Below are 56,035 nucleotides of genomic sequence, written 5' to 3' on the forward strand. Positions count from 1 at the left end.
TAATTCTGGATGCTCTTTTATAGCATCAGATATACTCATAAAGATAATTCCTTTTTCTGATAATGTTTTTTTAAATGTAGTAGCTACTGAAACAGAATCGACAACAATATCAATTGCAACATTATTAATTTTCTTTTGTTCATCAACAGAAATCCCAAGCTTTTTATACATAGCTAACAATTCTGGATCAACATCATCTAAAGTTTTATTTGGATCTGCCTTTTTTGGTGCAGAATAATAAGATATTGCTTGAAAATCAGGTTTAGTATAGTGTACATTTGCCCATTCTGGTTCAATCATTTCTTCCCAAGCACGAAAAGCTTCTAAACGCCACTCAGTCATCCATTCTGGCTCACCCTTTTTTAAAGAAATAGCACGAACTATATCTTCATTTAAACCAATAGGAAAGGTATCTGATTCTAATTCAGTGTAAAATCCGTATTCGTATTCTTTGTTTTGTAATTCGACTTTTAAATCGTCTTCTGTATATTTTGACATTATTTTATACTATTGAAAGATTTGAAATTGAAGGATTTAAAAATTAAACATATTTCTTTAATCTTTAAAACTTTAAATTTTTTCAATCATTTAATTATTTTATAAAGAAAAAGATTCTCCACATCCGCAGGTTCGTTGCGCATTAGGGTTGTTAAAAACAAATCCCTTTCCATTTAAACCTCCTGAAAACTCTAAAGTAGTTCCTATTAAATAAAGAAAACTCTTTTTCTCAACAGCAACTTTAACATTATTATCTTCAAAAACTTTATCGTTTTCTCCTATTTCTTTGTCAAATTTTAATTCATAGGACAATCCCGAGCAACCTCCACTTTTTACACCAACCCTAACGAAGTCATTTGTTGCATCAAAACCATCGTCACTCATCATTTCGATGATTTTTTTTCTAGCAGTATCAGATACTTTAATCATAGCTAAGTTATTTTGATTTTGTCTAAATTAACTGCAAATATAAGTCATATAATGCTTATTACAAGGTTTAGTAACATTTTTATAACTTATAAATCCATAACTTTTATTTATAACTGTTATTCGATTCAATTTCTTTTGAAATTTTGTAAATTGCAAAAAATTCTACAAATGAACTTATATCCTATTGAAGCTGGTAATTTCAAACTAGATGGAGGTGCAATGTTCGGTGTTGTACCTAAGACCATTTGGAACAGAACTAATCCAGCTGACTCAAATAATTTAATTGACATAGCAGCTCGTTGCTTATTAATCGAAGATGGTGATCGCCTAATTTTAATTGATACAGGAATGGGCAATAAACAATCTGATAAATTTTTCGGATATTATCATCTTTGGGGTGATGCTTCTTTAGACAAATCCTTACAAGAAAAAGGATTTCATAGAGATGATATTACCGATGTTTTTACGACTCATCTTCATTTTGATCATTGTGGTGGCTGTGTAAACTGGAACAAAGAAAGAACAAGTTACGAAATAGCTTTCAAAAATGCAAAATATTGGACAAATGAAAATCATTGGGAATGGGCTACAAAACCAAATGCAAGGGAAAAGGCTTCTTTTCTAAAAGAAAACATTCTTCCTATGCAGGAAAGTGGTCATTTACACTTCATTTCTAAACCTAAAAATGGTTTTCTAAATGAAAGCGAACTTGGCTTTGGTATATTTTTTGCTGATGGTCATACTGAAAAACAAATGATTCCTATGATAAACTATAAAGGAAAAACAATATGTTTTATGGCAGACTTGTTGCCAACAGTTGGTCATATTCCGTTGCCTTATGTAACAGGATATGATACTAGACCTTTATTATCTATGGATGAAAAAGATATTTTTTTAAAAACAGCAGTTGACCAAAATTACTATCTTTTTTTAGAACATGATGCTCATAACCCTATCATTACTTTACAAAATACTGAAAAGGGAATTCGTTTAAAAGAGGTTTTCTCTTGCGAAGAAATCTTAAAATAGTGTTAATACGTTAGTAATATGTAATTTTTAAAGCAGAATTTTGTCTAATACTAATACAATAAATATATAATTTAATATAAATGAGAAATCTAAGACCAATTTATTTATCTACTGCATTAGCACTTATGCTAGCAAGTTGTGGTGGAGCTAAACAAATAATTTCAACACCTATAGAGAATATTGATTCTTTACCTCTTAAAATTACTCCATTAGCTGAAAATGATTTAAAAAGATGGAGTCACTTAGATTTGGTGAAAGATACTGTACCAGGAATGAGTGTGGATAAAGCTTATGCTGAATTATTAAAAGGCAAAAAAAGCACTACTGTAGTTGTAGGAATTGTAGATTCTGGAGTTGATATTCGTCATGAAGACTTAAAAGGTGTTATTTGGGTTAACCCAAAAGAAATAGCTAATAATGGTAAAGATGATGATAATAATGGCTATATCGATGATGTAAATGGTTGGAATTTTCTTGGTGACAGTAATAACGAACAGTTAGAAATGACTCGTATTGTTAAACAAGGGCCAGGAACAGCTAATTATGAAAAAGCTAAAGCGGAATTAGAAACAGAAGTACAAACCGCTACTCAAAGAAAACAGTTCTATGAAGGTCTTTTAAAAGCTGCGAAAGAGTTACAAACATATCTTAAAAAAGAAGACTTTACTGAAGCTGATTTAAAAGCAATGCAAACAGATGATGAGGCTTTAAATAATTACAAAGAGTTTTTCTTACAAAGAGTTTTTCCTGATGGAACCGTTGTAGAATTTAAAGAGCAAATAAAAGGTGGAATTGATCATTTTGCTGATCAATTAAATTATAATTTCAATGTAGATTTTGATGGTCGTTCCATAGTAGGTGATAATCCAAACGATATTAATGACACTAAATACGGAAATAACAATGTAATTGGTCCAGATCCAGAGGGAGCTAAACATGGTACTCACGTTTCGGGGATTGTAGCGCAAGTTCGTGGTAATAAAAAAGGAGGAGATGGAATTGCTAACAATGTTAAAATCATGGCTGTAAGAGCGGTTCCAAATGGAGATGAGTATGACAAAGATATTGCATTAGGTATTCGTTATGCTGTGGATAATGGTGCAAAAGTAATTAATGGTTCTTTTGGAAAATATTATTCGCCTCATAAAGAATGGGTTCAAGAGGCATTAAAATATGCAGCTTCTAAAGATGTTTTAGTAATCTTTGCAGCTGGAAATGACTCTAAAGATTTAGATGTTGAAAACAAATATCCTAGTGATTCTTATGATGGTGCTCCTGAAATCTCAAATAATGTTTTAATAATAGGAGCATTAGCTCCAAGTTATGGATCTAAAATGGTAGCTACTTTTTCAAATTATGGATCTAAAAATGTAGATATTTTTGCACCTGGTGTTAAAATCTATGCTACAACTCCTAATCAAACGTATGAGTATTTACAAGGAACTTCAATGGCTTCTCCTAATGTAGCTGGTGTAGCTGCCTTAATTCGTTCTTATTACCCAAAATTAAGTGCTAAACAAGTAAAACAAATAATCATGGATAGTGGAATTCCATTGAAAAATGAAGTAGCTGTTGGAGAAGACCAACATAAAGCAAATTTTTCAACGATTTCAAAAACTGGTAAAATTGTCAATGCTTATAACGCACTAATAATGGCAGAGCAAATGTCAAAATAATAAATCACAAACTGTTAAATCAACAAACCACAAAGAAAACAACAGCTTTACTTTGTGGTTTTTAATTTTAAAAAGTATGAAAAAAATAATTGTATTCACATTATTTTCATTTTTTGGCTACAGCCAAAATAATCCAAACCCTGGTTATTGGCAACAACATGTCGATTATAAAATGGATGTCGAAATGAATGTTAAAAACTTTCAATACAAAGGTGCTCAAGAATTAATTTACACAAATAATTCTGCTGATACTCTATATAAAGTTTTTTATCATTTATATCCAAATGCTTTTCAACCTGGAAGTGCTATGGATTCTCGTTTACAAACCATTTCAGACCCAGACAAAAGAATGGTTAAAACTTTTAAAGTAGCAGATAAAGAAGTAAAAGAAAGCAGAATAAGTACTTTAAAACCAGATGAAATAGGTTTTTTAAAAATTACTAATTTCAAACAAGATGGTAAAGAAGCTAAGACTAAAGTAGTGGGTACCATTTTGGAAGTTGAACTAAACCAGCCTATTTTACCAAATCAAAAAACTACTTTTACATTAAACTTTGACGGTCAAGTACCTTTACAGATTAGACGATCAGGAAGAAACTCTGAAGAAAACGTTGCTTTATCTATGACACAATGGTACCCAAAAATGGCTGAGTATGACTTTGAAGGTTGGCATTCTGATCCTTATATTGGTAGAGAATTTCACGGTGTTTGGGGAAATTTTGATGTAAAAATTACTATAGACAAAGCTTATACAATTGGAGGAACAGGCTATCTTCAGAATAAAAATGAAATAGGCCACGGTTACCAAGACAAAGACATAGAAGTTAAATATTCTAAAAAAACAAAAACATTAACTTGGCATTTTGTAGCACCAAACGTTCATGATTTTGCTTGGGGAGCTGATAATGATTATATCCATGATATGATTTTAGGTCCAAATAATGTGGAATTGCATTTTTTCTACAAAAACAAAGCTGAAAATCTTGAAAATTGGAAAAAATTACAACCAAAAACAGCTGAGCTTTTAGAATTTTACAATAAAAACATTGGTTTATATCCATACAAGCAATATTCAGTTGTACAAGGAGGAGATGGTGGAATGGAATATGCTATGTGTACACTTATTACCGGAAACAGAAGCTATGGAAGCCTAGTGGGTGTTACCGCACATGAATTTGCACATTCATGGTTTCAACATATCTTAGCTTCTAATGAATCCAAACATGAATGGATGGACGAAGGTTTTACCTCTTTTATTTCAGACTTAGCCATGGAAAGCGTGATGCCATCTAGTGATGGAAAAGAAGAAAATGTTTTCCAAAGTGCTTATAATAACTATCGCTTTTTAGCTAAAACTGGAACAGAACAACCATTATCTACCCATGCTGACAGATATGATGTTAATAGAAATTATGGAATATCCGCTTACAGTAAAGGAGAAGTTTTCTTAGCACAATTAGGGTATGTAATTGGAGTAGAAAATTTAATGAAAACTTTAAAAAGATATTATAGTGATTATAAACTAACTCATCCAACACCAAACGACATTAAAAGAAGCGCTGAAAAAGTTTCAGGAGCTAATTTAGATTGGTATTTATTAGATTGGACGCAAACTACAAACACCATTGATTATGGAATTAAGGAAATAACTGAAAACAATTCTAAAACTACAATTACTCTTGAAAGAATTGGAAGAATGCCAATGCCAATAGACCTTTTAGTTGTTTATGAAGATGGAACACAAGAAACCTTTTATATCCCAAATACATTAATGCGTTGGGAAAAACCAAATCCTTACTCTTTAACTAGAACTGTTTTAGGAAGTTGGGATTGGGCTTCACCAACATTTTCATTCTCAATAGAAAAACCAAAATCTAGTATACAAGCAGTGGTTATAGACCCTAGTGGTTTAATGGCTGATGTAAATTTAGAAAATAATGTTTTTGAGAAAAACTAATTCTTAAAAATAAGATAAAAACAAAAAGGGAATCTAAGTTTAGATTCCCTTTTTTAATGCATTGAATTAATTCTTATACTTGCTTTGACTAAGGCTAGAGCTTTAATTTTAGACATTTCAACATCTTTATCTTGATGATGTTTATTCTGGCTTACTAATCGAACAGAACCAATTTGTTCTGATTTTTGAATATACTTAACCGTTATGTACTCTTCTCCACTCATATCCATACTTAACAAATACATTTCTCCCCAAAAAATCTCATTTTTAATATCGTTTATTTCTTTGTACAAAACAATATCGCCACTTTTTAAAAGCGGATACATACTGTCTCCAGTAACATAAACAGCTCCATCACATTTTGGTAATCTAGGAATAGAAATATAATCTAAAGGAGTTTGAGTAGTTCTATCTTGAAATAAAGGAACTAAACCAGCAACAGCTTCGATGTCATATAAAGGAATTTGTTGAGAATCTAAACTCCTATCTGTTTGTAAAGCAAAAGTATCAACACTTTTGTTAAGCAAAAAATCTTCGTCTTCTTTGTACATAGTTCCTTCACCCGTAAGAAGCCAAATCGGGTTTAAATCAGAATAAATAGACAGAATATTTTCTATCACATTAGAACCTATACTTTTACCTTCTTTTACTGCTTTAGAAATACTTCCTCTACCTGCTCCAAGACTGTTTTCGAAAGCATAATAACTAAATCCTTTTTTGTCAATATATTGACCTAATCGTTCTGAAACCATGGTTATAGCTTTAAAATTTATACAAACATACGAATATTTTCATTAAAAACAACAATTGTTAGATTTTTTTCTGACAATAAAAGATACATGCTGTTTAAAATCACAATTTATTGAATAAAAAAACACCATACAATTTTACAAACTGTATGATGTTTTAGAATTATTCAAAATATCTTACCCTACTTTTTTTGAATAATTCACCCTAAACTATGTTATTTTATAAAAGAGATTCTACATAATCTTTTAACATATTTGGTCTATGATTACTAAAACCATCTCCCGCTAAAAGTTCAGTTATATAAAGCACATTATCTTTCAATTCCATTTTAAAATCTTCATCTTTATCAGAATTTGAAATATGTATTGCTTTAACACTTTCTTTCATAGCTTCTTTACCCATATCATCTGAACAAATTCCTTGAACAAATTCTGTAATATCACTAAACACATAATTTGCTAATCGATTTAAAGGATATTGATCAAAAGAAGTAAATGTGTTCCAATCAATTTCCACATTTAAATCATATCCTGAAAGTTCGTTTAATTTTGATTGAAATTCAGGTAATTTGTCTGTTTTAATACTTTCCGCTAAACGTTTTTCTGCTAATCCCATGATTATTGTTATTTGTTAAAAATTATACTGCAAATTTAGGTTTACACTTTAAAGCAGGAATCACTATTTATAGTGATTTTAAAAGATGAAGATAATTTATCAACCTTTTTTCCTTACTAACTTCTAAAACAACATTTCAATTTTTTCTTTTACACAAATCACCAATATCTTATTAATAATATGTGTTTCCAAATCACCAGCAACGACTATTTTAAGGATATTTATTAGAGTTTTTACTTCATTAATACTTATTTCATCAAGTAAAATACTTTAAAAATCAAGTAGAATTTGCTTTAAAATTCTACGAATTAATTCTTGATGAATTTCCAATTCCCCTTCTAGTAACACAACTATTTTCTTATCTAATAACTTGCTTACTATCTCCTCTACATTTTTTCTAAGTCTTTTCAACTCTAAAATTCCTATAGTTTTTGTTTTTTGAGTTTCACATAAAAGATGATATACGTTAAAGTCAACAATAGTAGTTCCAGAAATATCTTTACCATTTAACAATGTAATACTACTCTTTGTATCACTTTGATTTCTAGTTACCAACCAAACATCTTATATTGATGAAAATTCTTGAAACTTCACAATTTTACCTCTTAGTAGCAAACCATTTACTAAAAGCTAATCTACTTTTAGTAATTCTAAGCTGTCTTCTACTTCTTCTGCAAGTAAACTCATTTTTCTACACATTTCTATTACAGAAGTGGACTCTACTGTTTTAAAACATTCTAAATATATTTTATTAAATAGAAATCATCAATTAAGCATCTAAAAATTCATAAATGTTATACAAGCAAATCTATACTGTATTCTGTGATTAGAAATCACTATTAATAATGATTTATCTCTAATAAGCATTTATTACAAAAGATTTATTTCATATATAAATCGCAAATAATCATATAAATACAAAATAAATAGATTATTTTCTTCAATATATTTGTTTAATAGATTATTTTCTATTATATTTGCACTGTGATTAATTCGAAAAGAATTGTTGCTAAGAATATATTCTTTTTAAAGGAATGCGCAATCCTTTAAACCAATATTACCTAATTTAATTTATTAAAAAAAATGAGTACACAAATTAAAAACACGCTCTTCCGATTTGTAACAATGAGAGCTCCAGAAGTATTAGAAAAAGAAGCTGTTGACAAAGCATTCGTAAAACATCCAGAAATGGAGGAAATTAATGAAACCTACACAAGTATCTATCTATCAGAATTACAAGGAGTCAAAACAGGAAAAAAAGAAGCGTTAAATGATGCTAGCGACAACTTTGAAGATTTTGCATTACAAAGAAAAGAACAACTATTTGAAAATGGATTAATTTCAAAGGGATTCTTTGATTTTGCTATTTGGTTAACAAAAAATAGAACTCGTTTTTCAATAACTGAATTGAATGAAAAAATTACCTCAAATCCTGAAATTACAGAAGGGATTGAAAAAAGTGTAATTGTTGCAATTTGGGATAATTTATTCTATCAAATTACCAATTCAAAATCCAGTTATTTAAGAGATACTATTTTGTCTATTCTAGTAGCTGATTTTTTTCTTAAAAATTACGCTACGGTTGCTGTTGATGATTTAGATCAATTGAGAAAATTAGCACAAGCTAGAGTAATTGTTCCAAAGACATTGTTTGAAAAAGAAGACACTTCTACTAAAGACAACTTGAAAAAACAGACATTGTCAGCGTTACCTATTACAACTAAAAATTTAGATAAAGAAGTAGTAACAATTGCAAGTAATCAAAAAATTGAAGTACTTAAAAAAGCTACAGAAGAATTAAAGCTAGCTAAAGTAAAATACTTGAAAGAAAATCAGAAAGCCTATAATTTTGCCCAAAAAGAGTATCATGATGACATAAAATTAGCTTATGATAATTCAGAAAAAGTACAAAAAACGTATGTTGATCCAGAAACCAATCAAGAAAGAACAGTAACAGAGTATGTAGATTTAGTATTACCTTCTTTTGAGTTTACGAATTTAGAAGAAGCAAACATGACCACTATTACAACAAGTGTTTCAGAAGAAACCGCATCATTAGTTGAAAATATTATTGCTATTCACAATTTTGAAACATTTGACGAAATCAATGATTTTATAAATTCTGAAATAATTTCCTTATCTAATTCTATTTTTACAAATAATAATTCAAATCAAACGCTTGTTAGTACAAATGGAGTTGTAATTCCTGTTTCTAATTTAAACACAGATACTTCAAATACGTTTACAGTTACTGGACTTGGTTTGGGTTATATTCCAACAATGCCTTTGCAGATTTTATTTAACCAAATTCCAAATGTATCAGATATTGTTTCTGCCTCATATACGATAGGAGGTAAAACAACAAACTCGATAGCAAGCACAACATTTGAAAGTACGATTATAAATGGAAAATTGGCCGTAACAATTTTTACTGAAGGGTTAGCTATTAATCAACTACCAAGTTTTGACCTTTCAGGTGAATTTGTTTTAACCAATGGCACTAAAGTGATTTTTTCGGGTATGATTAAAATAAGCATGCCAAAACTTGCAATGATAGGAAGCTATGATGTTAAAGGAAAAGGAGCTTTCGAATTAGAACTCCTAAATGACACTATTGACATTGGAGATGGAAACACAGGTAATGTTGTCGATTATATTCCTACTGGTTTTGGTATAAGTCGATTAGGTGTAGCCGATTATAGAAAAGTAGAACAAGAAGTGTGTTGTTATGTTCCTGGTGAAGTTTCTCACATTGAAAACGTTATGGCTCGTGAGTATAAAGAAAAAACGACACGTCGCTTAAGAAGAACTGAAGATACAACTACAGTTAGTAACGAACAAGAAATTGAAAAATTAACTGACACAACCTCAACCGATCGCTATGAAATGAACCAAGAAGTGAGTTCTCTTTTAGCAGAAGACACCCATCAAGGAAGTTTTGTTAATGCAGGACTTAATTTTAATCATTTCTCCTTAAATGCTGGAGCAGATTTCGCCACAAACACCACTTCAGAAGAGTCTAATTCACAAGCAGTAACTCATGCTAAAGAAATTACAGAAAGAGCGTTAGACCGTGTAGTGAAAAAAGTGAAAGAAGAACGTATTTCTAAGATTATTGAAGAATTTTCCGAAGAAAACACACATGGTTTCGATAATAGAAAAGGAGATAATCATGTTTCAGGAGTATATCGTTGGATTGATAAAGTGTACAAAAACAAAATAGTAAATTATGGCAAACGATTGATGTATGAATTCATGATTCCTGAACCTGCTTCTTTTCATAATTTAGCCACTCAGGATAAAACCAATTATGATTTAATTCTAGAAAAACCTATCGATCCTAGAAAACCTTCAGATGAAACTGCTTTAGTATTAGATAACACATTTGAGCAAAAATACTTGAATTGGGCAAAAAAATACAATGTAGCTATTCCTGAAAGACCTGTACAAAAGATCAAAATAAGTAAATCGGTTGATTTTTCAGGAGATAGGGCAGGTTCAAGTGGAACAAAAGAATTTACTATTCCTACAAACTATGCCATTACAGAAAATACAAAAATTCATTTCTCATGGAGAAAATGTGAAGCTTATCCAGGAATCATTTTCTCTGTAGGAAATACATCTTATTCCTATTCTGGTGGACATGGAGATATTTCCATTAATTCCAGTCAATTAAAAGGGATAACAGACACTTTAGCGGTTAGTTACACTTCATGGGACATAAACAAAGTGACAATCTCATTTACAATTGAATGCGAATTAGTATCTGAAATCAAAGAAAAATGGAAATTAGAAACTTTCAATGCAATTATTAAAGCGTATGAAGAAAAATTAGCAGCCTACAACGAACAATTAACAGCCTTAAAATCGGTACAAAGTGAAAAAGTAAAAACAAACCCAAATTTTTACCGCCAAATTGAAAATATGGTGCTACGCAAAAACTGTATTGAATATTTAATTAGTCAAGAAGCTTTAGGGAAAGACTCTTTGGTAACAGGGATAACCGTTCAGAATACAAGAGTAGATTATAATTCCCCTGCATTAGAAAGCTATGCTGCCAAAGTAAAATTCTTTGAACAAGCTTTTGAGTGGAACTTAATGAGTTATCACTTCTATCCTTTCTATTGGGCAAACAAAGACCATTGGAAAACATTATACAACATTAATGATATAGATGATTCTACTTTTAAAGCCTTTTTACAAAGTGGCATGGCTCGCGTTATTATTACCGTAAAACCAGGTTTTGAAGAAGCGGTTAACTGGTACATGGCAACAGGTCAAGTATGGAATGGCGGTCAAGTGCCTACCATGGATGATGAATTATTTGTTTCAATCATTGAAGAACTTCGCAATCCAGAAGGAGAAGTAGAAGAAACTTGGGAAAGCAGAGTGCCTACTTCTTTAACCCTTATTCAAGCAGGAAGCATTGGCTTAAATGTAGAAGGATTGCCTTGTAGTTCCGATTGTGGAGATCACTTATTGTTTGATTCAGATATGAACCCAATTGTGCAAACCAATACAGCAATAGGTGATCCAGAAACCACTTTAGAAACACCAACTGGTGCAGAACCACCTGCAGATGCCTAATGTTTTGTATAACCCAAAACCCCAACAAATTGTTGGGGTTTTTAAACTAATTGAATGATGAGTTCCATAACACCACTTATAAACTATCTGAAAATTTTTAGACGGAATGATCAATCCCAAAAGAATGAAAAATATATTGAAGGAAGTGTTCTCGATGAAAATTATAAAGATGATGATACCGATTTAAAAATTGTTATTGAAAAAGAAAAACTTTCAGAATCGCTATATTTTACTGAATTGAAGAGTACAATTGCAGGTTTTACATCACTATATATCCAAATAAATAGCGAAGAGCCATTTTACGATTATTCTATTAGAAATGAAATCACTACCTCAACAGGTATAACTAGTTACCAATATAAAAACATTTTTGGAGACAGTTGGGAAAACTCATCTGGTTCTTATATAGAAATCCCTATTGTTTCCTCGGCTGACAACTATTTTTATAGTCACGATAGCAAAAGGGTTGTTTTACTTCCCTTAAACACCATTTTTGGTTTTCCAGATTGGTTGATTTATCATCCTAATGCTATTCCTGAAATTACAAATGATGATTATACCTTCAATTACAAAGACCATGAAGGGTATACCAACGATGCCTTAGATTTTACTTTTCGTTTGATTTTAGAGCCTGTAGTTGAATTTATAAATAATCTCAGAAAAAGAACGGTTGATGTAGAGAAAAGTCAAATTCCTGGCAAAATGTATTTGTATCCTCATATCACTACCGAAATGAACAAATATGTATTGTATTACAATTTTGTAGGAACAGATAAAACGTTTTTTAAAACCGCGCAAAACCCTTACGCAATAAGGTTAGAGTTTAATTACTTAGGAGCCATGCTCGAATTTTTAAACCAAACCATTTTTTATGAAGCCGATTCTATTTCTTTTGAAGAAGGAAGCGGTTCTAAAAAGTATTTTTTCGAACGCTATAAAAGACTAGTTAATGCTGAAATACAATTGGCTTTACAAAAAAACATAGCTAATGTTCTTGAAATTTTATACTATACACCAAAACTCTTTCTAAAAGAAATAAACACCAATACACTTTGGGATATTTTAGAAAAAGCGATAACTGGTAAAAGTTTAACTAATATAGGATTAAACGAGGAAGATGTAGTCCTCGTTTTACTAGAAGCTTTAAGCGAAATAGAAAAAACAGAAAACATCTTTTTACTAAAATTAATAGAAGAAAAACAAGACAAGAAAAGTTATTTTTCCTTGTTATACGAAAAAATGAATGGCCAAAATTTCGTAAAATTAGTACAATTCTTGTATAGTGTTTGGTTAAAAAGTTCTTTTATAAATTTTGACAATCCTTACTATAAAGACGATAACGGACCTCTTACCATTCCTTATAAATCGCAAAAATTTGCTGGATTTTATAGTAGCAATAGAAATTTTGATTTTAAAAAAGGGAAACACATAGAAGTAAGCGAAGATGAAAGTTGGATTGACAATATTATTAGTGCTTTTGACCCTAATCTAGGAGAGTATGTAAACCAAATAGTAGAAGAGCAAAACAAGTTTAGCTATCATCTTTTTCAGCCGATGATGCTAACGGATATAGAACAAGAAAGCCCGATACCTTTACCAAGATTGCTTCCTGCTTTTTTCTTAAAAGCCAATGAAGACAAAGCCTTTTGGAGCAATGTGATAACAGGTATAGAATACACAGTAGATGCTATAACCACACTTTCAGGATTTGGTAATTTGGCAAAATTTAGGCATTTACAAAGAATTGTAAAAGTGGCTACAAAATATAAGTTTTTTGATAAAGCCAAGAAATTTAATTACTTAGCAAAAATTCGTTTTGGCGTAAGTGCTATTGAAATAAGCAGTGGTTCTTTAAATGCTTTGCTAAAATTAACAGGATTAGCCGATACCAAATTTGGAAAATCTTTAACCGAGTATTTATTTTGGTTAGAATTATTATCTTTGGGAGGAGAAATAACAGCAGCCATAAAAGGAGGTTTACGCAAAAGTGCCAAAGAAGTTCTAGAACATACTGATGATTTAAAGAAAACAGCAAAAAATGCTGATGAACTCAAGCAAATAGATGAGGTTATTGAGCATTTAGAGGAAACTTCAAGAAACTTTAAAATTGACAATTTTATAGAGAGAGGTATAAAAAGTGGAAAAACAATTGGAAAAATAGATAAAGCTACTATCATTAGAGAATTGCATAATGTAACTGAAACAGCTACTGAAGTTTCTAGAGCTCTTAAAAAAGGAAAAATAAAACTAGAGAAATTAGATGATATAGATTTTTTTAAAGCAATCAAAGAACCTGGAGAAAGTTTAGAAAAAATTAAAGATGTTTTAGCGTGTCAAATAAAAAATAAAATTTATATAAAAAACAACACCTCATTGGACAAAGCTTTTGGAGAAATAGTACATGAAGGTAAACACGCATTAGATTATGTCAATGGATTGTTCAAAGATATTAAGTTGTTGCGAGAAGAAACAAAATTAATAGTACATGATAAGGTTTCTATGAAAAGTTTTGTTGATAAAATGAGCGATGACCAAGTTATAGAATTAAGAGCTAGGATAGTTGAACGAGAATTTCAGATAGCAGCTAAGCAAGCTTTAGATTTTCGTTCAGTTGAAGCAATGATTAGCTTTATATTTGAAAAATACAACAAAGTAAAATAAAAATTATGAATACAATTAGTAAAAAATTAATGCTAGAAATAATGTCTTTCCTTAATTCAAGAGATTTTAAAGAGGATGATATTTATGTAAAAAAAGCAAGTCAAAGAATAAAAAGTGAAGTTTTAGTTAGTAGATTATCCGAATTATTAGATTGGATAAATCCAAGGTTTCACTTTTCATTTACAAATTTAGATAGATATGAGTTTTCTGAAGATTTTATGGATCAAGAAACTATTAATGAAATAGCAGAGGAATATAATTTATTATTTAAAAATTTACCAGAATTAAATGAAATTTTTAAATTAAAGAAGTTATACATTGAATTTAATCCTTCATTAACTAAAAGCGACATACAAGAATTGTATAAATTTGTAGAGGATAATTATGTTATAAATCCAAAGCATATGACTCGATATATAAGACCTAGTAAAGATTAATTTTTAACCACCTTAGGGTGGTTTTTTTATACTTTATAATTAGCCCTTCAAATTATTATCTTTGTTAGTCTAGTTTAACAGCAGCCATAAAAGGAGGTTTACGCAAAAGTGCCAAAGAAGTTCTAGAACATAGTGATGATTTAAAGAAAACCGCAAAAAACGCAGAGGAAGCCAAGCAAATAGATGAGGTAATTGAGCATTTGGAAGATGTTGCTGGAATGGCTGAAAACATTTTTCAACCTATTAAAATTTCAGTAGATGAGTTTGAAGCAGGACTAAAAAGATTATCAAAAATAAAGCCAGATGAAGCATTAGAAAATTTAGATGAAGCGATAAAATATTTTAATCATCATGTCGTAGATGGTCGTATTGCTCAGGTATCAGATATTAACTGTGTAAATGTAGTTGAAGTTGTCGAAGAGTTTTTGAGAACTGGAAAAATTAAGCTAGCACAATCTTCGAACGCTCAAAATATTTTTAATTTAGAAAAAATTTATAAAAGATCTTTTTTAGAAATGAAGATACCTTCAATAAAAGCCGTCATGAAAGAAGGAGAAAGGGGAATTATTTTTGGAAAAAGACCTATGCCAAAAATAGGACATGTAATAAATGTGATGAAAAAAAATGGTGAATTAATTTTTATTGATGGGCAAAAATTCTCTGGTAAAGCCGATCTTAAAGCTGGTTATGAATCATTTAAATATTTAAAAACTAAATAATTGAAATAGTATGTTATCAGAAAAAGAAATTTTACAAATAGCTGAAAAGTATGTTAAGCAGATTGAAGAAGAATCCAAACTTAGTCTTATAATAGCTACAGAATATACAATTAAAAAAAAATATGGTCATATTTATTTTTATACAGATAAAAAATATTATGAAACTAAAGATGAGAAATATAACACATTAGCTGGTGGCGGACCTTTTTTAGTTGAAAATGAAACAGGTAAAGTTATACAGTTTGGCTCTTCGCAAACAGAAGAATATTATATTCAAGAATATGAAGCTGGAAGATATCCTGATAAATAATCCATAAAAATAATTTAAAATTTTAAAGCTACTCATAAGTAGCTTTTTTTTATATTTAAAATAAAGTTCTCAAATCATTTTTATTAGCTTGGTTTAACTTCTCCTATAAAAAAACTTATAAAAAAGTGCCAAAGAAGTTCTAGAACATACTGATGAGGTAAAGAAAAAGTTAGATAATCTTGTAATTGAAGAAAATAATTTAAAAAGAAAACTAACCAATGATGAGATTGATGATTTTTTTAAGCATTTGGAAGATGTTGCTGGTTTAGATAATATTGCTAAAAATTTAGATTCAATAAGGTTATCAAAATTAGATTTAGAAAATTGGATAAAAGCTATTAGAAAATTAGGTGGTGAGGTAAGATATAATACATCATCAAAAAAGATGGTAAAATATTTTAAAGAACAGAATTGTGGTGCTTGCTTTGACCCATGGGAACAACCTCCAATAATTTGGATAAGAAAAGATGTAACAGATTTAGAAATGTTTCATGAGTCGATGCACTTTGAAGATTTTTTAAGAAGAGGGAAAGAAGCATATATTAGAGGAGAAGCTAGAGAAATACTAAAGGTTGGTAAACAAATACAAATACCCTATAGAGATCAGTTGATAAGCTCATTCATTAAAGAAAAATACGTTTTAGATAAAATAATAGAAGAACAAACCAACTGGATTAAGAAATATGGTAAAGGTAGGTTCACAGACCAAGAAATTGAGTTTAGTAAAAAATATTTTAAATACTGGGTTGAAGATAAATGTATTGAAGAAGGTATTGATATTAGTAAAATAACCATTAAAAAATAATATAATGACAACAGAAGAAAAAAAGAAATTTCTCACAGAAAAAATCAAATTGATGCTAGATGATATTGGTTATGGAATAACAAGTATTATGACGCATTTTTCTAAAGATGCATTGTTGAGAGACGGTACATATAGAGATGTGTTTATAACTAGTTTTTATGAACCTGTAATGTGTAATAGTTTAGGAGTTGTATCAAACGCAGACACATTAGATCATTTATATGTTCAAACTGGCCCAATGAATTTTGTAGATATAGAAGATTTTTTCAAACCCAATGAAGAAAAAGAGTAATGGGATTTATTTAACCACCTTCGGGTGGTTTTTTTATGCTTTATAATTAGCCCTTCAAATCTTATCTTTGGGAGGTGAGTTAACAGCTGCCATAAAAGGAGGTTTACGCAAAAGTGCCAAAGAAGTTCTAGAACATACTGATTATGTAAAGAAAGAGTTAGATAATCTTATTATTGAAGAGAATAATGTAAAAAGAAAACTAACTAATGAAGAGATTGATGATTTTTTTAAGCATTTGGAAGATGTTGCAGGTTTTAAAAAAGCAATAAATCAATACAGAAAAATAGTTTATTCTAAAGGACTTAGGGGTGAAGCAAATTTAACTCTAAAACAAAAAGATGAAATTTTAGAATATGCAAAAAAATATAATATTGATGAAAAAAATATTGATTTTAAGGATGGTATATCTGATCATGAAACAGGTTATTCATTGATGTTTGGGCTGGACAGATTAGTTATAAATACAGATGTTATGCCAGGTAAATTTAACACAGCTAATTCAAGGTTAAGTTGGAAAGCAGCAATTGCTCATGAATTGGAAGGACACCGTTTAGCTGCCTTAAATAACAAAACTTTTTTTGATTCAAATTTAACAGGAAGTCAAAATAATTTATTAGAAGAAATGCAAGCAAGTATTAGAGCAAGTAAACATGGAAAAGATTTAAATAAGGTTGACCGTTTAGATTTATTAGATGACGCTTTAGAAAGATTTAAAAGTCATAAAGATATATTAAAAGGAAGTAAATATGAAAACTATAATTTCGAACAAATAACACAATTATTATGGATTACAAAAAATTAAAAATAATACATCTAGACAAATTAAATGATAATATAGTAGTAGGAGTAAATTTTAGAGATGAAAACACTAAGCTTAAAGCTATTGATAAAGATAAATCATTTTTTTTAAACGAATTTAAAAATAAGAAAATTAGAATTGAAGGAAGTAATTATTCAAAAGAAGCTAATATTGTTGACATAGAAGTGTCATCTAATATAGCAGAGATGAAAATGATGCATTTTTTAACAGATTTAAAATCAATAGATGAAATGAAAGAAAACGATAATGTAGAAGTTTTATAAGCTTACAAAACCACCTCAGAGTGGTTTTTTTATGCTTTATAATTAGCCATTCAATCTTATCTTTGGGAGGAGAAATAACCACTGCCATAAAAGGAGGTTTACGTAAAAGTGCCAAAGAAGTTCTAGAACATACTGATGATTTAAAGAAAACAGCAAAAAATGCTGATGAAGCTAAACAGATTGATGAGGTAATTGAACATTTGGAAGATGTTACAGAATCTTTTAAAAAAAGAACTAAACCTAACTAGAATTTCTAAAAAAGCGGATATTGAAACAAATTCCGCCTTTACTTTGTGTTTTAAAAAAGTATTAAATTTATTCAAAAGAAATCAGAGCTGAACTATCAAAAAACTGTGACAAAATAATTTTATGAAAAACATTTGTCACAAGCTTGTGGCAAAAGCAATTGTGATAAAAAATTTTGTCACAACTTTTTTTAAAAAAATAATTAAATTGAACAAAGAACCATTAATCCTAACATTCGAAAAAAATATAGGATCTATTATAAAGGAAATAGAAAGTTCTGGAATTGATATAACAAATATAAAAATCACAAAATAATGACAAAAGAGCAAATTATAGAAAAAGTAAAAGAAAGGTGAAGTCAACCTAAATCACACTTCTCAATTTCTCAATTTTTTCTACCACATTACCTCTTTCAAACAAACGTAAAATTTTAAAAATGAAAGATGGAATATAACCAGGATTGGTAATTAAATCGGCAATTTTAGTAATTTTATTATCCCTGATTAATATACTTTGTGTAAACTGAACATTATCTAATGGAGCCAGTTCTAACGCATACTTCCAAGCTCCGTTTCTAGCTTCTTGCATGCTAAAATCAATTAGAAAAGTATCTACATTTTTCGTTTTCTTCAAAACCCATTTTAGAAAAGGCCAAACATCTGACATAGCTGTTTCTACATTACCTACTAACCCAGATAATATGTGATTAATCATATTAAAATCGGCTTGCAAATCATGTATTTCATTTCCAGGAGCAACTTGTGCTGCTGCAATGCTTAAATCTAAATTAATATGTGCATTCATCCCTAATAACAAATGTTGCAAAACCACCATCCAAAAATCAGAAGCATATTCAAAAGCTACTTGCCAGCAAGATGAGGGTTGTAATCCAAATTTATATTCATAATAGGCTTTGATATATCTATTTGCAAAAATTACATCAAGCTTCTCCATTCTTGGTCCGTTTTGAAACATACCCTCAGTAATGCCTTCTTTTACTTTTTCTGTTACTTTACAATATAAAACTGCAAAATAACCCATTGGAGATTTTTCGTTTATAGTTTCACCAATAATTTCATTTAAAAGTAAAAGAACCTCATCTATAGTTCTTGCTTGCGGAATTGTTTTAGCCATATTTATGGGGTTTTATAAAATACTAACTAAAATTAGTGTATTTAGTGTGGTTTTTAAATAAAAATTTCAAAATATTTTTTTTATATATTTGGCACTCATTAAATACATCATGGCATTACAAGAAGAATTAGAACAACAAGGTGTTTGGTTATTTCGATATAGAGGGGTTTTACCAGTGCTAATTTTAGGAATTGGTATGTTACTTTTTCTACAAACAGAATTGTATCCTGAAACCTTTTTTCTAAAGAAAACTCCTTATGAAATTTATTATGAAATGCTATGTTTAGTTTTCAGTCTTTTCGGTTTATTCCTTAGAATTTGTGTGATTGGTTATGTACCCAAAAACACTTCTGGAAGAACAGTAAAAAAGAAAGTGGCAGATAGCTTAAACACCACTGGAATGTATTCTTTAGTTAGACATCCTTTATATGTAGGCAACTTTTTTATGTGGCTTGGTCCAGCTATGTTATGTGGAAACTTTTGGTTTGTGGTTTCTTTTACACTTCTTTATTGGGTTTATTATGAAAGAATTATGTTTTCTGAAGAACAATTTTTAAGGGGTAAATTTGGTGAAACTTACCTAAATTGGGCTGAAAAAATTCCAGCATTTGTCCCTGATTTTAAAAACTTTGTAAAACCTAATCTTACTTTTAGTTGGAAAAAAGTTGTAAGAAAAGAAATTAATGGTCTTTTTCTATTATTTCTTGTATTCTTCTTTTTTGACTATTTAGGTGTCTTAACTAAAAATGAGACTGCTTTTAATCCCTTTTTATTTTATAGTTTAATTATTCTTTCTGTAGCAATCGTAGTTATCAAAATAATTAAAAAGAAAACAGATCTTTTAAAACAAGAAAACAGATAAAATTATACTAATTTTTCTTTAAAAAAACTATATGTTTCCAAGCTAATATAGCTCCTGTTTCATCCTATCTTGATGTTATGTCGTTATAAATTCAGGATAAACAAAAGCCCTCTACTCCACCAACTTTACCATTACAGTCTTTGTGCGATTTTAAATACTCATAAGCTGTAATAAAATCTTCCAACATTTCTTTAGATTTGGTAAAAAAGTATGTTTTTATGTGTCAAAATAGTATTAATATTCGATGCCGTTTTAATATAAATAATGCTAAAATGATTCCAATTACTCTAAAAATTGTGATTTATTAAGCTGTTTTTCTGTTTTTGAAAGCTCAAACATCTAATTTGTATTAAAATTCTTCTTATATTTACTATATGAATTAAGCCCACTAAATGTTGAAAAAAACGATTCCTTTATTCATAATATTACTTATAGTAGCTTGGGCAATTTCTTGTTCAAAATCCCCTCTATTAACCTCAGAAGAAAAAAATTACCTTGAAAAAAACGATAGTATCAAAGTAGCTGTTTTTCCTTATTATCCTCCATATCAATTCACCAATGACCAAGGATACATGGAAGGCATTTTTATTGATTTTTTAGAATTAATTGAAAACAAAACCGATTATAACTTCAAAAAAGTTTATTATACTGATTGGGGTCAAGTATTAGAAGATGCTCAAAATAACAAAATAGATATAATTCTTGAAATTCAAAGAACAAAAGATAAAGAGGATTTTTTAACTTTTTATCCACCTTTATTTGAATCTAGACATGCCATTGTTCAAGAAAAAGAAGATTCTACAATTAAAAATTTGAAAAATTTTGGTACAAGAAGGCTTATTCTTCCCTATAAATATTCAATAGTAGAAACCATTCAAAAAAAATATCCAACTATTACAATTGGTTATGGTAAAGATGAATTAGACTGTTTGCAAAAAGTTAACACTGGTGAATATGATGCCTATATTGGTCCTAAAGCTATTATAAAATATTTAATTACTAAAAATAATTTAAACAATGTCACAATTTCTTCTGAACTTGATATTTCTTATAGTCCAGGATTAGCCGTCGTTAAACAAAATAAAATTTTACAATCTATTATAAAAAAGAGTCTTAACAGTATTTCAAATAAAGAAAAAAAAATTATTATAGATAATTGGCTTTTTAATATGGTTACTCCTTTTTATGAGAAACCTAATTTTTGGATTTGGGTAACTTTCTCTATTGTCTGTTTATTACTGATTATTCTTCTTATTAACCGCTATTTAAATTTCAAAATAAAACAAAGTACTAAACAATTAAGAATTGCTAAAGAAAAAGCGGAAGAGAGTGATCGTTTAAAGACCAATTTTATTCAAAACATTTCTCATGAAATACGCACTCCTATGAATGGTATTATTGGATTTTCTGAATTACTAATTAAAGAGGATGTTACACTAGAGGAGCAAAAACAATTTGCAAAAATAATAGTCAAGAACAGCAAGGAACTTATTGTGATTATCGATAATATTTTAGAAATTGCAAAGCTTCAAACTGAAAAAATAATCATCAAACCTGAAACAATAGATTTGGATGTGTTATTTGAAAGTATTGATAAAAAATACCATCAAAAAGCTAAAGAAAAAAACATAAATCTTGTTGTTGAGAGCAAGCTTTCCACAAAAACAGATCTAGTCTTGATAGACAAACCAAAACTTTTTAAAATACTTTTAAATCTAATTGACAATGCTATTAAATTTACCAATATCGGTTCAATTATTATAGAGTATACTATTGTAGATAAAGAAATTATTATAAGTATAAAAGATACTGGAATAGGTATAAAAAAAGTAGACCAAGAAACTATATTTAATATTTTCACGCAATCTGAAAAAGAAATTTCAAAGAATTATGGAGGACTAGGTTTAGGACTTTCGATAGCAAAAAAAAATGCAGATTTACTAGGTGGTAAAATAGAAGTAGAAACATCAGAAAACCAAGGAAGTACATTTACATTAACACTACCTTTTATTGCTGCACCAAAAACAAATGATATTACACTTAAAAATACATTTGACAATAAAGAAAAACCTGAAAAACATATTATTTTAATAGCTGAAGATGGAGATGTTAATTTTATGTTTTTAAAAACAGTTTTGTCAAAAATGCCTGAGTTTAATTTTGTAATACATCGTGCTGAAAATGGTAAAAAAGCAGTTGATATTTGTAAAGAAAATAAGCAAATAGAATTAGTTTTTATGGATATTAAAATGCCAATAATGGATGGTTATGAAGCAACAAAACAAATAAAACAATTAAACCCTCTACTTCCTGTTATTGCTCAAACAGCTTACTCAACTGAAGAAGACATACAAAAAGCTATGGCAGCTGGTTGTGATGATTTTATTTCAAAACCTATTGATAGAAGTTTATTAAAACCTATTATATCTCGTTATATATTTAAAACTACCTGAATTTTCTAATTTATTGCTTTTTGAGTTACACTAAAAATTTCACCATTTACTCTAGATTGCAGATAAACAACTACCTTATAATTAGAAGGTGACCATTCTTTTTTAAATTCAATAAAAATACTTTCTTTTTCTTCTTTTACAGGTTTAGTTACTAAGTCATATACAATAGCATAATTTGTTTCTTGTAAACCTTTATTCTCGCCTCTTTTAATTGTAATAAAGTCCTTTTTCTTAACCAATACAATATTAACTACACTATTTTCTTTCAAAAAACTAAGACTATAATCAACTTTTAAACTATTTTCTTTAATTAAAAGATTATCTATACTTATAATTTCCTTTTTAAGAGAAGTCAATTCTTTCAAAACTATATTTTGTATCTCATTTTCTTTACTTCCTATTAGTTCATATTTGCCATTAATAATTAATTGAGGTGTAAATAAATTGCTTTCCATTTTAACAGCATATTCATGCTGTCTAGTGGTGAATTTTGCCTTACTAAATGGATCTTTCCAACCTAAATAATTCCAATAATCAACATGAAAGGCTAATGGGATACTATTTGAATTATCTTGTAAAGCATATTTTTCTAAGACTTTATCAGCAGGTGGGTAACTACTACAGCCTTGAGAAGTAAAAAGTTCAAGAACAACGAAACCTTTTTTATTTACCTGTTTTGTCTTTTCATCCATTTTTTCTTCAGAAATAAAACTAGAAACTAGGAAAAGAAATAATAGTCTATTTCCAATTTTTAAAGCAATCTTCATTTTTCTTTTTTTAACTAATTTAAACTAATTATAAGCTATAAAATGTAAGCTAATTTATATATTGTTAAAAAAAGAAAATATTCTTATTTTGTCTAAAAAACGATTTGTAAAAGGTTTACACATATGCTTAAAAATCAATTGTATTACTTTTTTTAGATTATTTTCTTTGTTTTTATTTGTTTGTTAGATTATTTTCTATTATATTTGTATTCTAATTAAATACTAAAAAGTGGACAAACATACCAAACAAAGAATACTAAAATTACATCCAACTATTAGGAGTGAAGTTTTTAAAATTATAAAAGAATGTGATGCGACATTAACTGGAAAAGCTAAAATAAGAATAACGGAAGGGTTACGGACTTTTAATGAACAAGATAAATTATATGCAAAAGGTAGAATTACCACAGGAAAAAAAGTAACCAATGCTAAAGCAGGACAATCTATTCATAATTATGGTTTCGCTGTTGATATATGCCTAATCATTGACAAAAAAATTGCTTCATGGGACACTATTAAAGATTGGGATAATGATGCCATAGCAGATTGACATGAATGTGTTACAATATTCGAAAAATATGGTTGGAACTGGGGTGGAAACTGGAAAAATTTCAAAGATTTTCCTCATTTTGAAAAAAAAGAATATAATAATTGGAGAAAATTATCTAAACTAAAAAAAGATAAAAATGATTATGTAATTTTATAAACAAACTACATGAATGTTAAATGTAATTAAGAATTCAATAAATAAACTTTAAAAACATGAAAACCTTAAAAATTAAAATCGCATTATTTGCGATAGTTGTCTTAACAAGTTGCCAAGCTATTAAAACAGCTGTTTTTGATCAATATTCCTATCAAAAAACAACTGAGTTAAAAGTAGAAACAATTATACTAATAGAAAATGCTACATCTCCATATGAAAATCATAAAGAAATAGTCGAAAAACTACTTTTAGATATTGAGAAATTGAAAGAATATGAAAAAAACAAACCTAATAATGAAATCACTTTTGCAATGTGGACTGTTCTGAGCGATAAAGAAAAAAACCTAGTAGGTAGCTTTTTTAAACTTTGGAAAGAGAAACAAAAACTCTCACCCACTTTTGTAGAAGAATCTAAAAAGCAAATAGAAGAAGCGTTTGATCTATTAATTCAATATGAAATTAAAAAAGATAAAACTTCAAAAGACAATTTATTAGCAATTATATCACAATAACAAACATATAAACAATCATGGATTTAGAAAAATTAGTAAATGATTTAAAAGAGTCACTTTTAACATTATTAGGTAATAAATACAAAGAATTCAAGCCAGAAATTCAAAAAGACATTACTGCTTTCTTAAAAGAGTCAGAAGAAAAACTAAAACGTTGGATAGTACTATTAGCAGAAGGTTCGTTGACCAAAGATGAGTTTGAATGGCTTTTAAAAAGTCAAAAAGACATTGTTGCTTTAAAAGCACTTCAAACAGTAGGATTGTCCAAAATAAGAATTAATAACATTAAAAACAGTATTATAAAAACAATATTTGATATTGTGGTAGCCACTGTAATAAAATAACAAAGTAATGGCAAAAAAAATCAGAGTATTAAGTTTAGATGGAGGAGGAATAAGAGGGATAATTACGGCTGTGGTTTTAAAATACATACAAGAACAATTACAACGAATCGATAATCCTAATGCAAAAATTGGTGATTATTTTGACTTAATAGCTGGAAGTAGTACAGGCGGAATATTAACTGCTGTTTTACTGTTTCCAGATAATACCAAAAACGCAAAGTTTTCAGTAGAAGCTGCATTGGATTTGTATGCCAAAAAAGGAGATTCCATTTTTAATGTCTCGTTTTGGGAAGAAATCATCAATCCGTTTGGGCTGTTTAATGAAAAGATTTCCCAACGTAACTTAGAAAGACAACTAAAAGAAGTGTTTGGAGATTTAAAACTTAATGAACTCATAAAACCATGTTTAATTACCACTTATGACATCAATCAAAGAAAATCAAAGTTTTTTTGTAGTCATGAAGCCTATACTCCTTTGGAAAACTTTTATGTTAGAGATGTTTGTAGAGCAACTAGTGCTGCACCAACGTATTTTGAACCTGCTAAAATAAAATCGCTTTATGACCAAGAGTTTACATTGATAGATGGTGGAGTTTATGCTAATAACCCCGCGATGTGTGCTTATGCAGAAGCAAGAAAAATACCATTTTCAAAAGTATTACACGATTCGCAAAAAATAGATTACCCAGACATAAACGATATGGTTATTGTTTCTGTAGGAACAGGAGAGGTTTTAAAACCTTACACCTTTGAAAAATTTGAGAATGCAGGAAAAATAAAATGGATCTCACCCTTGATAGATATATTATTGTCAGCCAATGTTGAAACAGTTAATTATCATCTTTCTAAAATGTACGAATCATTAGGTCCAAGAAACAGAAAAAATTATTATCGTTTAATGCCACAACTTAGAAATGCTTCACCAGAAATGGACGATACATCAAAGAAAAACATCTACGAACTCATTCAAGCTGGTTTGTATTTTGTAGATCAGAACAGAAAAATGTTAAATGAAATTGCTAGAAAGTTAGTGAAATATAAATAAAATAAAGAGATTCAAGGTGCACATTGAGTTTCATTTATAAATACACGCAAATAAAAAATTACACACAAATCATGAATTTAAATGAACTCGATGAGCAAAGCAAATCTTTTTTTGACTTGCTCAACCAACCCATGAACCAAAGACTCACTTTTGAGCAAATCAAAAAAGGATTTATCGGAACCAGTCCTTTTGAAGGAATAGGAACAAATAAAACAGCCAGACAAATTTCAAATGAAATAGCTTTGGAATCGCCTTTTGGTAAAAGAAGTTTGTTTTATAAAGCAGAATTTATTGATAAAAATATTGATTTTGTAAAACTTTCAGAATTTATCAAAAAAGGAGTAGATGCATCATTCGATTACAAAGATTTTATAGGAAGAGAAAGTCGAATTGTTTCCAATGTTGTTTCTTATGGAGAAGATGCAAAATATGATCGATTGGCTGGTATTCCAACAAAATATGACAGCAAAGAAACTTATGATACTGAAATCCCTTTAAAACAACAATCCTTTGCGGGAGAGCGAATACTACAATTAAAAGGGAAATTATACAAAGAAGATATTGCAATAGTAAACATAGGAAAAGATTATGAAGGAGATTTTACAGGTGGTCTAGAATTTGAATTTGATTACAAAAGAAGGACTGTTAGTTACAAACTTCATTTTTATTATGTAGGCAAAGCGCTAGTTTATGAAAAAGATAATGTGGACAACATTGCTTTTACAGTTAGTTCTTCTAACTATGAAGATTTTTACGCTTTCATTGAAATTATTAATAGAAAATACCCAAATAACAATTTTAAAAATGAAATTGCAAACAAGTTTGTAAATACGATACAATCTATTAAAGAAAGAGTTGGTAAAAAAACTCAAAAACAATATGATGGAATCGATTTTAGAGACTTAGAATGGTTATACCAAAACATTCCTTATTTTGCTGCAAAACAATTAGATTTTAATGCTACCATTGAACATGTTTTTAGACTTAATTTAGCCGATGTTAAAAGTCCTCTTCTTGATTTTACAGCTGCTATAACTTCTATTTTACAAAAGTTAGACAGTCAAAAAGTATATGATTATTTTTATGCAAATCCTCAAAAATTAATATCGCTCTATAATGGTTTTAATGAAGAAAAATTAATAAAACCATTTTGTACTTATCTTACAGCAATTACCTTTTTGTATGGCAAACAAGACATTGAAAAAGCAAGGAATTTTGCGTTAAGTGATAGCACTCATATAGAAACTAATATTTTGTATGGTGATGAAAAAGGAAAAGTAGCACTAGCAAATGAATTACAATTACCAACGATAGGATTCAATGGATTAAATTTTATAAATTTGTTTTCAGATGATATTGAAATAAGTAATCCACAGAATCAAAGCAATCAGTTTCATCCGTTAGACATCATTTACATTAGTCAATACGACGAAAACTATCAAGAAGTTGAGAAAGTTCCTTCTATTGCCTTGTATGGTAAATATTTAGGAGATGCATCTGAATGGAGCGATGTAACAGATGCCACACTTGCAGTTATAGATGTTATAAGTATAATTATTAGCGGTGGAGTACTTGTTGCAGGAGTTAAAGGAGCAGCCCGATTATTTGCTATTATAGATATTGCCATTAGCACTATAAATCTAGCGGTTTTAAATCCAGATTTACGCAATCGTCTTAACAAAACAGAAGCAGGAAAATGGTTTGTGAGTCATTGGGGAATTATTAGTTTTTGCGTGAGCCTAGGCACGATTTCTTATTATCTTGCTAAAGGAGTTTTAAAATACAACTCACAACTAAAACAACAACTGAAAAATGAACCTGAGCTAGCTAAACAAATTGATGAATTAGTTGAGGAGAGTAAAAGGGTTGTTGATGTTACTGTTAAAAACATAACTGGTTCTGGTGGATTCTTGAAGTATGAAAAAATTATTTCAAGAAATATGATTGAGCAAGAACATGCAATGACATGTGTTGCCGCTTGTGTTAGACAAATAGCTAAAGATTTTGGTTTAAAAAATATTTTGACTGAAAAACAAATTTTTGAAATCGTTAATGTTAAAAATTTTAACGAAGGTTTAGATGAATTAGAACTTCTAAAAATATTAGAAAAAATATTTGATACTAAACAAATTATTGCAAGCAATTATTTCAAAAATATTGATGCAAATTTTTCAGAGATAGTTAGAGATATCACAAATGAAGGAAGTTGGATAGCGCTAATTCATCCTGAAAACGGGAAAAAACATGCAATAATTGTTGAAAAAATAGTTGGAAAAAAAGTTCATATAAGAGATCCATGGCCTTTGGAAGGTATTGGTAAAGGCAAAGGTGTTGAGGCTATAGTTGATTTAGATTCATTTAGCTATATTTGGTTAAAAGCAGGTGCCAGTAAATTTAAAATTAAATAATTATGTTAAGTTTAGAATTAGTAAAAAAAGAATTAGAAGTTAATAATTATTCTCCTGTAATTCATAAAATTTCAAATAAAGAAATTTTATTATTTTCTGTTGAAGATGAAGATAAAATCCCTATAATGAATAAAATTTCAAATGTTGTAATTGAAAATGAAAATATCGTATTAACTTATTTTAAAAAGCAAATTGATATTAAAAAAGAATTTAAAACAATTAATGATTTTATAAAATTTGTAAAAGAAATATTTCCAGTTTCTAAATAGTGTAATTAAAAAAAGATTTTTAATCATGCCCCAATACTGTTTAACTTTTTGGGGCATTTTTGCTTAAAACAAAGCCTGAACTTGCCAAACAAATTGATGAATTAGTTGAGGAGAGTAAAAGGGTTGTAGAGATAGATTATTTAGCAAACATTAGTGGAAGAGGAAGAAGACTAGGACAAAGACTAACAAAAACAGCTTTAAATAATTTAGTAAATTATTTAAAAAAATCTAGAGTAGATTTTGAAATATTTCCAGAAAAAGGAGCTTTTGAAATAAAAGATTTTATTGGATCAAATGGGAAAAACTTAGTGATGACAGAAACAACTCAAGCGGCATTCGTTTATACAAGTAAAAATGCGAAATTTTGTGTTAGAGAAGGTGTAACCATTTATGAATTTATACATGAATTTATACACTTTAAACACTCTAGAAAATTAGGGCTAAAAAAATATCATAGTTTAGGAGGTTATGGCACGCCAGGAGAATTAATAAAAGAAAAACAAGTTTTTGACAAGCTAATTGAATTCAAGGATTATTTAACTCGAGAAGAGTTAAAAAGTGCTTTAAACTATTTGAATAAAGATATTTATAATATAAGAGGAATTAATCCTATCTCTTTTGATTTTGACATTAACAAAATCCCTGAAGTGAGAAAAGAAGTTGATATTAAAAAATTGTTTTACTTAAAATAAAAAAAATGATAACAAAAGAAAAAGCTAAAGAAATTGCTGAAAGTTTTATTAAAAATAGAAAACTAGAATACGTTAGATTAAATCATGCTCCTGTAAGTTTTTATGAAAATGATGAAATTCTTCATGGTAAAAGGAAGGGAGAAATCTTAGATGTATATGTTTATCACTATACAATGCCAGGAGTATTAGAAGAAACAGGTAATTTAATATATCTGGATGCTAAAACTGGTGAAATTTTATGTATTCAAACACATCATTGGTATTTGGATATTGAATAAATTAATTTATAAGCTACTTTCGAGTAGCTTTTTTGATTTAAATAAAAAGGTTTTTAACCTATTAAAGCCTAGGCACGATTTCTTATTATCTAGCCAAAGGAATTATAAAATACAACTCACAACTAAAACAACAACTCCAAAACGAACCTGAACTTGCCAAACAAATTGATGAATTGGTTGAGGAGAGTAAAAAGGTAGTTGAATTAGACTATTTAGCTAATGTAAGTGGAAGAGGAAGAAGACTAGGGCAAAAGTGGTCAAAATCAAGTTTAAATGAGTTAGCAAATTATTTAAAAAAGCAAAAAGTAGATTTTGAACTTTTTCCAGAAAAAGGGAGTTTTAAAATAAAAGGTTTTTTTGATGAAAACGGTAATCCTGCAATATTTCCAGATGGAAAGCAAGCTGCATTTGTTTACACTGCAAACGAAGCTAAATTTATTGTTAGAGATGGGGCAACTCTTTTCGAAACTTTACATGAATTAATACATATGAAGCATGCAAAAAAAATTGGATTAAAAAAATATCATAGTTTAGGAGGATATCAAACCTCTGGAGAACTTATTAAAGAACAATTAGTTTTTGATAATTTAATGAAATATAAATCATTTCTAACTAAAGAAGAAGTAAAATGGTCATTGACTTACTTAAATGAATATATCTACTCTATAAGAGGGATTGAACCAATTCAACTTAACTTTAATATTAACACTATACCTGATGTAAGAAAAGAAGTTAACATAAAAGAAATTTTAAATATAAAAATTTAATATGATGATAACGAAAGAAAAAGTAAAAGAAATTGTTGAGAAATTTATCAAACAAAAAAACATATCGTACACAAAATTAATTGATGAAATTGATTTTATTGGATTAGAAAAAAACGATGTGAATAAAATAAAACTTTGGAAAAACAAGGAGATTTTACATGGAAAAAGAAAAGGTGAAACCACTGATATCTACACATATATTTACTCAATGATGGGAGTTCAAGAGGAAGAAGGGTGTGTTGTGTCTATAGACGCACATTCAGGAGAAATATTATATATTCAAGCTCATCATTGGTATTTAGATATAGAAGATTAATTCTTATAAGCTACTTTCGAGTAGCTTATTTTTTTGTGTAAGTTTAGGTACAATTTCTTATTATCTTGCTAAAGGAGTTTTAAAATACAACTCACAACTAAAACAACAACTCCAAAATGAACCTAAAATAGCCAAACAAATTGATGAATTGGTTGAGGAGAGTAAAAGGATTGCGGATGAGGTTGATTTAATGAGTAAACCTCCAAAAACAAATGAATTTACAGGAGGAAAATTAATGAGTGAATCAAAAATCAGGAAATACAAAGGTGAATTGAGACAAAAAGGAATTGAGCCCTTTTTTGAAGAAGATTTACTAATAAATAAGGCAGGCAAAAGAATTCAAAACAAAGCAATCTTAAAAAAATTCAAACCATTTACTGAAAGTGGTATTTATTTTGAAAACCCCCAAGACTTTTACTTTTTTATGAGAAAAAAAGGATATGACGGTGCATTTCATGCTCAAACAAAACAATTATTTTTAACAGAAAAACCTACTGAATATCTAGCATTTCATGAAAGAGCACATGTAAAACATTATTTAGAAATTGGCGATGAATATCTTACTTTAGCATCATGGAAAAAAGAAACCTACGTTTTTAATGAAATTTGGAAAAATAAATATTTATGGACTAAAGATGAATTACAACATGCATTAGATTATGTAAACGATGTAAGAAGAAAAGCAGGTCAAAAATTAATAACTAAAAAAATATAATTTATGAAACATACAAAAGAACAAATTATTGAAAAAGCAAAAAATATAATGAAAGATTTAGATGGTAAATTCTACTTTGAAGATTGTATTATTGATGCTTTTTTTAGTAAAGATAAAGTGTCAAATTACAGTAAATATGCTGGTAAGAAACATTCTTCTTGGATAATTGGTATAAAAGCAATTGCAGACAATGAAGACTTGCTTTTTATTTCAGACGAAACTGGTGAACCAATTTACTACATGAACTTTAACACTAAAGTCTTCGATATAGAAAATGATCAGAAAGGTTATTTTAGAGTAGGTTTACCAAGAGATTAATTTTTAAAGCTACTTTCGAGTAGCTTTTTTATTCTACAAATACTCAGTAATCCATTTTTTAAACAAAACAGAAGCAGGAAAATGGTTTGTAAGTCACTGGGGAATTATTAGTTTTTGTGTAAGTTTTGGAACAATTTCTTATTATCTTGCTAAAGGAATTGTAAAATACAACTCACAACTAAAACAACAACTCCAAAACGAGTCTGAACTAGCGAAAAAAATTGATGAGTTGGTTGAGGAAAGTAAAAGGGTTGTAGATGAGATTATTGAAAACACTAATAAAACAACAACTGGTTCAGGAGGTTTTTTTAAATATAATAAAATACTATCACGAAACATGGTTGCTCAAGAAAAAAACATGTCTTGTGCTGCAGCTTGCATAAAACAATTAGCTAAGTATGATGGAATTGAAATATCCGAAGAATTAGTTAGAAAATTTGCAGGAACAGATGATTTTTTAGGTACAACAGATTTAGGCATAGTTTCCGGATTAGAAGAAGTTTTCAAAAACAAACAAATTATTGCTAACACATATTTTAGAAATTCAGAAAAACAAATTCCAGAAATTATTAGGGATATTTCTAAAGATGGCAGTTGGATTGCAAGTATTCATCCTGTTGGAGCGAAAAAACACGCAATAATAATTGGTAAAATTCTTGGGGATAAAGTATATATAAGAGATCCTTGGCCTATTGAAGGAATTGGCAACAAAAATGGAATTGTAGCTATAACAAGCTTAGAAGAATTCTCAAAAGTGTGGTTAAGAGCAGGAGCAAATAAATATTCTATTAAACAATAAAATTATGAACTTAAAAACTTTAGAAGATAGCTTACATAAAATTGGCTATATAACACAAATACATGAATCAATTAATTCATTAACCATTGCTTTACCAGACATAGATGGTAATCCAAAATTTGGGTCGAATTCAAGAATTGAAATAGACAATAATAATGTTAGCTATATTTTTTATACTGGACAAATTCCCGTAGAAAAAAACTTTGATGATGAAAAAAAACTAATTGAGTTTATCAAACAAAAATTTCCAATTGAAAAATAGATGTTTCAAAGCTACTTACGGGTAGCTTTTTTACTTTCTAAAACAATCAGAAGCAGGAAAATGGTTTGTGAGTCATTGGGGAATTATTAGTTTTTGCGTGAGCCTAGGCACGATTTCTTATTATCTAGCCAAAGGAATTGTAAAATACAACTCACAACTAAAACAACAACTCCAAAACGAGCCTGAACTTGCCAAACAAATTGATGAATTAGTTGAGGAGAGTAAAAAAGTATTAGAAATAGATTATCTAGCAAATGTAAGTGGAAGAGGAAGAAGATTAGGGCAAAAATGGTCAAAGTCAAGTTTAAATGAGTTAGCTAATTATCTAAAAAAGCAAAAAGTAGATTTTGAACTTTTTCCAGAAAAAGGGAGTTTTGAAATAAAAGGTTTTTTTGATGTAAACGGTAACCCTGCAATATTTCCTGATGGAAAGCAAGCTGCATTTGTTTACACTGCAAAGGAAGCTAAATTTATAGTAAGAGATGGTGCAACGCTTTATGAAACTCTTCATGAATTGATGCATTTAAAACACTCTAAAAAAATTGGATTAAAAGAATATTATCTTTTAGGAGGTTATCAAAGTACAGGTGAACTTATAAAAGAGCAATTAGTTTTTAATAAAATGATTGAATTCAAGGATTATTTAACTAGAGAAGAATTGATACATTCTTTGGATTATCTTAATGATAATATTTATGGACTAAGAGGAATTGATCCTATTCAATTTGACTTTGATATTAGAAAAATTCCTGAGGTAAGAAAAGTAATCAACATAAAACAAATACTAAACTTAAAATTATAAAAATGATAAGCAAAGAAAAAGCAAAGGTGATAATTGAAAATTATATAAAAAATAAAAAACTCCCATACATAGAATTACTTAATGATGTGAACAAAATAAATCTAAAAAAAAATAATGAAATCGCATATGGTAAAAAAAAAGGAGAAACTACTGATGTTTATACATATAGATATGTGATCATGGGTGTTCAAGATAAAGAAGGACAAATTGTATACATTGATGCTAAAACGGGTGAACTATTGTATATTTTAACACATCATTGGTATATAGATATAGAAGATTAATTCTTATAAGCTACTTTCGAGTAGCTTATAACTTTTATAAACAAAACAGAAGCAGGAAAAAGGTTAGTGAGCCATTGGGGAATTATTAGTTTTTGCGTGAGTCTAGGTACAATTTCTTATTATCTTGCTAAAGGAGTTTTAAAATACAACTCACAACTAAAACAACAACTGAAAAATGAACCTGAGTTAGCTAAACAAATTGATGAATTAGTTGAGGAGAGTAAAAGGGTTGTTGATGAGATTATTGAAAACACTAATAAAACAACAACTGGTTCAGGAGGTTTTTTTAAATATAATAAAATACTATCACGAAACATGGTTGCTCAAGAAAAAAACATGTCTTTTGCTGCAGCTTGCATAAAACAATTAGCTAAGGATGATGGAATTGAAATTTCTGAATCAGCAATTAGAACTATTACAAAAACAACATATGATGGAACATATGCAGACGGAATAACAATTGCATTGAAAAAATACTTTAAAGAAGAGAAATTAGATATTAGATTAATGTATGATCCTAAAATAACTGATATTGAAATGATTCGAAACATTTCTAAGGATAAAAATAGTTGGATAGCTTGGATCAGTCCAATGCCAGATTCAAATACAAAACGCAATTATTATTGACAAAGTTGTTAAAAACGATGTTTATATAAGAGACCCTTGGCCATTAGAATCTATCGACTTAGAGTCATTCAAGCAATCAAAAAACGGTGTAATTGGAATTGTCGATATTGAAGAGCTTGCTGTTCAGTGGGCAAATGGATTTAATTTTATGTTTAAAATAAAAAAAAAAGAGAAAATGAAAAATAATATTTTACAAAAGAAATTAGAAAAACTAGGTTATAGTATAAGAGAAAGAAATATTGATGAAAACATTATTTTACAATGTTTTGTAACTAAATTTAATGATTTCTTAAGTTTTGGCATTACTAAAGAAAATAATAAATTCAAAATATGGAATGCTAATGAACAAATTTCAACACCAAAGTACTTTGATAATGAAAATCAACTAATTGAATTTATTAAAGAAAACTTTCCTGTAGAAAATTAATTTTTTAAAGCTGCTTTCGGGTAGCTTTTTTATTTAGAATAATTTTCATAAATGAAAAAAACAGATAATACAACACTAATAATTTATAGAAGATATCGAATTACAATAACTCCAAATGATTTTACATATCTTTACACCTTCTAAAAGTATTATGAATTTCAATTACCCAAAAAACGAAAAACTAAAAAGCAAAAACACTATTGATTTACTTTTTTCAGAAGGCAAATCAGTTTCTAAATATCCATTGCGTTTAGTTTACGTTGAGAATCCTTCAGAAAATGAAATTTTAAAATTCGGAGTTTCCGTCTCTAAAAAGTATTTTAAAAAAGCGGTTGACCGCAATTACTTCAAGCGTATTTTGAGGGAATGTTATCGTTTAAACAAAACTATTTTATTGGAAAATATAGAAAAAAACTACGCTATCATGTTTTTTTACCAAACTAAAGAACGACTGACGTACCAAGAAATCAATGAAAAAACAGTTTTGTTGTTTGAAAAATTCATTTCCGAACTAAAAAAATAATTTCTGGCTAAGTTTTTGTGAATCACTATTTGTATATTTAATACTTACAATAACTTATCTTGTTTAGCCATGAAAAGAATATTCTCATATTTCCTTTTGTCTCTTTTAGTTTTTTCCTGTAAAGAAGAAATGATTGAAAGTAGTCTTACAGAAAATGCAAATTATAGTTATGATGCCGTTGAGGAATCTGAACCACTTTCTATTTCAAATTTAAAAAATATTGATGCAAAAAGTAAAATAAATTCAGAAGATCCTAAAATCATCAAAACTGCTCATTTACGCTTTGAAACGCAAGACTTACAAAATAGTTTTTCAAACATTTACAAAACTGCTAAAATCTATAAAGCGTATATTCAAAATGATAATTCAGGAACGGATTATGGTTCTATATACAGAAACATAACACTTCGTATACCAAACACTAATTTTGATGCCTTTATTGCTGAAATAAGCAAAGGAGTAAGTTATTTTGACAGAAAAGAAATAGCTGCCCAAGATGTAACTGAAGAATTTGTAGATATTGAAGCTCGTTTAAAAGCGAAACATACTTTGGAAATTCGTTATTTAGAGATTCTAAAAAAAGCCAATAAAGTATCCGAAATTTTAGAGATTGAAAAAGAACTTTCTGCTATAAGAGAAGAAATTGAAGTAGCAGAAGGGCGCTTAAAATATTTACAAAACCGCGTTTCAATGAGTACCATTTCTATAGAAATGTATACAGAAAAACCAGAAGGTACAGGAACAACAGTTTCATATGGAAGTAAGATGTGGAATGCGGTAAAATCTGGTTTTAATGGATTGTCAAGTTTCTTCCTTGGAATGTTACATATTTGGCCTTTTATCCTTATTTTCGTGGTGTTATTCTTTTTCGTCAGAAAAAAAATTAGAAATAAAAAGAAATTATAATGAAACGATTTTTAAATAAAAAATATATTATAACCCTATTTAGTATTGGATTTCTATTCTTAGCGGTAAGTTTTAAAAATGATTTCTTTGAAATTGCCAAACAAATAGAAATCTTTACTGAAGCTTTTAAAACAGTAAACCAGAACTATGTAGATGAGACCAATCCTGGTGAATTAATGGACATTGCTATTAAAAACATGTTGGCCGATTTAGATCCTTACACTGTCTTTTTTAATGAACAAGACGTGTTGAAGTTTAAAATTAACAATACAGGAGAATATACAGGAATAGGAGCTGTAGTTCAAAGAAAAGAAGGAAGAGTCTTTTTAAAGGAAATATACAAAGGGTTTCCAGCTGATAAAGCGGGTTTAAAAGCGGGTGATGAAATTACACAAATAGGTGATATTAGTCTAAAAGAATATAAAGAAGATGCCTCTCAATTATTAAGAGGCACAAAAAACACTAAAGTAAACATAACTTATGAACGCCAAGGCAAAAAACAAAATACAGTAATTATTCTTGATGAAGTAGAAGTTAAAGCCGTTCCTTTTTATGCATTACTAGAAGATAAAACTGGTTACATTGTTCTTTCAAAATTTACAGAAAAAGCAAGTAATGAAACCAAAGCAGCTTTATTGGAATTAAAAGGAAAAGGTGCAACAAAAATCATTTTGGATTTAAGAGGAAATCCTGGTGGTTTGTTACATGAAGCAGTGAATATTTGTAATTTATTTGTGCCTAAAGGCGAAGTAATTGTGACTACAAAATCAAAAAATGAAAAACACAATAGTACTTATAAAACAAATAATCAACCTATTGATTTAGAAATCCCTCTAGCCATTCTAATCAATGGTAGTAGTGCTTCTGCATCTGAAATTGTTTCTGGTGCTTTACAAGATCTAGACCGAGCTGTTGTCGTAGGAAATAGAAGTTTTGGAAAAGGACTGGTACAAAGACCTTTAAATTTATCTTATGGCACGCAAGTAAAAGTTACCATTTCGAGATATTACACTCCTTCTGGAAGATGTATTCAAGCATTGGATTACGCACATAAAGATAAAAACAGAAAAGCCATTAAAATAGATAAAAATGATTTTAATGCTTTTAAAACTAAAGGAGGAAGAACAGTTTATGATGGTGGTGGTGTTTTACCAGATGTAATTGTCGAAGAGACTAAAAAGAGTACTATCACAGATGCCTTAGTTAAAAATGATGCTGTCTTTGACTATGCAACTACTTTGTATTATAAAAACCCCAATCAAACTGGAATACCAACAATTTCAGAAACTGATTTTACTACTTTTAAAAGTTTTGTGAAACAAGAAAAATACAGTTTAGATAGTGAAACAGGAAAAGCTCTAAAAGAATTATTAGAAAAAGCAAAAAAAGAGAAGATAGATGATGCTATCATAACGGAATACAAATCCTTACAGTTAGCTTTAGAAAAAAGTCAAGATGTTGAGGTAAGTAGAAACAAAGAAGAATTAAAAAAATTACTACAAGAAGAGCTAATTACTCGTTATCAATACAAGGAAGGACTTTACGAATTTTATACTCAGAATGATATTGACATAAATAAGGCTAAAGCCGTGTTAAACGATAATAGTAAATATAATTCAATTTTAAAAAAATGACATGAAACGTTTAGTACTTTTTCTTTTACTCTTAAGTTCCTCATTATTGAAGGCACAAGAAGAAGAAGTACACTCTATCTATTTTGGATTTGATAAGTTTAATTTAAAAGAAAATCAAAAAAAATCACTAGTAGATTTTATAAAAAAAATAGATACAATAACCATAGAAACTATAGAAATATTTGGATATTGCGATGACAGAGGCAAAGACAAGTATAATTTCATTCTTTCTACTAAAAGAGCAAATACAGTTAGAGATGAACTTCTGCTAAATGGAATAAAAAATAAAATAATTATTACAATTGAAGGTAAAGGAAGAATTTTAATTGATGATGATTTATTAGATAATATTCCAGAAGTTCGATCCAAAAACAGAAGAGTTGATGTTGTAGTTAACTATAAACCCATCCTAATAGAAGAACTTAAAATTCCTGGTGTTTATGGTTCCATACCCAAAAACCCTATTGTTGGAGATCGAATTTATTTAGACAAATTACTCTTCGACAGAGGAAGTAGTGAATTATTATTTCCTGCTAGAAAAGAATTAGATAGATTAGCAAAACAACTTCATAAATTTAAAAATATTGAGTTTGAAATTCAAGGTCATGTTTGTTGTACGCCTTCCTTTCAAAAAGAAGCCATAGATAGAGGCACAAAAAAAAGAGAACTTTCTGTCAATAGAGCACTAGCTGTTTATAAGTATCTTGGGATAAAGAAAATTAAAAAAGACAGAATGACTCATAAGGGATTTGGAAATAGTCGTCCACTTGGAAAAGGTCCTTTATTAGACAGACGTGTTGAAATCGTAATTACTAAAGTAAATTAACTTCTTTTCATTTCAATATGTGGAATATCATCTTCTAAATACATTTCGCTAGTTTGCACAAAACCTAATGATTCATAAAATTTAGACAGATATTGTTGCGCAGAAATAGTAATTTTAGTATCATTAAAATATACTTTAACTGCATCAATTGATACTTGCATTAATTGATAACCCCATTTTTTATCACGATATTTTGGGCTAACCACTACTCTACCTATAGACGCTTCATCAAAGTAAAATCCTTTATCAAAAATACGTGTATAAGCAACAATCTCATTATTGTAATAACCAATTACATGCAATGCGTTTTCATCTTTACCATCAATGTCTTGATAAATGCAGTTTTGTTCTACCACAAAGACTTCCGATCTAAGTTGTAATAAAGAATACAATTCATCAAGAGAAAGTTCCTTAAAACGCTTTATTTTAAATTCTATTAAAGGCTCCATAAATAAAAAGTAAAAATCTCATTAAACGAAAGTCTAATGAGATTTATATTATACTAACAAATGTATGTTATTTATTTTAAAAATTTTACCGATTTAATGATTGCTTCTAGTTCAAATACTAAATCACGTTTTGATTTAGATGGGTTGTAAGTAAAACCTTCTAACACTAGGAATCGATTGTTTTTTGTGTCTTTAATAGCATAATTCAAAAATGGTCCTGCCATAAAATCATTTTTCAAGTACCAATTCCCTTTTGTTTCATACGTTTTTCTTCCAGCAATTGAAACATCAAAAAATAAAGGTGAATAGGCTTCTTCAGTAACCATCCAAGTATTATCTAGTGTACCATGAATAAATTTTTTACCAATAGAATCACGCATTTTTACAATATTATTCACCACATTAGAATCATTCTCTATCACATTAATAGGCATTTCATAAACAAGAATACTATTGTAACCTGAATTAAATTCTTTTCTAATCCATAAAAAATCATCTTCTACCATGTCATATTTGTAGCCATATCCAATCGTTAAAGCTACACCAAATCTTTCTCTAACTTTCGCATCAGTGACAGCTGCTTTCTTTAAGCGAATTTGATTTTCAATAATCTCACCCTCTTTAATGGCTTGAATAATTTCATTAGCTTTTTTTTCTAAAGTAGCTAAAATTTCATCTTTCGTTTTACCAACAATATAAAAGACTTGCTGTGGCTTTGCAAATTCATCTTTTTTTGCACTAAAACCTGATTGATCAGACTTTTCTACTACAATAATATTTCTACTATTTCTTACAAAACCTTCAAAAATCTTTGATGGATATTGATTTAATGTAAACATTGGTTCTTCATTTATAAAACCATCAATAGGTGCTGCAAATTTCTTTCTAATACTATCACCTATTTCTCCATTCCAAAGATTCTCATCCATTATAATAGAGACATTATTTATTTTACCATTAGATTCCGTTAAAACAGCCTTTTTATCAGCTTCGCTTTCTTTACAAGAAATCAAGATAATTAAACTTAAAAATGTAATAAATAAATGTTTCATAAAATTGGTTTTTTAGCCATTAATATTTAGTTTCATGCCTGGTTTAATATTATTACTGCTAATACCGTTCCATTTTTTAATATCATCTGCAGAAATACCTGGAAATTTTTTTGCAATTGAATATAAAGAGTCTCCTTTTTTAACCTTATACACTTGATTACTCCCATTATTACTAGAACTAGTATAACTTTTAGAAGTAACTCTTTCCGATGAAAAAATTTTCAAACTTTTTCCTGCTTGAATAGAATTTCCTCTTAAGTTATTCCAATTTTTCAATTGAGAAATAGTTACATTGTATTTGTCAGCAATTAATCCCAAACTTTCACCTCTTCTTATTTTATGATATTTAGTTCTACTAACTAAAACATCATTAGCATCTGGTAATATAGTTTTTTCTTTAAAAGTCTCTAAAAAATCAATGTAGGCATAAACCTTATCTTCGTTTGAAACAAAAAGGCCTAATTTATTCTTTGGTAATCTTAAATAATGAGCTTTATCTTCCTGATATGGAATAATATCTAATTTATAAATAGGATTTAAAAAAACAATTTGTTCAAAAGGTACGTCTAATAACTCCGATACTTGCTCAAAAGAAATACGCCTTTTAACCATTACAGTGTCCGTTTCAAAATAAGTTAAAGGTGCTTTCTTTGGGACAAATTTATGTTCTTTATGATATTCATAAATATACATTGTTGCTAAAAAAGCAGGAACATAATTAGCTGTTTCTCTAGGTAAATTTTTTCTAATATTCCAATAGTTTTGACTTCCACCAGAACGTCTTATAGCTTTAGATACATTTCCTGGTCCAGCATTATACGATGCTAAAACCATACTCCAATCACCAAAAATTCTGTATAAACTAGATAAATATTGACATGCTGCTTCCGTTGCTTTCAAAGGATCATAACGTTCATCTACAAAAGAATTCACTTCTAAATCAAATTGTTTTCCAGTAGGATACATAAATTGCCATAAACCGCTTGCACCAACTCTAGATTTTGCTCTTGGATTTAAAGCAGATTCTACAATTGCTAAATACTTAATCTCTAAAGGTACATCGTATTTTGCTAAATGTTCTTCAAACATTGGGAAGTAATATTCTGAAATGGCCATTAATCTTTCATAAGCACCTTGACGTTTCTTTAAAAATGTTTTAATAACATTTTCTAGAGCAGGGTTATATTCAATATTAAATGGTGATTTACTATCTAACTTCTTAAGTCTTTTCTTTAACAATTCTGTAGATAAATCAAAAGTAACTAAAGAATCCATATCAATTTCAGTAATATCTGAATACATATTTTCAAATATTTCTTCATTAGACAATTCCGCAAGCCATCTTTCATCAATACAATTACTTGTATTGTGATTGGTAAAGGTCGCTTTAATAGAATCTAAATAAACTGTTTTTAAAACAGCTACATCCATTTCTTTTCTTGGCTCTTGTGCAAAGAAACTACAGGTTAACAAAAGAACAACAACTGTAAATCTAATTTTTCTCATTTTTATAGTTTTAGTTTATTTGGAGCATATTACTATAACTAATATATATTTAATCTTTTAAAATAGCAGCAATTCCAGGTAAAACTCTACCTTCAAGCATTTCTAACATGGCTCCACCACCAGTAGACACATAGCTCATTTTTGGTTCTAGACCAAATTGCTTAACAGCTGCCACACTATCTCCTCCACCTACTAATGAAAAAGCACCACTTTTAGTAGCTTCTGCAATAGATTCTCCAAGTGCAATAGTTCCTTTTGAAAATGTTTCCATTTCGAAAACACCTAATGGTCCATTCCATAAAATAGTTTTAGAATCTTTCAAAATTCTATCAAATATTGCAAGTGATTTTGGACCAGCATCAAGACCTTGCCATCCATCTGGAATTTGTTTTACATCTACAATCTGCGTTTTTGCATCATTAGAAAAAGAATCAGCAGCAACTACATCTATAGGTAAATGAATTTGTACACCTTTTTCCTTTGCTTGTTTTAAAATCTCAATAGCTAAATCCAATTTGTCATCTTCACAAATTGAATCTCCTATTTTACCACCAAGTGCTTTAACAAAAGTAAATGTCATTCCACCACCAATAATCATATGGTTTACTTTATCTAAAATATTTTCAATAACCGTTATTTTTGAGGACACTTTACTACCGCCTAAAATAGCTGTCACAGGTTTTTCAGAATCAGAAAGCACCTTATTTATACTTTCAATTTCTTTGGCTAATAATAAACCAAAGCATTTTTTATTTGGAAAAAATTGAGCAATAATAGTTGTAGAAGCATGAGCTCTATGAGCAGTGCCAAAAGCATCATTAACATAAATATCACCAAACTTTGAAAGTTTTTCAGCAAAACTTAAATCACCTTTTTCTTCCTCGCTATAGAATCTTAAATTTTCAAGTAAAAGAACTTCACCTGTTTGTAATTCCTTAATAGCTTGTTCTACATCAGAACCAATACAATCTTTAACAAATTTCACTTTGTAATCTAGTATTTTTTCAACAGAACCAACTATGTGCTCTAAAGAATAATTGTTTTCAAATCCTTTAGGCCTTCCTAAGTGACTCATTAAAACTACACTTCCACCATCTGAGATAATTTTATCAATTGTAGGTTTTGCGGCTTCTATTCTGGTAGTATCTGTTACGTTGAAGTGCTCATCTAAAGGAACATTAAAATCTACTCTTATAATAGCTCTTTGATTGTTAAAATTAAAATCGTTTAGTGTTTTCATTTATTCGTAATGTGTTTAATTGTTAAAGTTTACTACAATCCCAAAATAGAACTGTAGTAAACTTTTCAAATGTAATTGTTTATTTTTAATATACAATTCTATTTTGAGTACATGGACAATTACTTAAACTTTGCAAAAAGTCAAAACCAATAGTAATCATGTGTGTTCCAGAATTATATGATAAAAGCTCATTTGTATTAATTTGATAGGAATAACCAAAATAGAAATTACTTTTTCTAAGACCTACAACTGGTCCAACGGTTACTGGAGTAAGAGATTGTTCATTTAAGAATCTTGCAGTTGCACCTATCCAAAAATAATCTTCGTAAAAATGCTTTTTAAACTTGATGTTTAAATCCGTTGTAGAGCGACCGTCACTTTGATAATATTGCACTAAAGCTGAAGGTTCGATTTCAAAACTAGAACCACTACTTCTAAACTTAGTTCCAAAATATACTTGATGATTCAATAGTAAATCTGGTTCAAGAAAATTAACTTCTCTTATGTTTTTATCTAAGATATTTGAAGCATTATAACTTATAAAAAAGTCTTTATACCTGTATAGAAACCCTATATCGAAATTATAATTTTGAGTCGCTCTATCCCCATTAATTGCAGGATCAAGTTGATTACTAAAGTTTTCAATATCAATTCTAAAATGATTTAAATTGAATGAAATTCCTAAAGATAAATATTGTTCACTATCATAATCTAAAATCAAATGCTGAGCAAAAGATAATTTAGCACCATATTGTCTCGTGTTACCATTTTTATCATTATATAAAAAAACACCAACTCCTGATCTATCAGCTATACGAAAATCTGCTGCTAAAGACTGATTTATAGGAGAATCTTTTATTCCAACCCATTGAGTAAGTCCATTAATACGAATTCTTGCGTTATCTCCAATACCAGCAAAAGTAGGAGACAGAGAAAAAGGATTATCAGCTAAATACTGCGTTTGTTGAGGTATTGTAAGCTCTTGTGCTTCCAATTGATACAAACTAAATAGTATTAAAAATAGGGCTATTTTTTTCATTTTAATATCTTTTATTTAATACTAAGCCTATTGTAGAATAGGCTTAGTCTTTTTTTTATTATCTATATAATGTGAAGTTACCTATAAACTCTCTTGCATCAGTCTCTCCATTTAATTTCAAGACATACCAGTAATCTCCAGATGGTAAATCATTACCCATATAGGTTCCATCCCAAGATTCTCCAGGATGTAAAGTAATTATTTTTCTGCTATACCTATCGAAAACATAAGTAACTGCTTTAGGATAATTATCTAAATAATTAGGACTCCATGTATCATTATTACCATCACCTCCTGGTGTAAAATAATCAGGAATTTCAACATCAAAGAACTCTATGAAAATATCTTTAGTATCTGTACATCCATTTGCATCAGTAACAATAACAGTATAAGTATCTGTTTGATTAATGAAGTAGACATTGTTAGATCCAACATAAAGAACAGTACCATTACTATTTAGAATTGTATACTCATACGGTGCTACTCCATCTGTTGTTGACATGGTAAATTGATTTAAACCACTTTCCAAAACAGTTAAATTAGGAGTCGATGGTAAAACAACAGTAAAGTTAACCTGTTGTTGACATGTATTCGTATGAGTTACAGTAACAACATGAGGTCCACTTGTAACATTCTCGAATATATTTTCTCCAAGTGGTAGAATTTCTGCACCATTATCTAGATCAAATGTAAGTTCAGTTATATCAATTGTATCATTATATAAAATAGTCACATTAGCTTGTGGTACATCATTCACACAAATTGTTTCAATTAAGTAATCTGCTTGGATATCCTTACCTTCGTCTATGGTAAACTCAATAGAATAAGCACAACCATTAGCATCAGTTACTATGAATTGATAATCTCTAGGAGGAAGATTTGGAAAACTAAAATCTCCAGTTGGCGAATTTTGAGTTAATGTTGGATCAGTAGTTTCTGTTGCAGTATATCCCGTTGTTCCAGGTGTTGCTCCAGAAACACTAAATGTTGCTGAACCACCATCTCCAAAACAAATCTCTGCAAGAGGAGCCACATCTACAAGATTAAATTCTGGTGCATTGTTTATTGTAAAAGGGAATGGACCAACACTACATCCACTTTCATCTTGTACATAAACTGTATAAGTACCTGGTGCTAAATCTGTAAACACACCCGAATTAACTGTTTCATTTGGTGCTGATGAAATAGAATACTGAATTGTTCCTGTTCCACCACTTGCAACAACTGTAATTGTACCATTTGTTGGATTATCGGCACAAGTAACATCAGTTGATGTTGATGTTGTAATATCTATTGCTGGTGGTTCTGTAATAGTGAATGATTGAGAAACACCACTACAATCACCATCTATTACTTCAACAGTATAAGTTCCTGCGGAAACATTAGTAAATACTCCTGGATTACCCTGAATCGCACCATTGTTTGGTACTAAATTATATGTATAATTACCTAATCCATTAGTAGCTGTTGCAGTAATTGCAGTAGTAAACCCATTACAACTGATTGAAGTATCCGATAAATCTACAGAAACAGAAACAGGTATTACTGGTTCCACAACTTGAGTATTAGAAACCACTTCAATACAGTTGTTAGCATCCAATACATAATATTCATAAGTACCAGCAGGAACTGTAAATTGTACAGAATTAGAACCTCCAAAAGGTATATATGTTCCTCCAGAAGTTAAGCTATAACTATATGGAGCAGTTCCACCAGTAGCAGTTAATTCTAAAATTGCATCTGTTTGACAAGTTGGATCATATATTTGAGCTAAAGTAGCAACAACTTGATCAGCTGGTTCTGTAATCGTAACATTTACAGTTGTAAAAGTACAATTGAAAGAATCAGTTATGGTAACATTATAAGTTCCTGCTCCTAAATTAGGAAATATATTATTTGTTTGTGGAGCTGAGCTTATATTTGGAGTAACAGAAATAGTATTTAAACTATATAAGTAACCACTTCCATATCCGCCCGTTGTACCAGATACTGTAATTGTAGCAGTATTATCACCCACACACAATAAAGCAGTTGGTGTTGCACTAATTGTAGCTGATATAGGAGTTGGGTCAACTAAATCAACCGTAGTCGAAACTACACATCCAACATTATCTCTCACACTTACCGTATAAGTACCAGCACTTAAGCCTGTAAAACTAGCTGTTGATGACCAAGCTACATTAACTGGGCCTTGAATTTGATATTCATAAGGTCCTCCCCATCCATTTGAACCTACAGCAGAAATACTACCATCATTACCTGGATTACAAGTAATAGGTGTATTTGTTGTAGCAATAGTTAAGGCTGCAATTGGTTGCGTTATTGTAAAGTTAGTAACCGCAGGACAATAAGGACTTCCTGTTAATGTAGTCGTTAATTGATAAACTCCAGCTGGTAAGTTATTTACAGTAAATGGTCCTGCGGATAGACTTGAACCAGACGCTACAGAAACATTAGATGAATTTAAGATGTCATAAGTAAATGGCCCAGCATCATTTGTTGGTGTTAAATTTTGATCAACAAAAGTGAAACTCACACTTCCATCTGTACCACCAAAACAAGTGACATTGTTGTCTACAGTTGCATTAACAATGAATGTATTTGGATTAAACACATAATGAATAGTTTGAACTATACATCCTGTAGTCGCATTTTCTACAAAAACATCATAACTACCAATTGTTAATCCTGTGAAATTTGGATTGTTTACTTGGGTTACGTTATATGGTAGAGCATTTGATGGATAACCAGTTACCGTATAATTCAATGTTGTAGGAACTCCACCAGTTGTAGTCACGTTGATAGTAATATCTTCCAATGTTGTACAAGTAATTGGTGAAGTAACTGTTACCGTTGGATTTGATATTTGAATAAATGGAGCTATGGTAGCTATTGTAGATCCAATACATCCATTATTATCGTATACTTCAATTGTATAATTTCCACCAGCAACATTAGGTTCTAAATATGTATTACTAGTGCCTGATTGAAGAGTTGTACCTCCTTGAATAAACACATAATTAATATATGTTCCTGAACCACCAGTTACACCAGTTACAACAATAGAAGCATTGTTAACAGTATTAGTACCTGCGTTACATCCAAACTCTGTTACTGTCGGTGTTGGAACCACAATTAGAGCTGGTTCATTAACTGTTATAACTTGAGTTGTTGTACATCCTCTTCCAGAAGTTACTACTACTGTATAGTTTCCTGCTGGTAATCCGCTAAATACATTACCTGGTTGAGAAGGAAATGTTACTGGACCTGCAGTAATTTCATAACTATATGGAACATCAGGGTTAGAACCTGTTAAATTAATTGTTATTAAACCATTAGAACCACCATTACAAGTAACATCTACGACAGTATTTGTAAAAGAAGGATTTGTTGGTTGAACCAAAGTGACATTTGTATTTATAAAACATCCTGTCGTATTATCAGTTACAGTAACTACATAAGACCCTGCTGGAATATTTGAGAAAACATTTCCAGATTGAGTTATAGGTGCTCCGTTAGGAGTTATTGTATAAGTATAGTTTCCTGAACCACCTGCTGCATTTACAGTTATAATTCCATCACTAGAACCACAATTTCCTGTTACTGCAATAGAAGGAGTAATATTTACATTCAATGGAGGATTAATAATAATGGTTTCTGTTTCTGTACAACCATTAGTATCCTTAATAATAACTGTTTGCGTACCAGAATTTAAACCTGAAACCGTAAATGGATTTGTTGGATATGTTGCAAAAGCACTTCCATTTACACTATATGTGAATGGTGGCACACCAACTGCAGCATTTGTTGTAACTGTAATACTATAACTTCCATCATTTGGGTTACAAAGTGTTGCTGGGTCAAGAACTACAGTTATATCTGGACTAGTATCAGTTGGTATATTTACACTAGTAAATGGTTGAATACAACCATTAGCATCTTGAATATATATATCATAAGAACCACCTGCAAGATTACTAAATACATTTGATGATTGACCTGGCCATGAAGATGGAAGAGGAGCTGGATTACCTGTACCAGCAACAATTTGATAACTATATGGTGGTGTACCATTAGAACCAGTAACAGTGATTTGCCCTGCTTCAGAACATAGATTATCATTATGAGTCACGGCTGCTGTTACAGATAACAAGACAGGCGATTCAGAAATTGTAAAGTTTACAGATGTTTGTGTACATCCAGTATTTGAACCATCATTTTCAGTTAAGAGAACAAAATATTCTCCTGGAGGTAACACTCCAAAATTATTTACTGTAAAAGGAGCCCCTGTTAGACCAGTTGTAGTTCCAATTACTCCGAATGGAGTGTTATTTAAAGCTTGATATATTTGATATGAAACACTTGTTCCTGAGTATCCACTAACTGTAAACGACACACTTCCATCATTAGCTCCTGTACAAGTTACATTATGAGGTGTAACTGTTGAAGTAATACTAGACAGTGTAGGTATTGGTCCTGGAGCTGTCTGAAAATAATAACAATTTGTACTCTCATCATAAACGATAATACTATAAGTAATACCTGGAATTAAATTAGTAATTGTCGTACATAAACCAGAAGGATCTGATGGATCAGCATCTTGATATACAGCACTTGGATATGTTGGATAAGGTGGGTTTGTAGGAGATAAATCTTGGTAAATTGCAAAATGGTATGGTCCTCCAGCAACTGAAGTATTTACACACACATTAAGTGAACCAGAAGAACAATCCGCAGTTGGAAGAACAACAATATTCAAACTATTTGGAGGTGAAGCAATTCTAATATTGTTTTGTACCAAAACACAACCATTAGCATCAACTACTTCAACGGTATAGATTCCAAAATTTAAAATAGGAAAAGAATGATCTTGTCCTGAAGCTGCAATAAAAGTATCTGTATAAGTACCTGTAGAATTATCAATATTGTATGTAAATGGAGCCGTTCCTCCTGTTACATTTGTTACATCAATTGAACCTGGTTCTGTACCTGTTGCACCACACTGTATATCTGTTTTAACTATGGTAAAATTAATAGGATCGGGTTGAGTTAAAGTTATTGTTTCTGTTTCAGTACATGAATTGGCATCCATAACTGTAACCGTATAATTGCCTGCTGTTAACCCTGTAAAATTATTTCCAGACTGAAAATTAGTTCCATCAATACTATATGTATAAGGAGATAAACCACCAGAAGCAGTAACTGTAAAAGCACCATTACTATCTCCGTTACATAAATTAAATGCTGTTTGTGAAAGTACAGGAACATTCAATACTGGTAATGGTATTACAGTAACTGTTGTAGTCGTTACTGAACAACCTATCGCATCAGTGATTACGAATTGATAATTACCTGGATTTGCTGTTGTATAAGTAAAGGTAGAACCTGTTACAGGGAAAGTTCCTAAAGATGCTGTATTAAATAATACTTCATAAGTGTAAGCAGGTGTTCCTCCATTTATGGTTACATCAATAGCGGCATCTGGTGAAGTTGAACAATCTAAATCACTTGTTAAAACAGCATTAGCAGTTAATTGTGGAGCAATATTTACAGCTGGTAAGGTAACTTCACAACCATAATCATCTCTTACAATAATGGTATAGTTACCAGGTGTTACTGCAAAAGTATTACTAGTTCCAAATGTACTTCCATTAATACTATAAGTATAAGGAGTTACTCCTCCTGAAGCTGTAACTACAATTGTAGCACCATTAACTCCATCATAACATAAATCAGATGTAACATCAATTACCGCTGTTGGTGGAGTAGGTACTGGAATATTTATAGCTAAATCAATAGGATCTGTACATAATAATGCATCTTGAACCACTACAATATAATCACCTGGTGGTAAATTAGAAAACACATTATTGGCGCTTAAGCTATAAGGTGCAATAATATTTCCTAAAGTATCTTGTAATTCATATTGATAATTAGGTGTTCCACCCGAAGCAGAAGCAGTAATTGTACCACCAGTTAAACAAGTAGCAGGACTAGATAAAACTGCACTAGCTACTAGAGCATTTGGCTGACCTATAACTTGAGTAAATGGGAATGAACAAGGTGTTGAAGATAAATCGTATTGAATATCAATGGTATACGAATCAGCTCCTAAACCTGTAATAGTTACAGGTGAAGTAGTTGAAGCAATTGGACCTGTTACATTGTTACTTGAATCTGTAATTGTATAATAAAATTGAGTATCAAAGTTTTGAGCAGCAATTGTAATTTGACCGTCATTAGCTCCATTACAACTTACATCGCTTGAACTAGTAATTTGTGCAGAAAATGCTTGATTACAATCTATTGATACAGGAAAATCAACTTCTGTAATACATGCTATTGGTAATTGAAAAACATTTATATCATCAATAACTACATCGTTTCCATTAATTACGTTACTATATGAACGAATAACAAAACTCAACGAAGTATAAGCTCCAGGGTTTAAAGCCAAGCTATAGGTTTCCCATTGATTTGACTTAGGAACATTAATTGGAGAAGCAGTTGGTGTAGTAGCAACAATTACCTCAGAAGGTAGACCAAGATCATAAATTAATTGAATTGTTAAACTAGGATCACCTAAACCAGGGCTACCACTATTAATTAAGTTCATTGCCCATAAAGACACTTGAATATCTTGATTTGGAATAATATTATTTATGGGCTTACTATATAATATTCCACCAATACCAGCTGTACCTCCTATGTTTACACATAAAAACCTTCCGTTAGGGTTTGTTCCATTTGAAGTATGATCTCTAGGATCGTTCCATGAACCAAACCTTGGGTTAATTCTTGGAGTAACTCCATATTCTCCATCATTAATAAAATCATCTAAATTACATGTATATCCAGGAGGATGTACACCCGATTGATTTTCAAAACAATAAGCAGTATTAATACCTGGTGTTGTAGTAGGTGCTCCTACTCCAAAATCTTCGAATAGTAAATTACTATATGTTGGGAATGTTAATGTTTCATATTGAACAGTAACATTATGTGGTCCACAAGGTACATTAGTAAATACATTATTATCTGGAGGTGTATTAGGGTTTCCATCTAATAAATAGGTATAAGAAAAATTTCCTCCATTATTATTTACTGTAATAGTAGTAGTTGCTGAACCGTCACAATTAAAATCTGGATCATTTACTGTAATAGTTGGCTCTTGTGGAGGTGGATCTATTGTTACACTAGAACAAAAACTACATAAATTTGAATCTCTAATACAAACTACATGAGTTCCTGGAGGTAAATAAGCTTCATTTGCTGCTATCCATGTTGAACCACCATCAAAACTATATTCATAAGTTCCTGTTCCTCCTTGAGGGTTTGTAATTCTAACTTTACCTTCTCCGTTTGGTCCACAACCTGCTAATTCAGAAACTCCTGCAGAAGCAGTTAAGGCAATGGCTGGTTGAGTAATTGTAATTGTTTGAGCTACAGTAAAACAGTCATTGCCATTTAGTGAATATTGAATTAAAGTCTCGTATGTTCCTGCTGTTAAATTAGAAAAAACAGGATTTGAACTAAAATTACCACCATTATCTATACTGTATAATATAGTATAACCATTAGTATTCGTTACATTAAATACAATCTCTCCTGTAGACTCACCGTAACACAAAATATCTGTTTGAGTTACTGTAAAAACAGGTGGAGGAATTGCATCAATAGTAACACTAGTAGTTGCTGTACAGTTATTATTATCAGTTACTGTAAAGTCGTAAGTTCCTGGTGTTGTTATTACAAAATTTGGAACAGAATATAAATCTGGATCACCACTAACTGTATATATGTATGGAGGTGTACCGCCTACTGGATAAAGTGTTATTTCTCCATCTGTACATGTAAGAGGAATAGTGACTGCACCTGTAACCGTTAATAAGGGTGGATTAGATATTGTTATATTTTGGGTGTATGTACATCCATCTGTTGTTGTAACGTTAAGCGTGTAATTTCCAGCATTTAAATTTGAAAACGTGTAGTCATTTGCGTCAATTGGTCCAGCTGAAGCAAATGGGTTGCCTCCTAATAATAACTGATAAGAATATTGCGGTTCTACATTATTTACTTGAACTCTTATTTCACCTTTATCTCCATTACAAAGGGCGTCTTGAACAATGACATCAACATCAAAATTTCTTAAATTTACAACCACATTTGGAATACTAAATAAACAGTTTCCAACACCACCACCTATTTGCTGTGTGTATACTGTATAAGTACCTGCTGAAACATTATTAAAAATATTATTGTTTTGTTGCCAAGGTCCTGTTGGACTAGTTATACTGAATTCATATCCTGTTGGTGGCACTCCATTTACAGTAATCGTACCAGGAGTATTACAAATTTCATCCGTTGCAACAACTGTAGGAGTAAATAAATTCTTATATACATTGAAGTAGTAGGTTCTAAAACATCCGTTTTGGAATGTAATCGTTACTCTATATTCTCCTGCATTTACTGCATTATAATTTGGACCCGTTCCCACTTGTGTCCAATCAGAATCTGGACAAGTTGTATTTGGACAAGTTGGTGGAGGAGAAGTGGTACAATTTGCAGTTGTACTTAAAACTTCCCAAACAATCGTTTGAGCATTTAAAATACCAGTTTCAATCAATTGACTATCGGAAGCACCGCATAAATAAATTTTTGGCAATTCAGAACCATCAATAGGACAAATATCAACTTGATCCGCGTAAGGAATTACTGGATTAGGTACTACACCATTAAAATCAACTACATTAAATGTTTCTACAATTGAAAGACATGGAGCAGGAGCTGTATTCACAACACTATATGTACCAGTTGCACTTACAGTATAAGATTGGTTAGTTGCTCCAGAAATAGCATTTCCTGCATTAGGCGGAGAACCATTGTGCCACTGATAAGAAGTATAGCCACTACCAGCCGTTAATGTAACTGACGAACCACACAAAACTTCTTCAGCTTCAAATGTACAATCATCTATATCAGCTATAAAATTTGTTGCTCCTGGAGTAGGAAATAAACATGCATCAATTCCTGAGGCACTTGGTTGTTGATTTTCTACTACATTTCCAGAAGTTGAACTGCTGTATGTTTTATAGGCTGTATTTGTTATCTCATTTGAACAAGCATCTCTTAAATCATAACAATTTTCTGCTACCCTTACTCTAATTCTTATTTGATAATTTGCACCAAACTCTGTTACTAAATTATCAGGTATTGTAAATGTTAAGGTATTTGTAACTGAATCAAAAACATAAGTTACTCCTGGAGGCACTACAATGTCTGCCGGCAAGAAAGTAACATTAATAGGTAATTGATCCATAATAGTAAAGCCAATAGCATCGTCATTTCCTATATTTTGAAAATCTAAATCGTAATAAATTTCTTGACCTAAAGCTACGGTAGAGTTTCCAATATCATTTCCTCCTAAATCTCTTACAACTTTTACTAAATTAATTTGCGGTTGAATAACTTCAATCGCAAAGGCATTCATATAATATACATAAGAGTCATTACTAGTCTCTAATCTAATGGTTGCATTAGTTGCATTATTTGCAATAACTCCATTTCCTGGGTTGGGTACATTGATAATACCAGCGTCAAAACCAAGTAAATTAGTACTATTAATATTTCTAGCTGTATAAGCCCCATTTATATCATTTATTGTACTATTAAAAAAGTTATTTGCAGCTCTAGTAGGAATTGTCATACTAGTTCCATTAACTCTTAATCTATCATTTGTATAAGCATAATCACCTTCTAAAGCAGCAAAAGCCAATTGCGCTCTTACAGGGCCAATTGGAATAGAATTAAAACCAGAAATTGGAATATCTAATGCTGGATCACCACTTCTAATATTACTAAATCCATCGAATATAGTTATATTTTTTGCAGTGGTTAATGGATCCTCGTATACCATTATCAAATTCCAACCTCCCGAAGTATTACCTCCTAAACCAGATTGTATGTTTCCGACACCATATGTCCCGTTTGCACTAGGAAGAGCTTGGACTAAACTAGTAACATCATAATATGCCGCGTACCCATAATTATCACTTGAAACTGGCTGACCTACTGTAAAAGTGTCAAATATTGTGGTTCCAGTTATATTAATGTAATTGCCTCCTGGTAATTTGAATTTAACCTGATTTAACTTAGTTCTATCAACTTGATTTCCAATATTGTTAGGATTATAAACACCCGCCCAATATAATCCTGCATAAACAATTCTATAACAACCTGCGGTTGCAACTGGAACTGTCAAATTAGCAGTAGATGAATTGAAGGTAGAGGCATCACCGTCAATATCAATATATTGCATATTGAAACTATTATTTACATCTGTTCCGTTATAAGGATTATTGGCACCCAATGGTCCTGAGCTTCGGTTTAGGATATTGTTCCCAATTTGGAGCATATTTCCTTTTAGTCCAACAAAAGTTCCCTGTGCTCTGGGGTTAAATGGTACAAAATTCTGGGCAAAAATAGTTGAACTCGTCATAATTAGAGCGAGATATACTATTTTTCTTAGTAGGGTAATTTTTTGTTTCATAGTATTCTAGATTTTAAGACCTTTAAAAGTAATAAAAAAAATTAATATAAAATTAACATTTAACTTATTGAACCTGAACTATTTTCATTTTTTTATTATATGATTTAGTTCCTCTTTTACTTAATTCGTTTGTTGCTGGACTCAATTCGTCAAATTTACCTAAGAAAACGTAATAGTTTCCGTCGTAAATATTATAAAACTGATTCACACTTGTTCCTCCTTCTGAGACAACTTGTTTAATAAAAGCATCTCTTTGTTTAGTGTCCTTGAACTTACCTAAGACAACATAGTATCCACTTGCAACATTATTCATTTTCTTAACAATAGGAATATCGTTAGTTACTGGTTCATTATCTAATAAATTACCACTTACTTCTTGTCCTTGTGTGTTTTGACCATTAGTTGCAGAATTTTTGATATTCTCTAAGTTTCTCTGATCATTTTCAATTCTTTGCTGTTCACTATTATATTCTGCTTTCTTAATTCTTCTCAATCTCTCTTCTTCGACATCAGCATTAATTTGTTTAATTTTTGAATCTGCTAATTTTTCTAAATCAATATATTTTTGTTTTTTATTTTTCAAATCAGTTAATACACTGTCATAATACTCATTTAACTGTTTAGCATCTTCATTATTTAAACCTTTTTCTTTCATTTCATTTAACCTCGCTCTATTTGCATTTTCAAAATCAAAAATTAAATCATCAAATACTTTTTTGTTACTTGAAATTTGACTCTTAATAGCATTTAATTGAGCATTTTGTTGAGTTGTACTCACAAATTTTCTTGCTGGACCTCTATAATTAGGATCATCTTCAGCTATAAATGCTTTTAAATCTAAATCACGCTCAGTAACAAGTGAGTCTAATTTCTTAATTAAATCATCCGATTTTTTAGTTCTTTCGTTAATATCACTTTTATAATCATCTAATAAATTATTAGAGATATTCAATTTGCTTTCAATATTAGCAATTTTATCTCCTACTGAAAGTTTTGCATTAGCTGCTTGTTCTCTAGCTAATCTATCCTTTTCAGCTTGTTCTCTAGCTAATCTGTCTTTCTCAGCTTGCTCTCTTGCTAATCTATCTTTTTCAGCTTGCTCTCTAGCTAATCTGTCTTTCTCAGCTTGCTCTCTTGCTAATCTATCTTTTTCAGCTTGCTCTCTTGCTAATCTATCCTTCTCAGCTTGTTCTTTAGCTAACCTAGCTTTTTCTGCTTGCTCTCTTGCTAATCTATCTTTCTCGGCTTGTTCTTTAGCCAATCTTTCTTTCTCAGCTTGCTCTCTAGCCAATCTTTCTTTCTCAGCTTGTTCTCTAGCCAATCTATCTTTCTCGGCTTGTTCTTTAGCCAATCTTTCTTTCTCAGCTTGCTCTCTAGCCAATCTTTCTTTCTCAGCTTGTTCTCTAGCCAATCTATCTTTCTCGGCTTGT

49 protein-coding genes and 2 pseudogenes (1 of these 51 running past the window's edge) are annotated in these 56,035 nt (G+C 29.9%); 37 read left to right on the forward strand and 14 right to left on the reverse strand.

The window, feature by feature from the left end; genetic code table 11:
* Both sufB and FIA58_RS07465 read right to left on the reverse strand, forming a co-directional pair.
* Window positions 1-498 carry the start of a Fe-S cluster assembly protein SufB gene (gene sufB / locus FIA58_RS07460; protein ID WP_140961743.1) on the reverse strand. The gene continues 951 nt to the left of window position 1, outside the view, so the window shows 498 of its 1,449 coding nt (coding positions 1-498); its start codon is at window positions 496-498; its stop codon lies off the left edge, out of view.
* Window positions 499-597: 99 nt separating this feature from the next.
* A complete protein-coding gene (locus FIA58_RS07465; RefSeq protein ID WP_140961745.1) occupies window positions 598-927 on the reverse strand; it encodes a HesB/IscA family protein in 330 nt (109 codons plus the stop codon).
* Window positions 928-1,095: 168 nt separating this feature from the next.
* Here FIA58_RS07465 and FIA58_RS07470 point away from each other — a divergent pair, with 168 nt between their 5' ends.
* The 3 genes from FIA58_RS07470 to FIA58_RS07480 all read left to right on the forward strand — a co-directional run bounded on the left by FIA58_RS07470 (window position 1,096) and on the right by FIA58_RS07480 (window position 5,589).
* Complete coding sequence (locus FIA58_RS07470) at window positions 1,096-1,956, forward strand: MBL fold metallo-hydrolase (protein ID WP_140961747.1); 861 nt, start codon at window positions 1,096-1,098, stop codon at window positions 1,954-1,956.
* An 80-nt stretch (window positions 1,957-2,036) separates the two neighbouring features.
* On the forward strand, window positions 2,037-3,632 hold the full coding sequence (locus FIA58_RS07475) for a S8 family peptidase (protein ID WP_140961749.1): 1,596 nt from the start codon (window positions 2,037-2,039) through the stop codon (window positions 3,630-3,632).
* Window positions 3,633-3,708: 76 nt separating this feature from the next.
* A complete protein-coding gene (locus tag FIA58_RS07480) occupies window positions 3,709-5,589 on the forward strand; it encodes a M1 family metallopeptidase (protein WP_140961751.1) in 1,881 nt (626 codons plus the stop codon).
* Window positions 5,590-5,642: 53 nt separating this feature from the next.
* On the opposite strand, the gene FIA58_RS07485 is transcribed toward FIA58_RS07480, so the two are convergent.
* The 3 genes from FIA58_RS07485 to FIA58_RS07495 all read right to left on the reverse strand — a co-directional run bounded on the left by FIA58_RS07485 (window position 5,643) and on the right by FIA58_RS07495 (window position 7,509).
* Window positions 5,643-6,341: a S24 family peptidase gene (locus tag FIA58_RS07485; protein ID WP_140961753.1), complete on the reverse strand. Its 699-nt coding sequence runs from the start codon at window positions 6,339-6,341 to the stop codon at window positions 5,643-5,645.
* Between the two features lie 217 nt (window positions 6,342-6,558).
* Entirely contained in the window at window positions 6,559-6,954 is a 396-nt protein-coding gene (locus FIA58_RS07490) for a hypothetical protein (RefSeq protein WP_140961755.1), read from the reverse strand.
* A gap of 270 nt (window positions 6,955-7,224) precedes the next feature.
* Window positions 7,225-7,509, reverse strand: coding sequence for a hypothetical protein (locus FIA58_RS07495; RefSeq protein WP_140961757.1), 285 nt, complete (start codon window positions 7,507-7,509; stop codon window positions 7,225-7,227).
* A 528-nt stretch (window positions 7,510-8,037) separates the two neighbouring features.
* Between FIA58_RS07495 and FIA58_RS07500 the strand changes: the two genes are divergently transcribed.
* From FIA58_RS07500 to FIA58_RS07545, 10 genes are all read left to right on the forward strand, one after another.
* Window positions 8,038-11,541: a hypothetical protein gene (locus FIA58_RS07500; RefSeq protein ID WP_140961759.1), complete on the forward strand. Its 3,504-nt coding sequence runs from the start codon at window positions 8,038-8,040 to the stop codon at window positions 11,539-11,541.
* A gap of 54 nt (window positions 11,542-11,595) precedes the next feature.
* Complete coding sequence (locus FIA58_RS07505; protein ID WP_140961761.1) at window positions 11,596-14,202, forward strand: hypothetical protein; 2,607 nt, start codon at window positions 11,596-11,598, stop codon at window positions 14,200-14,202.
* Window positions 14,203-14,207: 5 nt separating this feature from the next.
* Window positions 14,208-14,639: a hypothetical protein gene (locus FIA58_RS07510; RefSeq protein WP_140961763.1), complete on the forward strand. Its 432-nt coding sequence runs from the start codon at window positions 14,208-14,210 to the stop codon at window positions 14,637-14,639.
* A gap of 218 nt (window positions 14,640-14,857) precedes the next feature.
* Window positions 14,858-15,358, forward strand: coding sequence for a hypothetical protein (locus FIA58_RS07515; protein ID WP_140961765.1), 501 nt, complete (start codon window positions 14,858-14,860; stop codon window positions 15,356-15,358).
* A gap of 10 nt (window positions 15,359-15,368) precedes the next feature.
* The gene (locus FIA58_RS07520) at window positions 15,369-15,668 is read left to right on the forward strand and encodes a hypothetical protein (protein WP_140961767.1); all 300 of its coding nucleotides are present in this window, start codon (window positions 15,369-15,371) and stop codon (window positions 15,666-15,668) included.
* 247 nt (window positions 15,669-15,915) lie between these two features.
* Window positions 15,916-16,473, forward strand: coding sequence for a zincin-like metallopeptidase toxin domain-containing protein (locus FIA58_RS07525; protein WP_165928877.1), 558 nt, complete (start codon window positions 15,916-15,918; stop codon window positions 16,471-16,473).
* Between the two features lie 4 nt (window positions 16,474-16,477).
* Window positions 16,478-16,765, forward strand: coding sequence for a hypothetical protein (locus FIA58_RS07530; protein WP_140961771.1), 288 nt, complete (start codon window positions 16,478-16,480; stop codon window positions 16,763-16,765).
* Between the two features lie 67 nt (window positions 16,766-16,832).
* On the forward strand, window positions 16,833-17,567 hold the full coding sequence (locus FIA58_RS07535; RefSeq protein ID WP_140961773.1) for a hypothetical protein: 735 nt from the start codon (window positions 16,833-16,835) through the stop codon (window positions 17,565-17,567).
* Complete coding sequence (locus tag FIA58_RS07540; protein ID WP_140961775.1) at window positions 17,549-17,848, forward strand: hypothetical protein; 300 nt, start codon at window positions 17,549-17,551, stop codon at window positions 17,846-17,848. Before FIA58_RS07535 ends, FIA58_RS07540 begins: the two co-directional genes overlap by 19 nt.
* A 62-nt stretch (window positions 17,849-17,910) precedes the next feature.
* Window positions 17,911-18,096 (forward strand): hypothetical protein, encoded by a 186-nt coding sequence (locus tag FIA58_RS07545; protein WP_140961777.1) that lies wholly within the window; start codon window positions 17,911-17,913, stop codon window positions 18,094-18,096.
* Between the two features lie 361 nt (window positions 18,097-18,457).
* Here the strand turns inward: FIA58_RS07545 and FIA58_RS07550 are convergent, their stop codons facing one another.
* Window positions 18,458-19,228, reverse strand: coding sequence for a DUF5995 family protein (locus FIA58_RS07550; RefSeq protein ID WP_140961779.1), 771 nt, complete (start codon window positions 19,226-19,228; stop codon window positions 18,458-18,460).
* A 109-nt stretch (window positions 19,229-19,337) separates the two neighbouring features.
* On the opposite strand from FIA58_RS07550, the gene FIA58_RS07555 reads away from it, so the two are divergent.
* Both FIA58_RS07555 and FIA58_RS07560 read left to right on the forward strand, forming a co-directional pair.
* Window positions 19,338-20,090, forward strand: coding sequence for a methyltransferase family protein (locus tag FIA58_RS07555; protein ID WP_140961781.1), 753 nt, complete (start codon window positions 19,338-19,340; stop codon window positions 20,088-20,090).
* 392 nt (window positions 20,091-20,482) lie between these two features.
* Window positions 20,483-22,543: a response regulator gene (locus tag FIA58_RS07560; RefSeq protein WP_140961783.1), complete on the forward strand. Its 2,061-nt coding sequence runs from the start codon at window positions 20,483-20,485 to the stop codon at window positions 22,541-22,543.
* Between the two features lie 5 nt (window positions 22,544-22,548).
* On the opposite strand, the gene FIA58_RS07565 is transcribed toward FIA58_RS07560, so the two are convergent.
* Window positions 22,549-23,310 (reverse strand): DUF1223 domain-containing protein, encoded by a 762-nt coding sequence (locus FIA58_RS07565; protein WP_140961785.1) that lies wholly within the window; start codon window positions 23,308-23,310, stop codon window positions 22,549-22,551.
* Between the two features lie 229 nt (window positions 23,311-23,539).
* Here FIA58_RS07565 and FIA58_RS07570 point away from each other — a divergent pair.
* From FIA58_RS07570 to FIA58_RS07675, 22 genes and pseudogenes are all read left to right on the forward strand, one after another.
* Window positions 23,540-24,016 (forward strand): annotated as a pseudogene (locus tag FIA58_RS07570) (M15 family metallopeptidase).
* 56 nt (window positions 24,017-24,072) lie between these two features.
* Window positions 24,073-24,528, forward strand: a complete 456-nt coding sequence (locus tag FIA58_RS07575) for a hypothetical protein (protein ID WP_140961787.1) — start codon at window positions 24,073-24,075, stop codon at window positions 24,526-24,528.
* A 17-nt stretch (window positions 24,529-24,545) separates the two neighbouring features.
* On the forward strand, window positions 24,546-24,872 hold the full coding sequence (locus FIA58_RS07580; protein ID WP_140961789.1) for a hypothetical protein: 327 nt from the start codon (window positions 24,546-24,548) through the stop codon (window positions 24,870-24,872).
* Window positions 24,873-24,879: 7 nt separating this feature from the next.
* A complete protein-coding gene (locus FIA58_RS07585) occupies window positions 24,880-25,917 on the forward strand; it encodes a patatin-like phospholipase family protein (protein ID WP_140961791.1) in 1,038 nt (345 codons plus the stop codon).
* Window positions 25,918-25,988: 71 nt separating this feature from the next.
* Window positions 25,989-28,325, forward strand: coding sequence for a cysteine peptidase family C39 domain-containing protein (locus tag FIA58_RS07590; RefSeq protein ID WP_140961793.1), 2,337 nt, complete (start codon window positions 25,989-25,991; stop codon window positions 28,323-28,325).
* Window positions 28,326-28,327: 2 nt separating this feature from the next.
* Entirely contained in the window at window positions 28,328-28,594 is a 267-nt protein-coding gene (locus tag FIA58_RS07595; RefSeq protein ID WP_140961795.1) for a hypothetical protein, read from the forward strand.
* A 59-nt stretch (window positions 28,595-28,653) separates the two neighbouring features.
* The gene (locus tag FIA58_RS07600) at window positions 28,654-29,286 is read left to right on the forward strand and encodes a hypothetical protein (protein WP_140961797.1); all 633 of its coding nucleotides are present in this window, start codon (window positions 28,654-28,656) and stop codon (window positions 29,284-29,286) included.
* 5 nt (window positions 29,287-29,291) lie between these two features.
* Window positions 29,292-29,564 (forward strand): PepSY domain-containing protein, encoded by a 273-nt coding sequence (locus FIA58_RS07605; protein ID WP_140961799.1) that lies wholly within the window; start codon window positions 29,292-29,294, stop codon window positions 29,562-29,564.
* Window positions 29,565-29,737: 173 nt separating this feature from the next.
* Entirely contained in the window at window positions 29,738-30,331 is a 594-nt protein-coding gene (locus tag FIA58_RS07610; RefSeq protein WP_165928878.1) for a zincin-like metallopeptidase toxin domain-containing protein, read from the forward strand.
* A 4-nt stretch (window positions 30,332-30,335) separates the two neighbouring features.
* The gene (locus FIA58_RS07615; protein ID WP_140961803.1) at window positions 30,336-30,647 is read left to right on the forward strand and encodes a hypothetical protein; all 312 of its coding nucleotides are present in this window, start codon (window positions 30,336-30,338) and stop codon (window positions 30,645-30,647) included.
* Between the two features lie 148 nt (window positions 30,648-30,795).
* Window positions 30,796-31,362, forward strand: coding sequence for a zincin-like metallopeptidase toxin domain-containing protein (locus tag FIA58_RS07620; RefSeq protein WP_140961805.1), 567 nt, complete (start codon window positions 30,796-30,798; stop codon window positions 31,360-31,362).
* Between the two features lie 3 nt (window positions 31,363-31,365).
* On the forward strand, window positions 31,366-31,680 hold the full coding sequence (locus FIA58_RS07625; RefSeq protein ID WP_140961808.1) for a hypothetical protein: 315 nt from the start codon (window positions 31,366-31,368) through the stop codon (window positions 31,678-31,680).
* A gap of 229 nt (window positions 31,681-31,909) precedes the next feature.
* Window positions 31,910-32,479: a cysteine peptidase family C39 domain-containing protein gene (locus tag FIA58_RS07630; RefSeq protein ID WP_140961810.1), complete on the forward strand. Its 570-nt coding sequence runs from the start codon at window positions 31,910-31,912 to the stop codon at window positions 32,477-32,479.
* A gap of 4 nt (window positions 32,480-32,483) precedes the next feature.
* On the forward strand, window positions 32,484-32,741 hold the full coding sequence (locus FIA58_RS07635) for a hypothetical protein (RefSeq protein ID WP_140961812.1): 258 nt from the start codon (window positions 32,484-32,486) through the stop codon (window positions 32,739-32,741).
* 97 nt (window positions 32,742-32,838) lie between these two features.
* Window positions 32,839-33,543, forward strand: coding sequence for a zincin-like metallopeptidase toxin domain-containing protein (locus FIA58_RS21715; RefSeq protein WP_165928879.1), 705 nt, complete (start codon window positions 32,839-32,841; stop codon window positions 33,541-33,543).
* A 2-nt stretch (window positions 33,544-33,545) separates the two neighbouring features.
* Window positions 33,546-33,827 (forward strand): hypothetical protein, encoded by a 282-nt coding sequence (locus FIA58_RS07645; RefSeq protein ID WP_140961816.1) that lies wholly within the window; start codon window positions 33,546-33,548, stop codon window positions 33,825-33,827.
* 96 nt (window positions 33,828-33,923) lie between these two features.
* The gene (locus FIA58_RS21720; protein ID WP_140961818.1) at window positions 33,924-34,454 is read left to right on the forward strand and encodes a cysteine peptidase family C39 domain-containing protein; all 531 of its coding nucleotides are present in this window, start codon (window positions 33,924-33,926) and stop codon (window positions 34,452-34,454) included.
* Between the two features lie 175 nt (window positions 34,455-34,629).
* Window positions 34,630-34,881: a hypothetical protein gene (locus FIA58_RS07655; RefSeq protein WP_140961820.1), complete on the forward strand. Its 252-nt coding sequence runs from the start codon at window positions 34,630-34,632 to the stop codon at window positions 34,879-34,881.
* Between the two features lie 151 nt (window positions 34,882-35,032).
* The gene (gene rnpA / locus FIA58_RS07660; protein WP_140962071.1) at window positions 35,033-35,404 is read left to right on the forward strand and encodes a ribonuclease P protein component; all 372 of its coding nucleotides are present in this window, start codon (window positions 35,033-35,035) and stop codon (window positions 35,402-35,404) included.
* Window positions 35,405-35,473: 69 nt separating this feature from the next.
* Window positions 35,474-36,310: a DUF4349 domain-containing protein gene (locus FIA58_RS07665; RefSeq protein WP_140961823.1), complete on the forward strand. Its 837-nt coding sequence runs from the start codon at window positions 35,474-35,476 to the stop codon at window positions 36,308-36,310.
* Window positions 36,310-37,944: a S41 family peptidase gene (locus FIA58_RS07670; protein WP_140961825.1), complete on the forward strand. Its 1,635-nt coding sequence runs from the start codon at window positions 36,310-36,312 to the stop codon at window positions 37,942-37,944. The genes FIA58_RS07665 and FIA58_RS07670 overlap by 1 nt, the downstream gene beginning before the upstream one ends.
* A 1-nt stretch (window position 37,945) precedes the next feature.
* Window positions 37,946-38,770, forward strand: coding sequence for an OmpA family protein (locus FIA58_RS07675; RefSeq protein WP_140961827.1), 825 nt, complete (start codon window positions 37,946-37,948; stop codon window positions 38,768-38,770).
* On the opposite strand, the gene FIA58_RS07680 is transcribed toward FIA58_RS07675, so the two are convergent.
* The 7 genes and pseudogenes from FIA58_RS07680 to FIA58_RS21870 form a co-directional block, all read right to left on the reverse strand.
* Window positions 38,767-39,219, reverse strand: coding sequence for a GNAT family N-acetyltransferase (locus tag FIA58_RS07680; RefSeq protein WP_140961829.1), 453 nt, complete (start codon window positions 39,217-39,219; stop codon window positions 38,767-38,769). The genes FIA58_RS07675 and FIA58_RS07680 overlap by 4 nt on opposite strands.
* A 71-nt stretch (window positions 39,220-39,290) precedes the next feature.
* Entirely contained in the window at window positions 39,291-40,271 is a 981-nt protein-coding gene (locus FIA58_RS07685; protein WP_140961831.1) for a DUF4837 family protein, read from the reverse strand.
* A gap of 12 nt (window positions 40,272-40,283) precedes the next feature.
* A complete protein-coding gene (locus tag FIA58_RS07690) occupies window positions 40,284-41,777 on the reverse strand; it encodes a lytic transglycosylase domain-containing protein (protein ID WP_208022778.1) in 1,494 nt (497 codons plus the stop codon).
* A gap of 49 nt (window positions 41,778-41,826) precedes the next feature.
* Window positions 41,827-43,017 carry a phosphoglycerate kinase gene (locus FIA58_RS07695; protein ID WP_140961833.1) on the reverse strand — a complete coding sequence of 397 codons (1,191 nt, stop codon included), beginning with the start codon at window positions 43,015-43,017 and terminating at the stop codon, window positions 41,827-41,829.
* 85 nt (window positions 43,018-43,102) lie between these two features.
* Window positions 43,103-44,056, reverse strand: a complete 954-nt coding sequence (locus FIA58_RS07700; RefSeq protein ID WP_140961835.1) for a PorP/SprF family type IX secretion system membrane protein — start codon at window positions 44,054-44,056, stop codon at window positions 43,103-43,105.
* Between the two features lie 58 nt (window positions 44,057-44,114).
* Window positions 44,115-54,605: a T9SS type B sorting domain-containing protein gene (locus FIA58_RS07705; protein WP_140961837.1), complete on the reverse strand. Its 10,491-nt coding sequence runs from the start codon at window positions 54,603-54,605 to the stop codon at window positions 44,115-44,117.
* A gap of 64 nt (window positions 54,606-54,669) precedes the next feature.
* A pseudogene (locus tag FIA58_RS21870) lies at window positions 54,670-56,035 on the reverse strand (hypothetical protein); the annotation flags it as partial.

Source organism: Flavobacterium jejuense, from assembly GCF_006491595.2.
Classification (GTDB): Bacteria; Bacteroidota; Bacteroidia; order Flavobacteriales; family Flavobacteriaceae; genus Flavobacterium; species Flavobacterium jejuense.

Excerpts from the sequence above, each read along its gene's own strand:
- FIA58_RS07465 (WP_140961745.1), bottom strand. The coding sequence starts at position 927 with ATGATTAAAGTATCTGATACTGCTAGAAAAAAAATCATCGAAATGATG.
- FIA58_RS07470 (WP_140961747.1), top strand. The coding sequence starts at position 1,096 with ATGAACTTATATCCTATTGAAGCTGGTAATTTCAAACTAGATGGAGGT.
- FIA58_RS07475 (WP_140961749.1), top strand. The coding sequence starts at position 2,037 with ATGAGAAATCTAAGACCAATTTATTTATCTACTGCATTAGCACTTATG.
- FIA58_RS07480 (WP_140961751.1), top strand. The coding sequence starts at position 3,709 with ATGAAAAAAATAATTGTATTCACATTATTTTCATTTTTTGGCTACAGC.
- FIA58_RS07485 (WP_140961753.1), bottom strand. The coding sequence starts at position 6,341 with ATGGTTTCAGAACGATTAGGTCAATATATTGACAAAAAAGGATTTAGT.
- FIA58_RS07490 (WP_140961755.1), bottom strand. The coding sequence starts at position 6,954 with ATGGGATTAGCAGAAAAACGTTTAGCGGAAAGTATTAAAACAGACAAA.
- FIA58_RS07500 (WP_140961759.1), top strand. The coding sequence starts at position 8,038 with ATGAGTACACAAATTAAAAACACGCTCTTCCGATTTGTAACAATGAGA.
- FIA58_RS07505 (WP_140961761.1), top strand. The coding sequence starts at position 11,596 with ATGATGAGTTCCATAACACCACTTATAAACTATCTGAAAATTTTTAGA.
- FIA58_RS07510 (WP_140961763.1), top strand. The coding sequence starts at position 14,208 with ATGAATACAATTAGTAAAAAATTAATGCTAGAAATAATGTCTTTCCTT.
- FIA58_RS07515 (WP_140961765.1), top strand. The coding sequence starts at position 14,858 with ATGGCTGAAAACATTTTTCAACCTATTAAAATTTCAGTAGATGAGTTT.
- FIA58_RS07520 (WP_140961767.1), top strand. The coding sequence starts at position 15,369 with ATGTTATCAGAAAAAGAAATTTTACAAATAGCTGAAAAGTATGTTAAG.
- FIA58_RS07530 (WP_140961771.1), top strand. The coding sequence starts at position 16,478 with ATGACAACAGAAGAAAAAAAGAAATTTCTCACAGAAAAAATCAAATTG.
- FIA58_RS07540 (WP_140961775.1), top strand. The coding sequence starts at position 17,549 with ATGGATTACAAAAAATTAAAAATAATACATCTAGACAAATTAAATGAT.
- FIA58_RS07550 (WP_140961779.1), bottom strand. The coding sequence starts at position 19,228 with ATGGCTAAAACAATTCCGCAAGCAAGAACTATAGATGAGGTTCTTTTA.
- FIA58_RS07555 (WP_140961781.1), top strand. The coding sequence starts at position 19,338 with ATGGCATTACAAGAAGAATTAGAACAACAAGGTGTTTGGTTATTTCGA.
- FIA58_RS07560 (WP_140961783.1), top strand. The coding sequence starts at position 20,483 with ATGTTGAAAAAAACGATTCCTTTATTCATAATATTACTTATAGTAGCT.
- FIA58_RS07565 (WP_140961785.1), bottom strand. The coding sequence starts at position 23,310 with ATGAAGATTGCTTTAAAAATTGGAAATAGACTATTATTTCTTTTCCTA.
- FIA58_RS07575 (WP_140961787.1), top strand. The coding sequence starts at position 24,073 with ATGAAAACCTTAAAAATTAAAATCGCATTATTTGCGATAGTTGTCTTA.
- FIA58_RS07580 (WP_140961789.1), top strand. The coding sequence starts at position 24,546 with ATGGATTTAGAAAAATTAGTAAATGATTTAAAAGAGTCACTTTTAACA.
- FIA58_RS07585 (WP_140961791.1), top strand. The coding sequence starts at position 24,880 with ATGGCAAAAAAAATCAGAGTATTAAGTTTAGATGGAGGAGGAATAAGA.
- FIA58_RS07590 (WP_140961793.1), top strand. The coding sequence starts at position 25,989 with ATGAATTTAAATGAACTCGATGAGCAAAGCAAATCTTTTTTTGACTTG.
- FIA58_RS07595 (WP_140961795.1), top strand. The coding sequence starts at position 28,328 with ATGTTAAGTTTAGAATTAGTAAAAAAAGAATTAGAAGTTAATAATTAT.
- FIA58_RS07605 (WP_140961799.1), top strand. The coding sequence starts at position 29,292 with ATGATAACAAAAGAAAAAGCTAAAGAAATTGCTGAAAGTTTTATTAAA.
- FIA58_RS07615 (WP_140961803.1), top strand. The coding sequence starts at position 30,336 with ATGATAACGAAAGAAAAAGTAAAAGAAATTGTTGAGAAATTTATCAAA.
- FIA58_RS07625 (WP_140961808.1), top strand. The coding sequence starts at position 31,366 with ATGAAACATACAAAAGAACAAATTATTGAAAAAGCAAAAAATATAATG.
- FIA58_RS07635 (WP_140961812.1), top strand. The coding sequence starts at position 32,484 with ATGAACTTAAAAACTTTAGAAGATAGCTTACATAAAATTGGCTATATA.
- FIA58_RS07645 (WP_140961816.1), top strand. The coding sequence starts at position 33,546 with ATGATAAGCAAAGAAAAAGCAAAGGTGATAATTGAAAATTATATAAAA.
- FIA58_RS07655 (WP_140961820.1), top strand. The coding sequence starts at position 34,630 with ATGAAAAATAATATTTTACAAAAGAAATTAGAAAAACTAGGTTATAGT.
- rnpA (WP_140962071.1), top strand. The coding sequence starts at position 35,033 with ATGAATTTCAATTACCCAAAAAACGAAAAACTAAAAAGCAAAAACACT.
- FIA58_RS07665 (WP_140961823.1), top strand. The coding sequence starts at position 35,474 with ATGAAAAGAATATTCTCATATTTCCTTTTGTCTCTTTTAGTTTTTTCC.
- FIA58_RS07670 (WP_140961825.1), top strand. The coding sequence starts at position 36,310 with ATGAAACGATTTTTAAATAAAAAATATATTATAACCCTATTTAGTATT.
- FIA58_RS07675 (WP_140961827.1), top strand. The coding sequence starts at position 37,946 with ATGAAACGTTTAGTACTTTTTCTTTTACTCTTAAGTTCCTCATTATTG.
- FIA58_RS07680 (WP_140961829.1), bottom strand. The coding sequence starts at position 39,219 with ATGGAGCCTTTAATAGAATTTAAAATAAAGCGTTTTAAGGAACTTTCT.
- FIA58_RS07685 (WP_140961831.1), bottom strand. The coding sequence starts at position 40,271 with ATGAAACATTTATTTATTACATTTTTAAGTTTAATTATCTTGATTTCT.
- FIA58_RS07690 (WP_208022778.1), bottom strand. The coding sequence starts at position 41,777 with ATGAGAAAAATTAGATTTACAGTTGTTGTTCTTTTGTTAACCTGTAGT.
- FIA58_RS07695 (WP_140961833.1), bottom strand. The coding sequence starts at position 43,017 with ATGAAAACACTAAACGATTTTAATTTTAACAATCAAAGAGCTATTATA.
- FIA58_RS07700 (WP_140961835.1), bottom strand. The coding sequence starts at position 44,056 with ATGAAAAAAATAGCCCTATTTTTAATACTATTTAGTTTGTATCAATTG.
- FIA58_RS07705 (WP_140961837.1), bottom strand. The coding sequence starts at position 54,605 with ATGAAACAAAAAATTACCCTACTAAGAAAAATAGTATATCTCGCTCTA.